The 56,677-nt window shown below is 56.1% G+C and carries 54 protein-coding genes (1 of these 54 running past the window's edge); 21 read left to right on the top strand and 33 right to left on the bottom strand.

Going from position 1 to position 56,677, the window contains the following annotated elements; translation table 11 throughout:
- Together ompC and yddG are read right to left on the bottom strand one after the other, a co-directional pair.
- Positions 1-239 carry the 5' portion of a porin OmpC gene (gene ompC, locus B2Q93_RS02550; protein ID WP_046885423.1) on the bottom strand. 838 nt of this gene lie to the left of the window's left edge, so the window shows 239 of its 1,077 coding nt (coding positions 1-239); the start codon lies at positions 237-239; its stop codon lies off the left edge, out of view.
- A gap of 612 nt (positions 240-851) precedes the next feature.
- A complete protein-coding gene (gene yddG, locus B2Q93_RS02545; RefSeq protein WP_286931731.1) occupies positions 852-1,730 on the bottom strand; it encodes an aromatic amino acid DMT transporter YddG in 879 nt (292 codons plus the stop codon).
- A 220-nt stretch (positions 1,731-1,950) separates the two neighbouring features.
- On the opposite strand from yddG, the gene fdnG reads away from it, so the two are divergent.
- Genes fdnG through fdnI form a run of 3 tightly spaced genes read left to right on the top strand, consistent with a single transcriptional unit; the run spans position 1,951 to position 6,543 of the window.
- A complete protein-coding gene (gene fdnG / locus B2Q93_RS02540; RefSeq protein ID WP_286931730.1) occupies positions 1,951-4,998 on the top strand; it encodes a formate dehydrogenase-N subunit alpha in 3,048 nt (1,015 codons plus the stop codon).
- Between the two features lie 11 nt (positions 4,999-5,009).
- Positions 5,010-5,894 carry a formate dehydrogenase subunit beta gene (gene fdxH, locus B2Q93_RS02535; protein WP_207293776.1) on the top strand — a complete coding sequence of 295 codons (885 nt, stop codon included), beginning with the start codon at positions 5,010-5,012 and terminating at the stop codon, positions 5,892-5,894.
- Positions 5,887-6,543 (top strand): formate dehydrogenase-N subunit gamma, encoded by a 657-nt coding sequence (fdnI, locus tag B2Q93_RS02530; RefSeq protein WP_286931729.1) that lies wholly within the window; start codon positions 5,887-5,889, stop codon positions 6,541-6,543. Before fdxH ends, fdnI begins: the two co-directional genes overlap by 8 nt.
- Positions 6,544-6,586: 43 nt before the next feature.
- Here fdnI and B2Q93_RS02525 read toward each other — a convergent pair whose 3' ends face one another.
- The 3 genes from B2Q93_RS02525 to ppk2 form a co-directional block, all read right to left on the bottom strand.
- Positions 6,587-6,910, bottom strand: coding sequence for a CcdB family protein (locus B2Q93_RS02525; RefSeq protein WP_286931728.1), 324 nt, complete (start codon positions 6,908-6,910; stop codon positions 6,587-6,589).
- Positions 6,910-7,098 carry a hypothetical protein gene (locus tag B2Q93_RS02520; RefSeq protein ID WP_286931727.1) on the bottom strand — a complete coding sequence of 63 codons (189 nt, stop codon included), beginning with the start codon at positions 7,096-7,098 and terminating at the stop codon, positions 6,910-6,912. The genes B2Q93_RS02525 and B2Q93_RS02520 overlap by 1 nt, the downstream gene beginning before the upstream one ends.
- A 104-nt stretch (positions 7,099-7,202) precedes the next feature.
- A complete protein-coding gene (gene ppk2, locus B2Q93_RS02515; protein ID WP_040075650.1) occupies positions 7,203-8,021 on the bottom strand; it encodes a polyphosphate kinase 2 in 819 nt (272 codons plus the stop codon).
- Positions 8,022-8,219: 198 nt separating this feature from the next.
- Between ppk2 and araJ the strand changes: the two genes are divergently transcribed.
- Positions 8,220-9,395: an MFS transporter AraJ gene (araJ, locus tag B2Q93_RS02510; protein WP_286931726.1), complete on the top strand. Its 1,176-nt coding sequence runs from the start codon at positions 8,220-8,222 to the stop codon at positions 9,393-9,395.
- 67 nt (positions 9,396-9,462) lie between these two features.
- Here araJ and B2Q93_RS02505 read toward each other — a convergent pair whose 3' ends face one another.
- Positions 9,463-10,665, bottom strand: coding sequence for an NAD(P)/FAD-dependent oxidoreductase (locus tag B2Q93_RS02505; RefSeq protein WP_286931725.1), 1,203 nt, complete (start codon positions 10,663-10,665; stop codon positions 9,463-9,465).
- A 223-nt stretch (positions 10,666-10,888) separates the two neighbouring features.
- Between B2Q93_RS02505 and B2Q93_RS02500 the strand changes: the two genes are divergently transcribed.
- Positions 10,889-11,398: an RrF2 family transcriptional regulator gene (locus tag B2Q93_RS02500; RefSeq protein WP_286931724.1), complete on the top strand. Its 510-nt coding sequence runs from the start codon at positions 10,889-10,891 to the stop codon at positions 11,396-11,398.
- A 32-nt stretch (positions 11,399-11,430) separates the two neighbouring features.
- On the opposite strand, the gene adhP is transcribed toward B2Q93_RS02500, so the two are convergent.
- Complete coding sequence (gene adhP / locus B2Q93_RS02495) at positions 11,431-12,441, bottom strand: alcohol dehydrogenase AdhP (RefSeq protein WP_040075655.1); 1,011 nt, start codon at positions 12,439-12,441, stop codon at positions 11,431-11,433.
- A 273-nt stretch (positions 12,442-12,714) separates the two neighbouring features.
- On the opposite strand from adhP, the gene B2Q93_RS02490 reads away from it, so the two are divergent.
- Positions 12,715-13,314 carry an inorganic diphosphatase gene (locus B2Q93_RS02490; protein ID WP_046885431.1) on the top strand — a complete coding sequence of 200 codons (600 nt, stop codon included), beginning with the start codon at positions 12,715-12,717 and terminating at the stop codon, positions 13,312-13,314.
- 41 nt (positions 13,315-13,355) lie between these two features.
- Here B2Q93_RS02490 and B2Q93_RS02485 read toward each other — a convergent pair whose 3' ends face one another.
- From B2Q93_RS02485 to B2Q93_RS02460, 6 genes are all read right to left on the bottom strand, one after another.
- Complete coding sequence (locus B2Q93_RS02485; RefSeq protein WP_286931723.1) at positions 13,356-15,059, bottom strand: ABC-F family ATP-binding cassette domain-containing protein; 1,704 nt, start codon at positions 15,057-15,059, stop codon at positions 13,356-13,358.
- Between the two features lie 493 nt (positions 15,060-15,552).
- Positions 15,553-17,250: an NAD-dependent malic enzyme gene (locus B2Q93_RS02480; protein ID WP_040075658.1), complete on the bottom strand. Its 1,698-nt coding sequence runs from the start codon at positions 17,248-17,250 to the stop codon at positions 15,553-15,555.
- Positions 17,251-17,427: 177 nt separating this feature from the next.
- Positions 17,428-17,565 (bottom strand): stationary-phase-induced ribosome-associated protein, encoded by a 138-nt coding sequence (gene sra, locus B2Q93_RS02475; protein ID WP_040075659.1) that lies wholly within the window; start codon positions 17,563-17,565, stop codon positions 17,428-17,430.
- A gap of 95 nt (positions 17,566-17,660) precedes the next feature.
- Positions 17,661-17,876 (bottom strand): biofilm-dependent modulation protein, encoded by a 216-nt coding sequence (gene bdm, locus B2Q93_RS02470; protein ID WP_040075660.1) that lies wholly within the window; start codon positions 17,874-17,876, stop codon positions 17,661-17,663.
- Positions 17,877-18,016: 140 nt separating this feature from the next.
- Complete coding sequence (locus tag B2Q93_RS02465; protein ID WP_286931722.1) at positions 18,017-18,538, bottom strand: VOC family protein; 522 nt, start codon at positions 18,536-18,538, stop codon at positions 18,017-18,019.
- 51 nt (positions 18,539-18,589) lie between these two features.
- A complete protein-coding gene (locus tag B2Q93_RS02460) occupies positions 18,590-19,441 on the bottom strand; it encodes a Vmh family MBL fold metallo-hydrolase (protein WP_286931721.1) in 852 nt (283 codons plus the stop codon).
- Positions 19,442-19,550: 109 nt separating this feature from the next.
- On the opposite strand from B2Q93_RS02460, the gene B2Q93_RS02455 reads away from it, so the two are divergent.
- Together B2Q93_RS02455 and B2Q93_RS02450 are read left to right on the top strand one after the other, a co-directional pair.
- Complete coding sequence (locus tag B2Q93_RS02455) at positions 19,551-20,429, top strand: LysR family transcriptional regulator (RefSeq protein ID WP_046885435.1); 879 nt, start codon at positions 19,551-19,553, stop codon at positions 20,427-20,429.
- A gap of 78 nt (positions 20,430-20,507) precedes the next feature.
- Complete coding sequence (locus B2Q93_RS02450) at positions 20,508-20,936, top strand: OsmC family protein (protein WP_040075664.1); 429 nt, start codon at positions 20,508-20,510, stop codon at positions 20,934-20,936.
- Between the two features lie 32 nt (positions 20,937-20,968).
- Here the strand turns inward: B2Q93_RS02450 and B2Q93_RS02445 are convergent, their stop codons facing one another.
- Positions 20,969-21,883 carry a LysR family transcriptional regulator gene (locus B2Q93_RS02445; RefSeq protein ID WP_286931720.1) on the bottom strand — a complete coding sequence of 305 codons (915 nt, stop codon included), beginning with the start codon at positions 21,881-21,883 and terminating at the stop codon, positions 20,969-20,971.
- 123 nt (positions 21,884-22,006) lie between these two features.
- On the opposite strand from B2Q93_RS02445, the gene B2Q93_RS02440 reads away from it, so the two are divergent.
- Positions 22,007-22,756: an SDR family oxidoreductase gene (locus B2Q93_RS02440; protein ID WP_286931719.1), complete on the top strand. Its 750-nt coding sequence runs from the start codon at positions 22,007-22,009 to the stop codon at positions 22,754-22,756.
- Here the strand turns inward: B2Q93_RS02440 and B2Q93_RS02435 are convergent.
- The 8 genes from B2Q93_RS02435 to B2Q93_RS02400 are packed head-to-tail and all read right to left on the bottom strand — an operon-like array spanning position 22,753 to position 30,577.
- Positions 22,753-23,715 (bottom strand): mannuronate-specific alginate lyase, encoded by a 963-nt coding sequence (locus B2Q93_RS02435; RefSeq protein WP_286931718.1) that lies wholly within the window; start codon positions 23,713-23,715, stop codon positions 22,753-22,755. The genes B2Q93_RS02440 and B2Q93_RS02435 overlap by 4 nt on opposite strands.
- Positions 23,715-24,641, bottom strand: coding sequence for an oligopeptide/dipeptide ABC transporter ATP-binding protein (locus B2Q93_RS02430; RefSeq protein WP_207293783.1), 927 nt, complete (start codon positions 24,639-24,641; stop codon positions 23,715-23,717). Before B2Q93_RS02430 ends, B2Q93_RS02435 begins: the two co-directional genes overlap by 1 nt.
- Positions 24,634-25,620, bottom strand: a complete 987-nt coding sequence (locus tag B2Q93_RS02425; protein ID WP_286931717.1) for an ABC transporter ATP-binding protein — start codon at positions 25,618-25,620, stop codon at positions 24,634-24,636. Before B2Q93_RS02425 ends, B2Q93_RS02430 begins: the two co-directional genes overlap by 8 nt.
- Positions 25,620-26,513 (bottom strand): D,D-dipeptide ABC transporter permease, encoded by an 894-nt coding sequence (gene ddpC, locus B2Q93_RS02420; RefSeq protein WP_286931716.1) that lies wholly within the window; start codon positions 26,511-26,513, stop codon positions 25,620-25,622. Before ddpC ends, B2Q93_RS02425 begins: the two co-directional genes overlap by 1 nt.
- The gene (locus B2Q93_RS02415) at positions 26,510-27,532 is read right to left on the bottom strand and encodes an ABC transporter permease (RefSeq protein WP_040075672.1); all 1,023 of its coding nucleotides are present in this window, start codon (positions 27,530-27,532) and stop codon (positions 26,510-26,512) included. The genes ddpC and B2Q93_RS02415 overlap by 4 nt, the downstream gene beginning before the upstream one ends.
- Before the next feature lie 42 nt (positions 27,533-27,574).
- Positions 27,575-29,113 carry an ABC transporter substrate-binding protein gene (locus B2Q93_RS02410; RefSeq protein WP_286931715.1) on the bottom strand — a complete coding sequence of 513 codons (1,539 nt, stop codon included), beginning with the start codon at positions 29,111-29,113 and terminating at the stop codon, positions 27,575-27,577.
- 31 nt (positions 29,114-29,144) lie between these two features.
- Entirely contained in the window at positions 29,145-29,699 is a 555-nt protein-coding gene (gene ddpX, locus B2Q93_RS02405) for a D-alanyl-D-alanine dipeptidase (protein ID WP_212476069.1), read from the bottom strand.
- An 11-nt stretch (positions 29,700-29,710) separates the two neighbouring features.
- Complete coding sequence (locus tag B2Q93_RS02400) at positions 29,711-30,577, bottom strand: MurR/RpiR family transcriptional regulator (RefSeq protein ID WP_286931714.1); 867 nt, start codon at positions 30,575-30,577, stop codon at positions 29,711-29,713.
- A 274-nt stretch (positions 30,578-30,851) separates the two neighbouring features.
- Between B2Q93_RS02400 and B2Q93_RS02395 the strand changes: the two genes are divergently transcribed.
- On the top strand, positions 30,852-32,321 hold the full coding sequence (locus tag B2Q93_RS02395) for an alpha/beta hydrolase (RefSeq protein WP_286931713.1): 1,470 nt from the start codon (positions 30,852-30,854) through the stop codon (positions 32,319-32,321).
- Here the strand turns inward: B2Q93_RS02395 and B2Q93_RS02390 are convergent.
- Positions 32,242-33,462, bottom strand: a complete 1,221-nt coding sequence (locus tag B2Q93_RS02390; RefSeq protein WP_286931712.1) for an MFS transporter — start codon at positions 33,460-33,462, stop codon at positions 32,242-32,244. The genes B2Q93_RS02395 and B2Q93_RS02390 overlap by 80 nt on opposite strands.
- A 96-nt stretch (positions 33,463-33,558) precedes the next feature.
- Between B2Q93_RS02390 and B2Q93_RS02385 the strand changes: the two genes are divergently transcribed.
- From B2Q93_RS02385 to B2Q93_RS02350, 8 genes are all read left to right on the top strand, one after another.
- Positions 33,559-34,020, top strand: a complete 462-nt coding sequence (locus B2Q93_RS02385) for a winged helix-turn-helix transcriptional regulator (RefSeq protein WP_286931711.1) — start codon at positions 33,559-33,561, stop codon at positions 34,018-34,020.
- A 118-nt stretch (positions 34,021-34,138) separates the two neighbouring features.
- Positions 34,139-35,353 carry a diguanylate phosphodiesterase gene (locus tag B2Q93_RS02380; RefSeq protein WP_286808961.1) on the top strand — a complete coding sequence of 405 codons (1,215 nt, stop codon included), beginning with the start codon at positions 34,139-34,141 and terminating at the stop codon, positions 35,351-35,353.
- Positions 35,354-35,529: 176 nt separating this feature from the next.
- Positions 35,530-37,320 carry a malto-oligosyltrehalose trehalohydrolase gene (gene treZ, locus B2Q93_RS02375; RefSeq protein WP_263617562.1) on the top strand — a complete coding sequence of 597 codons (1,791 nt, stop codon included), beginning with the start codon at positions 35,530-35,532 and terminating at the stop codon, positions 37,318-37,320.
- Positions 37,317-39,815, top strand: coding sequence for a malto-oligosyltrehalose synthase (gene treY, locus B2Q93_RS02370; protein WP_286931710.1), 2,499 nt, complete (start codon positions 37,317-37,319; stop codon positions 39,813-39,815). Before treZ ends, treY begins: the two co-directional genes overlap by 4 nt.
- Before the next feature lie 23 nt (positions 39,816-39,838).
- Positions 39,839-41,914, top strand: coding sequence for a glycogen debranching protein GlgX (glgX, locus tag B2Q93_RS02365; protein ID WP_286931709.1), 2,076 nt, complete (start codon positions 39,839-39,841; stop codon positions 41,912-41,914).
- 119 nt (positions 41,915-42,033) lie between these two features.
- The gene (locus B2Q93_RS02360; protein ID WP_212476095.1) at positions 42,034-42,702 is read left to right on the top strand and encodes a hypothetical protein; all 669 of its coding nucleotides are present in this window, start codon (positions 42,034-42,036) and stop codon (positions 42,700-42,702) included.
- Positions 42,699-43,652: a hypothetical protein gene (locus B2Q93_RS02355; protein ID WP_286931708.1), complete on the top strand. Its 954-nt coding sequence runs from the start codon at positions 42,699-42,701 to the stop codon at positions 43,650-43,652. Before B2Q93_RS02360 ends, B2Q93_RS02355 begins: the two co-directional genes overlap by 4 nt.
- A 3-nt stretch (positions 43,653-43,655) precedes the next feature.
- Complete coding sequence (locus tag B2Q93_RS02350; protein WP_286931707.1) at positions 43,656-44,420, top strand: AraC family transcriptional regulator; 765 nt, start codon at positions 43,656-43,658, stop codon at positions 44,418-44,420.
- Here the strand turns inward: B2Q93_RS02350 and leuA are convergent.
- The 4 genes from leuA to B2Q93_RS02330 all read right to left on the bottom strand — a co-directional run bounded on the left by leuA (position 44,417) and on the right by B2Q93_RS02330 (position 48,222).
- The gene (leuA, locus tag B2Q93_RS02345) at positions 44,417-46,075 is read right to left on the bottom strand and encodes a 2-isopropylmalate synthase (protein ID WP_286931706.1); all 1,659 of its coding nucleotides are present in this window, start codon (positions 46,073-46,075) and stop codon (positions 44,417-44,419) included. The genes B2Q93_RS02350 and leuA overlap by 4 nt on opposite strands.
- 98 nt (positions 46,076-46,173) lie before the next feature.
- Positions 46,174-47,481 carry a glycoside hydrolase family 10 protein gene (locus B2Q93_RS02340; protein WP_046885455.1) on the bottom strand — a complete coding sequence of 436 codons (1,308 nt, stop codon included), beginning with the start codon at positions 47,479-47,481 and terminating at the stop codon, positions 46,174-46,176.
- Between the two features lie 6 nt (positions 47,482-47,487).
- Positions 47,488-47,775, bottom strand: coding sequence for a VF530 family DNA-binding protein (locus B2Q93_RS02335; protein WP_046885456.1), 288 nt, complete (start codon positions 47,773-47,775; stop codon positions 47,488-47,490).
- Positions 47,776-47,820: 45 nt separating this feature from the next.
- Positions 47,821-48,222, bottom strand: coding sequence for a winged helix-turn-helix transcriptional regulator (locus tag B2Q93_RS02330; protein WP_286931705.1), 402 nt, complete (start codon positions 48,220-48,222; stop codon positions 47,821-47,823).
- Positions 48,223-48,332: 110 nt separating this feature from the next.
- Here B2Q93_RS02330 and B2Q93_RS02325 point away from each other — a divergent pair, with 110 nt between their 5' ends.
- Positions 48,333-49,391 carry an NAD(P)-dependent alcohol dehydrogenase gene (locus B2Q93_RS02325; RefSeq protein ID WP_286931704.1) on the top strand — a complete coding sequence of 353 codons (1,059 nt, stop codon included), beginning with the start codon at positions 48,333-48,335 and terminating at the stop codon, positions 49,389-49,391.
- A gap of 56 nt (positions 49,392-49,447) precedes the next feature.
- Here B2Q93_RS02325 and B2Q93_RS02320 read toward each other — a convergent pair whose 3' ends face one another.
- Positions 49,448-50,218: a hypothetical protein gene (locus B2Q93_RS02320; protein WP_212476102.1), complete on the bottom strand. Its 771-nt coding sequence runs from the start codon at positions 50,216-50,218 to the stop codon at positions 49,448-49,450.
- Positions 50,219-50,461: 243 nt separating this feature from the next.
- On the opposite strand from B2Q93_RS02320, the gene B2Q93_RS02315 reads away from it, so the two are divergent.
- Positions 50,462-51,649, top strand: a complete 1,188-nt coding sequence (locus tag B2Q93_RS02315; protein ID WP_040075691.1) for a PLP-dependent aminotransferase family protein — start codon at positions 50,462-50,464, stop codon at positions 51,647-51,649.
- A 66-nt stretch (positions 51,650-51,715) separates the two neighbouring features.
- On the opposite strand, the gene B2Q93_RS02310 is transcribed toward B2Q93_RS02315, so the two are convergent.
- The 4 genes from B2Q93_RS02310 to B2Q93_RS02295 form a co-directional block, all read right to left on the bottom strand.
- Positions 51,716-52,552, bottom strand: a complete 837-nt coding sequence (locus B2Q93_RS02310) for an alpha/beta fold hydrolase (RefSeq protein WP_046885460.1) — start codon at positions 52,550-52,552, stop codon at positions 51,716-51,718.
- A 654-nt stretch (positions 52,553-53,206) separates the two neighbouring features.
- On the bottom strand, positions 53,207-53,533 hold the full coding sequence (locus B2Q93_RS02305; protein ID WP_040075693.1) for a YebG family protein: 327 nt from the start codon (positions 53,531-53,533) through the stop codon (positions 53,207-53,209).
- Between the two features lie 103 nt (positions 53,534-53,636).
- Positions 53,637-53,996 carry a DUF4440 domain-containing protein gene (locus B2Q93_RS02300; protein WP_212476105.1) on the bottom strand — a complete coding sequence of 120 codons (360 nt, stop codon included), beginning with the start codon at positions 53,994-53,996 and terminating at the stop codon, positions 53,637-53,639.
- A 63-nt stretch (positions 53,997-54,059) separates the two neighbouring features.
- Positions 54,060-54,953 (bottom strand): siderophore-interacting protein, encoded by an 894-nt coding sequence (locus B2Q93_RS02295; RefSeq protein ID WP_286931703.1) that lies wholly within the window; start codon positions 54,951-54,953, stop codon positions 54,060-54,062.
- Between the two features lie 156 nt (positions 54,954-55,109).
- Between B2Q93_RS02295 and B2Q93_RS02290 the strand changes: the two genes are divergently transcribed.
- Entirely contained in the window at positions 55,110-55,481 is a 372-nt protein-coding gene (locus tag B2Q93_RS02290) for a cupin domain-containing protein (protein ID WP_212476112.1), read from the top strand.
- 32 nt (positions 55,482-55,513) lie between these two features.
- Here B2Q93_RS02290 and ampC read toward each other — a convergent pair whose 3' ends face one another.
- Positions 55,514-56,656, bottom strand: a complete 1,143-nt coding sequence (gene ampC / locus B2Q93_RS02285; protein ID WP_286931702.1) for a class C beta-lactamase — start codon at positions 56,654-56,656, stop codon at positions 55,514-55,516.
- Positions 56,657-56,677 lie beyond the last annotated feature (21 nt).

Genomic DNA, 56,677 nt, shown 5'->3' with positions numbered 1-56,677 from the left:
TCATATTCCCACTGACCAAAACCGGTCAGCTGATCGTTGATCTGAGTTTCACCTTTAAAGCCCAGACGAACATAAGTTTTGTCGCCGTCGTTATCGGTGTCGTCAGAGAAATAGTGCAGACCTGTCACTTTACCGTACAGATCCAGTTTGTTGCCGTCTTTGTTATAAACTTCGGCTGCGTTTACTGCGCCAGCCGCCAACAGGGTAGTCACTGCCACTGCAACTAATTTAAGTTTCATTGCTTGTAATCCTTATAATTTTCTTTTAAGCACACCCTCAACCCTTGATGAACGAGGCCGCTCGTCAATGGCACGCTATTTTTAAGATTCTTGCTGCATCGTTTCAATAATAAGTTTCAAATTATTAATCTTAATTTCAATTAGTGTGATCGCGATCGGTAAAATGAGCGCATATATTGCAAAATTCGCTTAGAAAATGTTCTGAAAATTATTTAGTGCCGTAATTTATTATTAATCTATTTATAGTTTTGGAGGGGTTTTGTTTCGAAGAGTAATTAGCGGGGCGGTTGAGCGAAATTTGATCGGCTCAAGGCATTTAATTAGTCAAAAACAGAGGGTTAATGAGCGGTCAGGCTATATTTTATACATTTTTCTTTGAAATATTCAGAAACATACTATTGCACTTCGTGCTATATCGCACGTGAGTATTAGGAGTCAATTAATTACATCTGTTGTCAATAAATGTAAGTGCAATGAAATATTTATTTACGACGGAAACAAATATAAACAAACACACAACGTAGCGGCTAGTGTTTACCTAAATATTCTGAGGAGAGATCACATTTTATTTAACAACTGAGGCGCCCCTCCCCGCGGGAGGGAGCCAAACCGTTAATTGCGCGTGGCATACCAGCAGAGCAGCGACCCAGCGCAGACCAGTAATGCACCCTGCCAGAAGGAGAAAGAGAGAGGCGCGCTCAGTAGCGCGGCGGCAAGGGCGGCAGATAACACCGGTGTGAAATAGGAGACTGTCGCCAGCAGGGAAACATTTCCGTGCAGGATACCAATATTCCAGGACGCATAGCCGACACCCAGAGCCATGCCGCACAGAAGCAATTTGAAAACGATCGGCAGGCTAAAGGTCATCTCCGGCTGGTCGCTCAGCAGATATTTCATCCACAGCGTCAGGGCGGTGAGTAACACAAAGAGCGTAATGCCATTCTGACCCTTAGCATATTTGCGGGTAACGGTGCAGTAGGCCGCCCAGATAAACGCGCCGGCAAAGGCCAGGCCATAGCTCAGAGGATTTGAGAGAATATTGCTGACTATTTCATCAACATGCAGACCCTGTTCACCTCCTAATACCCAACTTACGCCGAAGAGTGCGATGAGTAATCCGGGCACTACCCACAGGCTGCTTTTCTGCCCGTTGAAGACAATAGCAAAAACAATGGTCAGACTTGGCCAGAGATAATTCACCATCCCCACTTCAATCGCCTGATGGCGAGTACTGGCATAACCGAGCGACAGCGCCAGACATATTTCGTAGCTGACGAATAGCACGCTACCAGCAATCAGGTAGCCTGGCGTAAAACGGCGAAGCGATGGAAGTCCAACAATTAGCCAACATAATAAGCCGCTCAGGGTATAAATCATTGCCGCACCACCCACCGGCCCCAATCCTTCGCTGACGCTCCGAATAAGTCCCACCATGGTGCTCCATAGCACAATGGCGAGCAGGCCGATCAGCGTGGCTTTTTTCTTGTCCATATCTCTCCCGGAGGTATTGAAATAAAGGGAAAAGTTTATAGCACCCTTTGAGCCGCTTTCGCGAATGAAACGTAAGCGAGCTAATACCAACGGGTTAAGCAAAACGGCTAATCATGACAATTAAGAGGGCGAATTCAGGTGACTTTGATTTGACGCAATAAAAACAGGGGCTTTGCTGATAGTTTGCGGCGCGAAGAGTTATCAGAAAAAGAGGACAGCAATGGACGTCAGCCGCAGACAGTTCTTTAAAATCTGCGCGGGCGGTATGGCCGGGACTACAGCAGCAATGCTGGGATTTGCGCCCAAAATGGCGCTGGCTCAGGCACGCAACTACAAACTGTTGCGCGCTAAAGAGATCCGTAACACCTGCACATACTGCTCCGTTGGATGCGGGCTATTAATGTATAGCCTGGGTGATGGTGCGAAGAACGCCAAAGAGGCGATTTATCATATTGAAGGGGATCCGGATCATCCGGTAAGCCGCGGGGCACTGTGCCCGAAAGGGGCGGGGCTGTTGGATTACGTTCACAGCGACAACCGTCTACGCTATCCGGAGTACCGCGCGCCAGGTTCCAATAAATGGCAGCGCATCTCCTGGGATGAGGCCTTCTCCCGAATTGCAAAATTAATGAAAGCCGACCGCGATGCCAACTTTATTGAAAAGAACGCGCAGGGCGTCACGGTTAACCGCTGGCTTTCCACCGGGATGCTTTGTGCATCCGCGGCAAGTAATGAAACCGGCATGCTGACGCAAAAGTTTGTGCGCTCCCTCGGCATGCTGGCGGTAGATAACCAGGCGCGCGTCTGACACGGACCAACGGTAGCAAGTCTTGCTCCAACATTTGGTCGCGGTGCGATGACCAACCACTGGGTTGATATCAAAAACGCGAATGTCGTGGTGGTGATGGGCGGTAACGCCGCTGAAGCCCATCCGGTGGGGTTCCGCTGGGCGATGGAAGCAAAAAACAACAACGACGCAACGCTTATCGTCGTCGATCCGCGCTTTACGCGTACGGCATCGGTGGCCGATATCTATGCGCCTATTCGCTCCGGTACGGACATTACGTTCCTCTCTGGGGTACTGCTGTATCTGATCGAAAATAACAAAATTAACGCGGAATACGTTAAGCACTACACCAACGCTAACCTGCTGGTGCGGGATGATTTTGCCTTCGAAGACGGGCTGTTCAGCGGCTATGACGCGGAAAAACGCCAGTACGATAAATCCTCCTGGAACTACCAGTTCGATGAAAACGGTTATGCGATGCGCGATGAAACACTAACGCATCCTCGCTGCGTGTGGAATTTGCTCAAACAGCACGTTTCCCGTTATACGCCGGACGTAGTGGAAAACATCTGTGGTACGCCGAAAGCGGACTTCCTGAAAGTGTGTGAAGTGCTGGCCTCAACCAGTGCAGCAGACAGAACCACCACCTTCCTGTATGCGCTGGGCTGGACACAGCATACCGTGGGTGCGCAGAACATCCGCACCATGGCGATGATCCAGCTGCTGCTTGGCAACATGGGGATGGCGGGCGGTGGGGTGAACGCGCTGCGCGGCCACTCCAACATTCAGGGTCTGACCGATCTTGGGCTGCTCTCTACCAGCCTGCCGGGATACCTGACGCTGCCGTCAGAAAAACAGACCGATCTGCAAAGCTATCTGGCGGCAAATACGCCAAAAGCGACGTTACCGGATCAGGTGAACTACTGGAGCAACTATCCGAAGTTCTACGTCAGCCTGATGAAATCTTTCTACGGCGATGCGGCGCAGAAAGAGAACGACTGGGGCTTTGACTGGCTGCCGAAGTGGGATCAGTCCTGGGACGTCATCAAGTATTTCAACCTGATGGATCAGGGCAAGGTGACGGGCTATATCTGCCAGGGCTTTAACCCTGTTGCCTCGTTCCCGGACAAAAACAAAGTGGTTCGCAGCCTGAGCAAGCTGAAGTACATGGTGGTTATCGATCCGCTGGTGACTGAAACCTCGACCTTCTGGCAGAACCACGGGGAGTCTAACGACGTCGATCCGGCCTCGATTCAGACCGAAGTGTTCCGCCTGCCGTCCACCTGCTTCGCGGAAGAGGATGGCTCTATTGCCAACTCTGGCCGCTGGCTGCAGTGGCACTGGAAAGGCCAGGATGCGCCGGGTGAAGCACGTAACGATGGCGAAATTCTGGCGGGCATTTACCACCGTCTGCGCGACATGTATCGCACGGAAGGCGGCAAGGGCATCGAGCCGCTGTTGAAGATGAGCTGGAGCTATAAGCAGCCGGATCACCCTGAGTCAGAGGAAGTGGCCAAAGAGAACAACGGCGTTGCGCTGGCGGATCTCTATGATGCTAACGGTAACCTGCTGGCGAAGAAAGGCCAGCTGCTGAACAGCTTCGCGTTGCTGCGTGATGACGGCACCACGGCTTCCTCGTGCTGGATCTATACCGGCAGCTGGACCGAGCAGGGTAACCAGATGGCCAACCGCGACAACGCCGACCCATCAGGTCTGGGCAATACGCTGGGCTGGGCATGGGCGTGGCCGCTTAACCGTCGCGTGCTCTACAACCGTGCGTCTGCGGACATCAACGGCAAGCCGTGGGATCCAAAACGGATGCTGATCGCGTGGAACGGATCGAAGTGGGCGGGGAACGATATCCCGGACTTCAACACCGCCGCGCCGGGCAGCAACACCGGTCCGTTCATTATGCAGCCGGAAGGGCTGGGGCGTCTGTTTGCCCTCGACAAACTGGCGGAAGGGCCATTCCCGGAACACTACGAGCCGATGGAAACGCCGCTCGGCACCAACCCGCTGCACCCGAACGTGGTCTCCAGCCCGGTGGTGCGTATCTACGAAGACGACGTGCTGCGTTTAGGTAAGAAGGACAAGTTCCCGTATGTGGGAACCACCTACCGCCTCACCGAGCATTTCCACACCTGGACCAAACACGCGCGGCTCAACGCCATCGCGCAGCCGGAACAGTTTGTGGAGATCAGCGAAAATCTGGCGAAAGCGAAGGGGATTGCCAACGGCGACCGCGTGAAGGTAAGCAGCAAGCGCGGCTTTATACGCACCGTTGCGGTGGTGACCCGTCGTCTGCAGACCCTAAACGTACACGGTCAGCAGGTGGAAACCGTCGGTATTCCGCTGCACTGGGGCTTTGAAGGGGTGGCGCAGAAAGGCTATATCGCCAATACCCTGACGCCTAACGTCGGCGACGCCAACTCGCAAACGCCGGAGTACAAAGCGTTTCTGGTTAACATCGAGAAAGCGTAAGGAGCGATAAGATGGCGATGGAAACACAAGACATTATTAAACGCTCCGCGACTAATGGCATCACTCCCGCGCCCCGCGCGCGGGATTACAAGGCCGAAGTTGCCAAGCTTATCGATGTGTCATCCTGTGTGGGCTGCAAAGCCTGCCAGGTGGCGTGTTCAGAGTGGAATGATATCCGTGACGAAGTGGGCCATTGCGTCGGGGTCTACGATAACCCGGCGGATTTGAGCGCCAAATCCTGGACGGTGATGCGCTTTAGCGAAACCGACCAGAACGGCAAGCTGGAGTGGTTGATCCGCAAAGATGGCTGTATGCACTGCGAAGATCCGGGCTGCCTCAAGGCTTGCCCGTCTGCCGGCGCGATTATTCAGTACGCCAACGGCATCGTGGATTTTCAGCAGGACAACTGTATCGGCTGCGGCTACTGCATTGCGGGCTGTCCGTTTAACGTCCCACGTCTTAATAAAGAGGATAACCGGGTCTATAAATGCACCCTGTGTGTGGATCGCGTCAGCGTTGGGCAAGAGCCGGCCTGCGTGAAGACCTGTCCTACGGGCGCCATTCACTTCGGGACCAAAAAAGAGATGCTGGAAGTGGCGCAGCAGCGCGTCGACAAGTTAAAAGCGCGCGGTTACGCCAACGCGGGGATCTACAATCCACAGGGGGTCGGGGGGACACACGTGATGTATGTGTTGCACCACAACGACCAGCCGGAGCTATACCACAATCTGCCGAAAGACCCGGCGATCGATACTTCGATCAACCTGTGGAAAGGGGCGTTGAAACCCCTCTCTGCGGCGGGCTTTATCGCCACCTTTGCCGGGCTGATTTATCACTATATTGGCATTGGTCCGAACAAAGAGGTGGATGACGACGAGGAGGAGCATCATGAGTAAGTCAAAGATGATTGTGCGCACGAAATTTATCGACCGCGCCTGTCACTGGACGGTGGTGATCTGCTTCTTCCTGGTGGCGGTATCGGGAATTTCGTTCTTCTTCCCGACGCTACAGTGGCTGACCGAAACCTTCGGTACCCCGCAGATGGGGCGCATTCTGCATCCGTTCTTCGGCGTGCTGATCTTCGTGGCGCTGATGTTTATGTTCGTGCGCTTCGTACACCATAACATTCCGGACAAGCAGGATATTCCGTGGGTGAAGGGGATTGTTGAGGTCCTGAAAGGGAACGAACATAAAGTCGCAAAAGTGGGGAAATATAACGCCGGGCAAAAAATGATGTTCTGGACCATCATGAGCATGATTTTTGTGCTGCTGGTGACGGGCGTCATAATCTGGCGTCCTTATTTTGCCCACTTATTCCCGATTCAGCTGGTGCGTTATAGCCTGCTGATCCACGCGACGTCTGCCATTATTTTGATCCATGCCATTCTGATCCATATGTATATGGCTTTCTGGGTTAAAGGGTCGATTAAGGGGATGATTGAAGGGAAGGTAAGCCGCCGCTGGGCGAAGAAACACCATCCGCGCTGGTATCGGGATGTGGAACGTCTGGAAGCGAAGAAAGAGAGTGAAAAGGGGATAAACTAACCCGGCCGTGCGCCGTCGGCAGAGTCCGGCGGCGCTTTGCGGGTCATGTATTGGTGATTAAAGCATCAATGCTTGCGATAACACGACCTCGTGCACTCTGTAAATTACAGACATAGTTTTTCTTATTGAGCTTATTTTTATCTATATGAGTCATACCAGGTGTATTCAGGAACAACTTCTCGAATTCAATGTTAACCAGAGGAGTTGCAGAGTGAATATGGCTATTCAGATGAATACGATAACTTAATGGTATAATAAGCCTCGTTGATAAGTCGTCATACCAATCATGTTGAATGATCATAAAATAGGGTTGATACTCGCAAGTCCTGCCCGATGGGTTGCGGTAAATATCGAACTGATATCCCATCAAATCCCTCCGAAATAGGGATCATCTGACAATAGCCCCGCTTTTGCTGTAAACGCATTCATAGCTTTAATAAATTCTTTGTCGTGCTGGCCTGGCGGTAATTTATCATCTTTGTGCAAGGCGGGAAGCGGCATCACTGGGCTTAGATGCTGCTGAGTACAGCGATTTTCTTTCTCGTTTGCTTTCATTTTTCACCTCCTGTGTTGGTGCGGTTATTATCAACCGCAGCCGACAAAAGACAATAGCACTTCTCCTGGCAAGAGTGATTCTTGCGAGGCGTCTTCCAGTAATTTTAGAAGCGCTCCGCAATATACCTGAACGGATATTTCGTCGGTTTTATCTTGCCTATTTTTCGCTTCGGTAAATCCATCGGCTTAATATGCAGATCTTTATACGGAATCTGTGACAGCAGATGCGAAATAATATTCAGGCGAACGCGCTTTTTATCTTCTGAACGCGCCACAAACCAGGGCGCCCAGGCGGTGTCGGTGGCTTCAAACATGGCGTCACGGGCGGCGGTATATTCATCCCACATATTGAAGGATTTAATATCCATCGGGGAGAGCTTCCAGGTCTTGCGCCCGTCGTTAATACGATCGCGAAGCCGGCGCTCTTGCTCTTTCGGCGTAACCTCAAGCCAATACTTCAGCAAGATAATGCCTGCATCCACCATGGCCTTTTCCATTACCGGGGTGCCATCAAGAAATTTTTCTACTTGATCCTCGGTACAGAACCCCATCACTCGCTCTACACCGGCGCGGTTATACCAGCTGCGGTCAAAGATGACGATCTCGCCGGCAGAAGGCAGATGAGGCACATAGCGCTGCATGTAGAGTTGGCTTTTCTCTTTTTCGGTTGGGGCAGGGAGAGCCACCACCCGAAATACCCGCGGGCTGACGCGCTCGGTAATGGCTTTGATGGTACCGCCTTTACCGGCACCATCTCGCCCTTCAAAGACGATGCAGACTTTTAACCCTTTTGCGACCACCCACTGCTGCAATTTAACCAGTTCCACGTGCAGTCGGCGCAGCTCTTTTTCATACGCTTTGTTTTTAAGCGGTGCAGTGGGAGTGGCATCCGCGGCGGCCTTGCTCTTTTTCTTCTCTGCCATGTTGCGATCCTCAATAGAGTTGCAGGTTCATTGCGTGCTAACACCTTGAAGTGTAATCGTGGCGTGGCAGGCTGGCGGAAAATATTCACACCCTACCCGAAATAATGGATGAAACGGTCAGCGGACAGTTTTGAACTGGCTCACACAGTAAGATTGGCCGATAATGCGCGTTGCAATTTATTAACAAGTGGTCGTGGTATGAAAAAAATCATTTTTTCGTTGGCACTTGGCACCTTCGGCCTGGGTATGGCCGAATTTGGCATTATGGGTGTGTTAACTGAACTGGCGCAGGATACCGGGATCTCCATTCCCTCTGCGGGCAATATGATCTCGTTTTACGCTTTTGGCGTAGTGATTGGCGCGCCGATCATCGCGCTCTTCTCCAGTAAGTTTTCCCTGAAGAGCACGCTGCTCTTTCTGGTGGCGCTCTGCGTGGCAGGTAATGCCATTTTCACCTGCGCAAACTCCTATACCATGCTGGCGCTGGGCCGTCTGATCTCGGGTCTTCCGCATGGTGCTTTCTTTGGCGTCGGGGCCATTCTTCTTTCTAAAATCGCGCCGCCGGGTAAAGTCACGCTGGCCGTATCCGGAATGATTGCCGGCATGACGGTGGCCAATCTGATGGGCGTGCCGCTGGGCACCTGGATTGGCCAGACCTATCATTGGCGTTACACCTTCGCCCTGATTGCGCTTTTCGATGCGCTGGTGATTCTTTCCATAGTCTTATGGGTGCCTAAGCTCTACGATAAAAGCGAAGCCCGCCTCACCGAGCAGTTCCATTTTTTGAAGAAACCTGAGCCCTGGCTGATCTTTGCCGCGACCATGTTTGGCAACGCAGGGGTGTTTGCCTGGTTTAGCTTCGTTAAACCCTTCATGGTTAATGTCTCCGGTTTCTCTGACCTGTTTATGACCTTCATCATGATGCTGATGGGGCTGGGGATGGTGCTCGGCAACCTGCTCAGCGGCAAGTTATCAGGACGTTTCAGCCCGCTGCGCATTGCCGCCACGACAGACCTGGTGATTGTCTTGTCCCTCTTGCTGCTGTTCACTTTCGGTGAGAACCAAACCGCCTCGCTGGTGATGGGCTTTATCTGCTGCGCCGGACTCTTTGCACTCTCTGCGCCGTTGCAGATTTTGTTACTGCAAAACGCCAAAGGCGGGGAATTGCTGGGGGCGGCAGGCGGCCAGGTGGCCTTTAACCTTGGCAGCGCAATTGGGGCCTGGTTCGGTGGATTGATGATTACGCTTGGCTACAGCTGGGACTATGTCACGCTGCCCGCAGCCCTGCTGTCGTTTGCCGCAATGTCCTGTTTATTGATGTACGGATATCGGAAATCTAAAGGGGCTCATTCCAGCGCCAGCGCGGTAGCCTGATGCTTTTCAGGCCCGTCTGGTTTCATGCAGAATGTAAAACAACCGCCCATGAGGGCGGTTGGCGGTATTAAACAAATTTTGCCAGCGGATCGCCGGCGGCAAAGGCAATTGCGCGGTTTGCCGCCGGTGGGTAGATGAGTTCGTTAGTAATGGCGATTTTGATTTTTTTCGCCTCCTCACGCACGCTCTTCACCGCCTGTTCCCAGCCCTCTGTGTAGACCGCGCCCCAGCCCCCGAGATCCAGACAGGTAACATAATTAACCTGACGATAAGGGTGAGGCGCGGCGTTCAGCAGGCTGGCCGCCGCATTATGACCGGCGAATTTCCCAAGCTGGATCGCATGCTGGCAGGTCATCAGTGCGGTATTGCCGAGCTCGTCGGTTTTCGCATGTGCCGTATCGCCGGTGGCATAGACGTCGGGAAGGGCCGGGATTTGCAGTAAATCGTTTACGCGCAGACGCCCCTGCGCATCGCGTTCAGCGCTGATCTGCTGGGTGAGGGGATGCGCCTCCACACCGGCGGTCCAGACCACGGTAGACGATTCAATATGTTCGCCGCCTTTTAGCGTTACGCCCGTCGCGTCGATGGACTCAACTTCGCTGTTCACGCGCCATTCAACGCCCAGCCCGATGCTGGCTTCCGCGATGACCTGACTCAATGCCTCGCTGAAACGTCCGCCGATTTTATCACCGCGCTCAACTACGATAACTCTGGTCTGGGTATCATCACCAAGACGTGCACGCAGACGTGCCGGTAATTCGGTCGCCAGCTCAATGCCGGTAAAACCGCCACCGCAGACCACCACCGTATTTCGCGCAAGGCTCGCTGGTTGATTGACCAGTTCGTCGAGGTGTTTTTCAAAGATTTGCGCAGATTCCATCTGGTCGATATCAAAAGCATACTCTGCCAGGCCGTTAATGGCAGGACGACGGATTTGGCTGCCGGTTGCCAGGATCACACGGTCATAGTTCCTGAGCGACGTGCCGCCATCCTGTGCGCGGTACCATACCGTATTTTCAGTAGTATCAATGCGTTCTGCGTGGCCTGCGATAAATTCGACATCAAGCTCGGCATAGAGGTCGCTTAATGGGGCACGTAGCCCGGCGACATTTTCCTCGTAAAAACGCGGACGCACGCGCAGCTCGGCGGCGGGGGCCAGCACGGCGATATGAAGGTCATCGCTGCTATTCAGTTCAGCTACACGCGCAGCACTGACCGCCGCCCACATTCCGGCAAAGCCGCTGCCCACAATCAAAAGTTGCTTCTTCATCTTCGTTCCTTAAACGCGTCAGGCTCTATGTCTGACCTGACTCCAACTATACTTGTCGCAGTTAACTGCGACAATAGTTTTCTGAGTTAAGCGCAAGCACGAAGTTTGGATTGCACTAAATTTTCTTGTTAAATAATAGGTTAGGGCTGCGATCTGGTTCGGGCTAGTTTTCAGAAGGACGCTAACGCTATACTAACCAGGATTAAACATTACGGAGTTACGCATGGCCTTTTACAGTTCCGGTGTGGAATACGGTATTCACAGCCTGATGTGCATGGTGGATGCAAAGGGCAATGAGCGCGAAATGAGCGTGCGGGAAATGGCCGAACTGCAGGGCGTGCCTTATGACTACCTGGGCAAAATATTTACGCGCCTCTCCCGCGCCGGGCTGGTCATCAGCACCGAAGGTAAGGGCGGGGGGTTTAAGCTGGCGCGTGCGGCCGAGCTGATCACCGTGCTGGACGTGGCGCATGCCATCGATGGCCAGAAGAACATGTTCGAATGTCGCGAAGTGCGACAGCGGCTGGCGCTGTTTGATGAAGCCCCTCCCGCCTGGGCCTGCGAAGGGCCGTGCGGCGTCCGTGCGGTGATGGACAGTGCGCAGCAGCGGATGGAAGAGGAGTTATCCCGGCATACCATTCTGGATCTGGCACGCAAGATGTTCCGTAAAGCGCCGGATACCTTTCAGATTGAAGTGCAGGAGTGGATTGCCGACAGGCGCAGTTCTAACTGAAAGCACCCTCGTCCTAAGACGAGGGTTAAGACTTACTGGCGGAAATCAATCACCATACGGCCACGGATCTGGCCCTGTTCCATCTCTTTGAAAATGGCGTTGATATCACCCAGCGGACGCAGGGCCACTTTCGGTACCACTTTTCCTTCTGCAGCAAACTGGAACGCTTCGGTCAGATCCTGGCGCGTGCCCACCAGAGAGCCTACGACCTGGATGCCATCCAGCACCAGACGTGGAATGTCCAGGCTCATCGCTTCGGGTGGAAGGCCTACGGCAACCACGCGGCCACCGGCACGCACGGCATCCACCGCTGAGTTGAAGGCCGCTTTTGCCACTGCGGTCACCACGGCAGCATGGGCACCACCGGCCTTCTCCTGAACGATTTTAGCCGCATCTTCGGTGCGCGAGTTGATGGTGAGATCGGCCCCCATCTCCGCCGCCAGCTTCAGCTGTTCGTCATTGACATCAATGGCAATCACTTTGGCGTTAAAGACATTCTTAGCGTATTGCAGCGCCAGGTTCCCCAGGCCGCCCAGGCCATAAATAGCAATCCACTGGCCGGGTTTGATGTCTGAAATCTTCACTGCTTTGTAGGTAGTCACTCCGGCGCAGGTAATGCTGCTGGCTTCGGCCGACCCCAGACCGTCCGGCACCTTGACCGAGTAGTCGGCGGTAACGATGCACTCTTCCGCCATGCCTCCGTCCACTGAATAGCCGGCGTTCTTTACCGTGCGGCATAAGGTTTCGTTGCCCGAGTTACAGTATTCGCAATGACCACATCCCTCAAAGAACCAGGCGACGCTTGCACGGTCACCCACCTTGAGGGAGGTGACGCCCGGCCCAACTTCTTTCACGACCCCGATACCTTCATGCCCGAGAATCACCCCGGTTTTGTCACCAAAATCGCCATTTTTAACGTGAAGATCGGTATGGCACACGCCACAGCACTCCATCTTCAGCAGCGCTTCGCCATGCTTGAGTGCGCGAAGAGTTTTGTCGGTCACGTCCACATGATGGTCTTTTGTCACAACTGCAGCTTTCATATGTTTCTCCATGTTCATGATGAGATCTGCGAGGCAGGTCCGGCATATCGTACTAACGACATACCTCTTAAGGATTAATTCTTTCAATCAATCCGGCAAGGGCAGAGCAACATAATGTAATAATTTAGTCGGTATTTTGCCTGGTGGGAGGGGCTGAATGATTAATAACTATGATGAATGGTAGGCTATCGGTTTCGTCAACAAAACGTCATGTTTCTGACATTTTTGCTCCGTAAGGTGTTGTCTTCCTAATAACCAAAGAGTTAAAAGACAATGCACCTGGTCAAAAAAGTGCTCGCCGTGAGCCTGCTGTTATCTGCCTCCGTTCAGGCCCAAAATATTCTTGAATTCCCGCAGCCGGAGAATAACCCGGAAGAGTTTTACGCGGTCACTGAAATCCCGGCTGGCGGGATTATTAAATACGAAACCGATGCCAAAACGGGCTTTATCATTGCCGATCGTTTCCAGTCTATGCCGGTGGCCTATCCGGCGAACTATGGCTCCCTGACCCAGTCGCTGGCAGGGGATGGCGATCCGCTGGACGTGGTGTTTTATACCCGTGCGCCGATGGCGCCCGGCACCCTGATCAAACTGCGCGCCATTGGCGTGCTGAAGATGATCGATGGCGGTGAAAAAGATGACAAAATCGTGGCCGTACCGGCAAGCAAAATCGACCCGACCTACGATGACATTAAAGAGCTGAGCGATCTGCCGAAGATTGAGCAGCAACGTCTGGAAGCCTTTTTCCGCGTCTATAAGGAGTTGCCGGAAGGGCGCAAAAAAGTGGAGCTGAATGGCTTTAACGATGCCGCGACCGCGAAGCAGGAAATTAAACAGGCATGGGATGCCTGGAAAGCGAAACCTGCGCAATAACTGCTATGCAGCCCGGCGGCGCAAGGCCGCCGGGCTGTGGTTTACAACTGTGCCGTTAGCCTGTCGATGGCCTCACGCCACTGCGCCTGCAGCAGGGGTTTCTGATGTTTAGGCTTGCGCGCCAGATCTTCTGCAAGCAGTGTCTCCAGCGCAATCAGCCGTTCCAGCAAATCCTCGTTTTCCTCGTGTTGAACGTCAACGGAGTCGTCAGCTACCGCCGGAAGTTGGACGCTATGGCGCAGACGCTCAAACACCGCGTCGGCATCATGCCACTCGCTAAGCTTACCGTCCTCAATGAGCCAGAAGCGATTACAGCTCTGGCGTATTAACTGACGATCGTGGCTCACCAGCAGTACGCCGCCCTCGAACTGCTCCAGGGTCCCGGCCAGCGCCTCTTTGCCTTCCATGTCCAGGTGGTTGGTCGGCTCGTCCAGCATCAGCAAACTAAATCGCGCCAGCGTCAGCCCAACGAACAGCAGCCGCGAACGCTCGCCGCCGCTCAGGGTACTCACAGCCTGACCGTGCCGTATCCACGGGAAGCCAGCGCTAATCAGGGCCATTTTGCGACGCTGAGGATCGGCAGCGAAAGGCGCCAGTGCTTCCAGCAGGCTGGCGTCATCCGGCAGTTGAAGCAGGGTCTGGTCGTAATAACCGAGCGTAACCCGCGGGTGGATATTCAGTGCCTCAGCGGCTTGCCCGGCGATAAATTGCTGCCAGATAAGCCTCATCAGCGATGATTTCCCGCAGCCGTTACGCCCGACTATGGCTACCCGGTCGCCGCTTTTTAGCCGGGCGCTATCCAGCGTAAAGAGCGGGCTCAGGCCCGGCGCGGGCGGCACCGCAAGAGTTGTCATCTCCAGAAGACGGTCAGCACGCAGGGCGTCGCCACGCAGGGTTAACGTCCAGGGTGAGCCTGCCGTCAGATCGGTCTGACTCTCTTTAAGCCGTTCGACCTGACGTTCCATCTGCTTCGCTTTGCGGGAGAGATCTTCGTTGTCATAGACCTTGCCCCAGGTTGCCAGCCGTTTGGCGCTGGCGGCGATCCGGTCAATCTCTTTCTGCTCGGCTTTGTGGCGAAGTGCATCGCTTTCGTCCTGCTCAGAGAGTGCGCGGCGCGCCTGGGTGCAGGGAAGGGCGAAGTAGTGCAGGCGCTGGTCGCGCAGGATCCAGCTGCCGTTGGTCACCGCATCCAGCAGTTGTCTATCATGCGAAACCAGCACAAAGCTCCCCGTCCAGCGCTGTAAAAACGTCTCCAGCCAGAGCAGCGTAGGCAGATCGAGGTGATTACTGGGTTCATCCAGCAGCAAGAGATCGGGCTCGCGAATCAGCGCTCGCGCCAGCAGCAGACGGGTATGCTGCCCGCCGCTGAGCGTCGCTGACGTTAACGCCAGATCCTGACTGGCAAAACCCATGCCGGCAAGTAACGTTTCTGCCCGCCAGCGCAGGCTGTCACGCTCGGGTGCAGGGAGTTGTGCCAGCACCGCGTCCAGCAACGACAGCGGATAGAGCGCCTCCGGAAGGTGCTGTTCCACTCGCGCCATCAGGCAGTGTCCGGCCAGCGTCACCGTGCCCGTAAGAGGGGAGTCGGTGCCGTCGAGGATCTTCAGAAGGGTACTTTTCCCGCAGCCGTTATCGCCCAGCAGACCAATGCGGTCGCCTTTTTTTAGCGTAAAGGAGAGGTTGTCGAAAAGCGTGCCAAACGCTGTATCAACACGAAGGGATTGTGCAGTTAGTAATGTGCTCATTTGCTTACTCAAGAGTTACAGGCATGAAAATGCCGCGTCAAACAACGCTGACGATAACCCGGTAAGCCCGAGAGAAGGGTTTAGTGAATGGTATCTTCGCTCAAGCCGAAGTTATCGCAGCACGATATCGATAACGCTTGAGCAGGTGCGATCACCATAAGTACGTGAAAACAGAAAGATTTCACAGTACAGCATAATTAGCCTCCTTATATATTCATTAGATTTATGGGTAAGGGGAGTGTAGCGGGACGGAAGGGTTTTGGCTAGCGGTGAAAGGGCAAAGTAACGGGTAAGGCACAGAGCGTCAGCAAAAAAAACGGCAACCGAGGTTGTCATTGCCGATCGGTTAAGCAGGTGGAATTGTTCCGTTCACCGCAGAGGAAGCGGCATAACGCAGAGATGCCTTAGTGAACGGAACCTTTCCACTCTACTGTCTTAGCAACGCCGGATTGCTTAACTGACTGGCATGACAACCGACGTTACCGTTACGATCTTAAATCGATGTACGACGATAACTCCGGTACTCCGGCATCCAGAAATTATCATCAATCGCCTGCTGCAACGCATCGGCGGAGGTCTTCACCGCCACGCCTTGCTGTTGCGCCATCTTGCCCACGGCAAACGCAATTGCGCGGGAGACCACATGGATATCCTTCAGCTCAGGCAGGACCAGCCCCTCTCCGTTATTGACCAGAGGAGAGTGCTTGGCCAGGGTTTCACTGGCTGACATCAACATCTCGTCAGTAATGCGCGAAGCACCGGAGGCAATGACTCCAAGGCCGATACCCGGGAAAATGTAGGAGTTATTGCACTGGGCAATCGGGTAGGTTTTATCCTTCCACACCACCGGCGCAAACGGACTGCCGGTCGCGACCAGCGCGTTCCCTTCGGTCCAGGCGATAATGTCCTGCGGCGTCGCTTCCACACGAGATGTCGGGTTAGAGAGCGGCATCACGATCGGGCGAGCGCAATATTTGTGCATCTCGCGGATGATCTCTTCGGTAAAGAGACCCGTCTGGCCAGAGACGCCAATCAGGATATCCGGCTTAACATTACGCACCACGTCCAGCAGGGAGAGGACTTCGTTGTCGGTATCCCAGTTTTTGAGGTTGTCGCGCTTCTGCACCAGTTTGCTCTGGAACGGCAGCAGATTTGGCATCGCGTCGGTCAGCAGACCAAACCGATCCACCATAAAGACGCGTGAACGGGCCAGCTCTTCGCTTAATCCTTCCCGCTGGGTCTGGGCGATAATTTGCTCGGCGATACCACACCCGGCAGAACCCGCGCCCAGGAAGACGATCTTCTGGTAACTCAGCTGACTGCCTGCCGCACGGCTGGCGGCGATCAGGGTACCCACCGTGACGGCAGCGGTGCCCTGGATGTCATCGTTGAAAGAGCAGATCTCATCGCGATAGCGGTTAAGCAGCGGCATGGCGTTCTTCTGGGCAAAATCTTCGAACTGCAACAGCACGTCCGGCCAGCGATGTTTAACCGCCTGGATGAAGTCGTCCACAAACTGATAATACTCTTCATCGGTAATACGCGGGTGACGCCAGCCCATATAGAGTGGGTCGTTGAGCAGCTGCGGATTATTGGTGCCCACATCCAGAACTACCGGCAGGGTATACGCCGGGCTGATGCCGCCACAGGCGGTGTAGAGCGACAGCTTGCCGATAGGGATCCCCATTCCGCCAATGCCCTGATCCCCCAGGCCGAGGATGCGCTCCCCGTCTGTGACCACAATGACTTTAATGTTGTGATTCGGCACGTTCTGCAGAATATCGTCCATGTTGTGACGATTCTGGTAAGAGATGAACACCCCGCGGGAACGACGATAAATTTCAGAGAAACGTTCGCAGGCGGCGCCAACGGTCGGGGTGTAGATGACCGGCATCATCTCTTCGAGATGGTTTTGTACCAGGCGATAGAAGAGGGTTTCGTTGGTGTCCTGAATATTGCGTAGGTAGATGTGTTTATCAATTTCAGTCTTGAAGCCCTGGTACTGGATCCAGGCGCGTTCCGCCTGTTCTTCAATGGTTTCTACCACTTCGGGCAACAGGCCGAGCAGGTTGAAGTTGCTGCGCTCTTCCAGGCTAAAGGCGCTGCCCTTGTTCAGAAGCGGGAACTCCAGCAGGACAGGGCCGGCATAGGGGATGTAAAGGGAACGATGTTTTTTCAGTTTGTTGTCCATGTCACTCACTTAATTTTTGAATATCCGGTCCCTGGCATTGTCGTTTTTCAGCATCGATGGCCTGGCTTCAGGGCTGCGGTGGGGGGTAGTATAAATGAGGTGAATATTAATTTCCGCACTCTGGAAACAAAAACGCCACCGATAAAATCGATGGCGTTTCGCATCACAGTGTGTGCTTTATTTGTCTGCGTGGCGCTTCCTGCCGGTCGCATGGGTGGTAACTGACTCCTGATTGTTTTCAATCACCACTTTTCTCTGGTTAGAGAGTTTGTAGTTCAGCCCCAGAATGTGACGTGCCTGACGGTTCGATTTCATCTTAACTCCTCAATCCTGTTGATAGTTTTAAGGACCAGTCTGCTTACGCAAACGAAATATAACCCTGAAGGTTGCCCATTGAGCTTAGCAGGCTTTTATAAAGCTGCGTGCTGACCGCTAACCACGTAGTTAATGGTCTGCTGGTAGATATCACTGAGGATGTCATTGTCTGACGCTTCGACCCATTTGGTCAGCTCCATCAAAATGTCATCTTCGGTGACAGCACCCATTTCGGCACGTAAACCCTGTGCAATGGCATTTACCAGTTCCGGCTGTGCGGAAGAGTTGGTCGCAGAATAATAATTAAACATGTTGCCTCCGTGTCGTTCTCTGTTTAATGGTACGGCTCGCAAAAACATAATACGCATTCAGAATGACAAATATTTTTACCGCTGTGTTTAAGATTCGTCCTGGAAATAAAAATATCATCAAGCTGTATTTGGAGAATATATTATGGCTTCCAGCGACGCCGTTCCGTATATTTTTCATAAGGCATTGGCGAAGGCCACGAGATCAATTCAATCACGCTCCCCCATGGGGTTTTACCATAACAAAACGCATTACCTTCTCCTTTTTCAGCGGGAAAAGAGAGCGCTTTTGGTTCGGTAAATATTTCGCCGCCGGCTGCGGTAAAACGGCTGATTGCCTGCGAAAAATCATCGACATAGACAGCAAAGTGCTGCAGGCCAAAATCGCTGGGGCGGGCGGGGGACTGTTGGTGTGGGCCGTGCATTTCAAAGAGTTCGATACCGGGGCCGTGCGGCAAGGCCAGCATGCGGATGGCGCGTATTTCCGTGCCGGGGAATAATCTTAACGTATGCTGCTGCGCCTCAGGGTCGATATTCTCGCTGCCGGGTTCGACAGAGCGATATAAAACGCGCGCGTCCAGTGCCTGTTCTAAAAATAACGTAGCTTGTTCAATATCAGGCACCGTAATACCTATGTGGTCAATACCTCTTACTGTCGTTTGCATCATTCCTCCTGCTATACGAATTATTCACTATAGCAGGAGGAGGTTAGCTTATTACCACTTCATTTCGCCGGTATTCACTTTGGCGCTTAACTCAAGCGAGCTAACTTCAGCCAGGTCAGGATAGGCTTTTTTCATGGTGTTAATCACATCCGCCGATGTTTTATGCTGCGCCAGGGCAGTTTCAAACTGGGCAAGATAATGCTGAGTAAAACGAATCGCCTCCACTCCCGCAGGCGGCGTGCCGAGGTAATGGCCCGGAATGACCCGCTCTGGCTGATGGGCCGCCATCGCCGCCAGCGTCTGTTGCCACTGCTGGCGGGATTCTTTGGTTTGCGTATCCGCCGTCCAGACGTGGATGCCCCAGGAAACGCCGGTTCCCCCCAGGATGGTTTTCGCGGACGGGATCCAGACGTAAGCCGCGTAATCGTCAGCATGCTCTATCGACACTTTTTCGCCGTCGATCATAAAAGTTGTGGAGGCCAGCACCTGCGGCACGTACAGAGTAGTCGGCGCACCGTCTTTCATCTGCGGTCCCCAGAATTGCAGTTTTGCCTCTTTGGTGGCGTTAATGTGATCCACTACCTGCCGGGTTGCCAGAATTTTGGCCTCCGGGAAGGCCTTCACCAGCGGCTGCAGACCAAAGTAGAAATCCGGGTCGCCGGAGGTGATCACAATTTTGTTCAGCTTCCTGCCGCTGCGACGAATTTTCTCGACCAGCGCTTCGCCATCTTTCACGCTGAACTGCGCATCAAAAAGGACCGCCTCTTTCGGGCCATAAACCAGCGTGGATGAGACCGCGAAAATCGCGTTCTCCTGCGGGTTATAGCTCTCTACGGTTAAGGGGGCTGCAAAGGCGGCGGGGGTGATAAGGGTGCACAGTACGGCAAGGTGGGTAAGCTTCATCTTCGGGTCTCGGTTAGCAACAAAGCCGCTATTGTACCCTTCAGCGCATTTGCCAGAATTACTGAAACAAGACATGCTTAGTTTCATAAATCGAACAAATGGAGTTTTCATGGATCGCGTCATTGCCGCTCAGGTCTATAACCGCATATGTGAACTGGGGAGCCTGAGCGCGGCAGCCCGTGCGCTGGGCATTTCACGCCCGATGGTGAGCCGCTATCTGGAACAGATGGAGAAGTGGGCCGGAACCCGGCTGGTGAACCGCTCGACCCGTAAGCTCACGCTGACGGCGGCAGGGGAGAACGTGCTGCAGAAAACCCGTACGCTGGCGCAGCTGTCGCACGAGATCGAAGGCCATGCGCCCCGCGATCTGCCCTCCGGTACGTTACGCGTCGCCTGCGCCCATTTTACCGCCCTCCATATGCTTGCCCCCATTTTGCCTGATTTTCTGGCGCGCTACCCGCAGGTGCGCGTCGAGCTGGATGTGAATAATCACCCGGTCAGCCTGGTGGGTGAACGGATCGACGTCGCTATTCGCATCACGGATAACCCGGAGCCGGGCATGATTGCCCGTAAGCTGGGGCGCTGTAGGTCAGTGCTCTGCGCCTCGCCGCACTATCTGGCTACTCATGGCACACCGCAGCACCCGCAGGCATTAGCTCAGCATAACTGTCTGCATTACAGCTTTTTTGCCGGGCAGTCCTGGCAATTTATCACCCCTGAGGGGGAGGGGCTGAGCGTAGCCGTCGGGGGGAATCTCAGCGCCAGTATCTCATCGCTCTTACTGGCTGCTGCGGTAGCCCACTGCGGAATTGCCATGCTGCCCGAGCAGGAGGCGCAGGCTGCGCTGGCGCAGGGTGAACTGGTGCCGGTATTGCCCGAACTCACGCCTAAGCCCTTGTCTATTTTCGGCATCTATCAGTCACGCGAATACCAGCCCGCCGCGCTGCGCCTTTTCCTTGACGCAGTTGAACAACATCTGCGCAATTAACAAGAATTATCCGTGTTTCGGGTCAGGCAAAAAGGGTGGTCTATACTTAACCCTTTGTATGTCAAAAGGAGAACAAGCATGACGATTCATAAACACGGTTCGGCACACTGGTCTGGTGACATCAAACGCGGTAAAGGGACGGTTTCTACCGAAAGCGGCGTGCTCAACCAGCAGCCTTACGGCTTCAATACTCGCTTTGAAGGGGCGGCCGGTACCAACCCGGAAGAACTGATCGGCGCGGCGCATGCAGCCTGTTTCTCAATGGCGCTTTCGCTGATGTTGGGCGAAGCGGGTTACACAGCCGATTCCATTGATACCAAAGCGGTAGTGTCACTGGATAAAACGGACAGCGGTTTTGCCATCAGCAAAATTGCCCTGGAGAGTAAAGTGACTGTGCCTGGCATTGATCCACAGCAGTTCGACGGCATTATTCAGAAGGCCAAAGCCGGTTGCCCGGTGTCGCAGGTGCTGAACGCTGAGATCACCCTGGACTATAAACTGAATTAATGGTCTGGCCGGGCCGCGCGCCCGGCTATCCATCAACGCCCCGGACCATTCAATCCCTCGGGGAAGATTGCCGTCAGCCAGTCGATTAATACCCGCAACCGATGCGTCACATGCCGGTTTTGTGGATAGACCACATAAAACGGATAACGTGGCGGTCGCCATTTCACCAAAATCTCAACCAGTTTCCCTTCCCGTATCAATTCACCAGCCGAATAGCGAAAAGTCTGCACAATCCCCATACCTGCCACCGCTGCAGCCAGGTGAGCATTGCTCTCATTGATGCCGATAGCATGGGGCATCACCATTTCCCGTACCCCATCCTCGTCGGTAAAACGAAAGGGAAAAGGACGGCCAGTGACCGGGGAGAGATAGCTCACCAGCCGGTGGCCATTGCGTAGCTCTTCGGGATAGGCGGGGGTGCCGTGGTGCTTCAGATAGGCGGGCGTGGCGCAGGTCACCATCTCCGCATTACCGATATGCCGCGCAATCAGTGACGAGTCTTCCAGCGCACCGCCGCGGATCACGCAATCCACGCTGCCGCGGATCAAATCAACCGGCCGGTCGGCCACGCCAAGCTCCAGGCGGATGCCGGGATACTGGCGCATAAAATCTGGCAGCGCAGGGATGAGCACATCCCGCGCCGTTGAGCCACCCACGTCGATGCGCAGTTGCCCCTGAGGCTGCTGTTTTGCCGTATTAAAGGCGGTGTCGATATCTTCAATATCAATCAGCACTCGTGAGGCTTTCTCGTAATACTCGCGTCCTTCAGGCGTAGCGTTTACCCGACGGGTGGTGCGCTGTAATAATTGTACGCCCAGATGCGCCTCCAGCGATTTCACCAGTTTGCTGAGGGTCGCATTGGGCATATTCAGCGAGTCTGCCGCCCGGGTAAAACTCCCGCTTTCTACCACTCGCGCAAACGCGCGCATTGCCAATAATTGATCCACCGCCAGCCCTCGATTATGCACACACAGAAAGAGTCATTTCCATTTTTGCTAATTTTTCTCTAATCCGGCAAGCGTTAGATTAGCCCCACAGAAAGTTACAAACGCAACCACAAGGTAAATCACATGAACAACGCACTGAATGGAAAAATCGCACTCGTCACCGGCGGCACCAGCGGCATCGGTCTGGCAACGGCCAAAGAGTTAATTGCGCAGGGGGCGAAGGTGTACATCACCGGTCGTCGCGAAGCCGAGCTGGAGAAAGCGCTGACCGCGCTGGGCGATGCTGCCACCGGCATCCGCGCAGACGCATCGCAGCTTGCCGACCTCGATAAGGTTTATGGACAGATCGCAGAACAGGCCGGGCGGCTGGATATCCTCTTTGCCAACGCGGGCGGCGGCGACATGTTGCCGCTGGGAGAAATTACCGAAGAACATTTTGACCGTATTTTCGCCACTAACGTGCGCGGCGTGCTCTTTACCGTACAGAAGGCGCTGCCGCTACTGTCGAATGGGTCTTCGGTGATCCTGACCGGCTCTACGGTCTCGGTGATGGGAACGGCTAATTTCAGTGTTTACAGCGCCAGCAAGGCGGCGGTACGTAACTTTGCCCGCTCCTGGGCGCTGGATTTACAGGGGCGCGGTGTGCGGATTAACGTGGTAAGCCCAGGCCCGATTAAAACCCCAGGACTTGGCGATCTGGTACCGGAAGAGCAGCGCCAGGGGTTGTTCGACGCGCTGGCCGCTCAGGTCCCGCTGCAACGCATTGGCGAACCGGAAGAGGTGGGTAAAGTCGTGGCCTTCCTGGCCTCCGATGCCGCCAGCTTTATCAATGCCACCGAACTGTTTGTCGATGGCGGTATGGCGCAGATCTAGGGCGCATAAATAAGCGTGAGATTGCCGCCGAGACGGCGGCTTTCAAGCGGTTGACGGGCGTCACGCAGGGCGCGCGTCGTGGCATTACACCGGGTCAGATTGCACCAGGGCGCCAGCCACACCGGATCGGTTTCTCTCTGGCTCAGAACGTATCCCGCCAGCCGCCTCAGGGCACCATGATTCTCCTTCAGCAGATCCTGCCCGTTCGCCGCAGCAAAGCTGGCGATCATCACCAGCGGTTGCAGGGCGTAATTATGATAAGCCAGCGCGCGTGCACCGCGTTTTTGTTCGTTAGGTAGCTGCCCATCGGCGGCGATCTGCCCGGCGGCAAGGCGAAACACCTTTATTGACCAGTCGTACAGATCCTGACGGTCGAGCGCAACCGCCGTGGCCATCACCGCCCAGGCTGCCCAGTAGCTGTGATTATTGGTTTTTTGCAGCGCCAGACCGTCCCAGTCTGCCACCACCAGGTCCGCCAGTTCTCCGAGCCAGTGCGCAACCTGCGCGTCTTCAGGCTGCGGTTGTAGCGCCAGCCAGCCTGTAGCGAGTGTGGCCAGCGCCCATTTACGCATTGCCCGCCCGGTATGGTTGGTCTGGGTTGAGGTTAATGCCCCCGCGCGGGCCCACGCGCGATAACCCTTCAGGAGACAGTTGAGCGTGGCGGTATCGCCGCTCTGTTTATAGCGCCAGACCATGGTCGAGATACCGCGTTCAAAGTCGACAATAGGTTGGGTCTGGGCGCGAAACGCGCGTTCCGCTGTAGGGTTCAGGGTGGCGCGCGCGCTGTCTGAACCTGCATATTTACTGGGAAAATCCAGCGCCCCGGTCCAGGGGGCAGGCAGATCGACACACTTTCCGGCCAGGGTGTGCGGGAGGGGGCGGGTAAACCCCGGCGGCGGCACCAGCGGTGCCGCCCAGATCAGGGAGGGTAAAAAGGCCAAAACAAGTAATAAACGCATTACTCAAGCTTACGCCAACAGCGCACCGCCCGGCCACCCGAAACCGTGGCAAGCGCCTGCGGCTGTTCGCAGCCTGCGGTGGCCAACGGACAGCGGTCGCGGAAATAGCAGCCCGTCGGCAGCTGACGATTGCCCGGCAGATCGGTTTTTCGCAATGCCAGAGCATCATCCAGCGGCGCGCCGGTTTTCGGTACCGAGTCCAGCAGCAGCTGGGTGTAAGGGTGGGACGGGCTATTCAGTACCTGCTGTGTCTCGCCCAGCTCAACGATCTGCCCCAGATACATCACCGCCACCCGGTCACTCATGTGCCGGACCACCGAGACATTATGGGAAATCAGCACATAGGTTAGCGTCCGCTCACGCTGTAAATTGACCAGCAGATTCAGAATCTGTGCCTGCACAGAAATATCCAGCGCGCTGGTAGGCTCATCCAGCACGATGATATCGGGGTCCGATGACAATGCCCTGGCAATGGCGATTCGCTGGCGCTGCCCGCCAGAAAAGGCATGCGGTAGACGATCGAGATATTCGGGGCGAATCCCCACCTGTTGCGCCAGCGCTTCGGCCAGACTGCGGCGGGCGCGTTCGTTACTGCGCGTTTTTATCCACACGGGTTCCGTGATGATCCGCCAGACCGGCAGGCGCGGATCGAGGGAGGAGAGCGGATCCTGAAACACCATCTGCATCCCGCTGCGGTCATGGTGGCAGCATTCGCCGGTGCTGGGCTTCAGCATGCCCATCAGCAGTTGGGCAAGGGTGCTTTTACCGCACCCCGACTCCCCGACCACCCCCAGGGTTTCACCGCGTTTGATCTGCAAATCGAGCCCGTTCAGGGCATGAACCTGTTCTGTCACCCGTCCCCGCCAGTTTTTCCGCGCCGGAAAATTCACATGCACGCGATTAAGCTCAAGTAATACTTCAGACATGACGAGTCTCCAGTTGCGGATACCAGCAGGCCGCGAGCTGGCCGGTGGCACCGTGCGGTGAGAGCGGCGGTATCTGGCTACATTGTGCCCCGGCGGCGAAGCAGCGTTCGCGAAACGCGCACTCCGTGGGCAAACGGGTCAGGTTGGGTACGGTGCCGGGGATCGCCGGCAGCATTTCGCGCGGTTCGCCATTTTCCGGGGCGCACTGCAGCAGGCCGATAGAGTAGGGATGCACCGGATGGGCAATCAGGGCATCGGTCGCCCCCGTTTCGATCACGCTTCCGGCATACATGACATACAGTCGATCGCAGAGTTGCGAAACGACCGCCATATCGTGGCTAATGAACAGCACCGAGGTGCCGCTGGCGCGGGCTTTATGCTTCAGCAACCGCAGCACCTGCAGCTGGACGGTCACATCCAGCGCGGTGGTGGGTTCATCGGCGATAATCAGATCCGGCTCGCAGGAGAAGGCCAGGGCGATCATCACCCGCTGGCGCATCCCCCCTGAGAGTTCGAACGGGTAGCGATCCATCACCCGCGCCGCATCGGGGATCTGCATCTCCTCCAGTAGCGAAATGGCCTTTTGCTGCGCCTCGCGGCGGGAGAGCGACTGGTGTTGGCGGATCACCTCCATCATTTGTCGGCCGATGCGCCGGGTCGGGTTAAGGGCGGTCATCGGCTCCTGAAAAATCATCGCCACCCGGGCGCCACGCCACTGGCGCAGCTGTTTTTCGTGGGCAGTGAGCATGTCCTCCCCGAGCAGCGTCACCTGACCGCTGTGAATGCGATAACTCCCCTCAGGCAGCAGGCGCATTGCCAGCATGGCGGTAACCGATTTACCGGAGCCCGATTCGCCTACCACCCCCACGATTTCGCCGCGCTTGACCTCCAGCGAGACGCGGTTCAGAGCATGCACTTCACCGCGAAAAACAGGGAAGCTCAGGTGTAAATTGTCGATGGCTAAGACTGCGTCTCCCATTACTGTTTTCCTCCCGATTTCGGATCAAGCAGGTCGCGAATGCCGTCGCCGAACAGGTTAAAACCCACGGCGGTAATCAGAATGGCCGCACCCGGAAAGGCGCAATACCACCACTGATCGAGCACATAATTACGGCCAACGGCCACCATCGCCCCCCATTCAGCGGTGGGCTGCTGAGCCCCAAGCCCGATGAATCCTAGCGTGGCCGCCATCAGGATGGCGCTGCCGATATCCAGCGATGCCTGGACAATAAGCGGCGGCAGGGCATTGCGCAGAATATGCCAGCTGATCAAATGCCAGCGTGACGCGCCAAAGGTGCGCGCCGCCTGCACATAGGTGAACTGGCGTACCACCAGCGTCTGACCGCGCGCCAGGCGCACATAAAACGGAATACGGACGATAGCAATCGCAAGCATGGCGTTGAACAGGCTTGGCCCCAGGGCCGCGGCCAGCGCCATGGTGAGGACCAGCGAGGGGATCGACAGCATAATGTCCATGACGCGCATAATGATGGCGTCGCCACGTCCGCCGATGACACCGGAGAAACAGCCCAGCAGTGAGCCAATGCCACCGGCGATTACCACCACCGCCAGCCCCGCGGCGATAGATTGTTGGCTACCCACCAGCACCCGGCTAAACAGATCGCGTCCGACCTCATCGGTACCAAACCAGTGGCTCGCCGACGGCGCCTGTAAACGCGCGGTGAGATCGAGCGCATTCGGGTCGTGCGGGACAATCCAGGGTGACAGGATCATTAACAGCAGCATCAAGAGCATGATCAGCCCGCCCACCAGCGTCAGCGGACTCTGGCGCAGCAGCCATATTATTTTTGCCCAGTCGATGCGGGGCGGCGTGGCCTTTACGGTCACTGGCGTTTCCTGGCTTAACATCATTCAGCACCTCCGCGCCCGATACGGGGGTCGATCCACAGATAGAGCAGATCCACCACCAGATTGACTATCACGTAGGCCAGCGATACCACCACCGCAAAGCCCATTACTGCCGGAAAATCCAGCGCCTGAATCGAGGTCACCACCCAGGCCCCCATTCCCGGCCAGGCAAAGACGGTTTCGGTCAGCACCGCGCCATAGAGGAGGTCGCCCAGCGCCAGCCCCAGCACGGTGATGGACGGGATCATCGCGTTCGGCAAGGCATAGCGCATAATGATGTACCAGCCCGGCAGACCGCTGGCGCGGGCGGTACGAATATAATCCTCGCTCAACTGTTCCAGCATCGCCGAGCGGATCTGCCGCGCCACAATCCCCAGGTGGACAAAGGCCAGGGTCAGGGCGGGTAAAATCAGGTGCTGAAGCGCATTAAAGAAGACTTCGCCGTTGCCTTCGATCAGCGCATCTATCAGGTAGAAGCCGGTGAAATGAGCAGGGGGATCCAGCCAGTCGTCAAGCCTGCCGCCGCCGGGCAGAATTTGTAGCTGACCGTAAAAGAGAACAATCACCCCCAGCCCTAGCCAGAAAGCGGGGGTCGAAATACCGGTGATGGCCATCAGGCGCACCAGATGATCCAGCCAGCGGTTACGGTAAACAGCCGACAAAATCCCGAGCGGCACGCCAATGAGCAGCGCCAGCAACAGGGCGCAGAACGCCAGTTCGAGGGTCGCCGGGAAGAACGCCTTCAGCTCCTCCGCCACCGGGCGGCCAGTGCGTATCGACGTCCCCAGATCGCCGTGTGCCAGCGCATTCACGTAGTGGCCAAATTGCACATATAACGGCTGGTCGAGCCCTAGCTGCAGCCGAATATTTTGCACAATCTCCTCACTGGCGCGGTCGCCTGCCAGCAGACGCGCCGGATCGCCGGGGATCATGTGCGAAATAATAAAGGTGATGATACAGACGCCAGCCACGACCAGGATAAGCCCCCAGCAGCGCTGCCGCACAATGCTCCAGAATGTCATACGCCCCTCCTGCGGCGCCGGGTCCCCGGCGCCGGCTCACGCTTATTTGCTCATCGTGGCGATGTTGAACACCTGCTCAAGCATCGGGTTAAAGGTGAAACCTTTGACCTCTTTGTTCATCGCCAGCTGGTAGTTTTTCTGGAACAGATAGACGTAGGCCGCTTCGTCGATCACGATCTTCTGCGCCTGCTGGTAATCTTTGGTCCGTTCGGCCTGGTCGGTGGTCTTCAGCGCACTTTGCAGCAGCGAATCGACCGTTTTGTTCTCATAGAAAGCGCGGTTACCCGGCAGCCCTTTTTTGTCCGATTCGAACCAGTAGTTCATAAACATGTACGGGTCGGCGAAATCCGGGCTCCAGTTACCGATCGCCATGTCGTAATCGCCTTTGCCTACGCGATCCCGCATGGTGGCGTTCGCCAGTTTTTCCAGCTTGACGTTAATACCGAGCTTACCGAGGCTGGCCTGGGTAGAGAGGGCGATCGGCTCCCAGTTCGGATCGTTATCTGAGTAGAGGAAGGTGAGGCTGGCCGGTTTCTCTTTCACCTTCTCCAGCGCCGCTTTGGCCTTGGCTTCGTCCAGACTGTACTGCTGGGCCGTAGCGTCAAAGCCCCACATCCCCTCAGGAATGGGGCCGCGCATCTGCTTACCGTTGCCGCTCAGGATCCCTTTCACCATCCCCTGATAATCGGTAGACCAGGAGATGGCCCGGCGCAGATCGACCTGGTTCAGTGGCGCTTTGCTGTTGTTCAGGTAGAGGTAGGTCACCCGCAGGGAGGGGTACTCGGCCACGGCCACTTTGCCCTCCTGCTTCAGGGCGGTCAGCTGATCCACCGGCAGGGCATCGGCGATATCGATATCACCCCGCGAAAGCTGCAGACGACGAGATGCGCTCTCACCGATGATCTTCACCGATACGCGCTTAAACGCCGGTTTTTTCCCCGGCCAGTGCGGGTTGGGTACCAGGATTAACTGCTGGCCTTTCTGCCAGCTTTTCAACATAAATGGGCCGGAGCCGGCCGTGTGTTGCGCCAGATATCCGCGCGCATCATCCGCCGCGTTAGCTTTCAGGACCGCCGGGTTAATAATCGAGGCCCCATCGTTGGCCAGCGTATAGAGGAATGGCGCAAACGGCTGGTTCAGAATGAATTTCACCGTGTGCGCATCCACCGCTTCGACTTGCAAATCTTTAGGGAAGGCCTCTGCCGGTCCCTGACCAATTTTCAGCAGCCGCTCAAACGAGGCCTTGACTGCCTCAGCGGTGACCGGGGTGCCATCGGCGAAACGGGCGTTGTCTTGCAGGGTGAAGGTCCAGGTTTTCTGGTCCTCGGATGCTTTCCAGCCGCTGGCAAGATCGCCTTCAATCTCCGTTGAGCCCGGCTTGTACTGCACCAGACGTTGATAAGAGGGGTAGGTCACCGTCCAGTCGTTATTATCGATGGTCACGGCCGGATCGAGGGTTTGCGGGTCGGCGGCTTTACCAATGACCAGCATATCTTTCGGCACCGCGGCCTGAGCGGCAGGGAGCGCCAGGGCGAGGGCCGCGGCAATCAGCGCGGGGCGAAACAGGTTGAGTGCGTTCATAGCAAGGCTCCAGCGAGTAAAAGGGTGTGCGTCAAAAACAGGCGAAACGGTCTTCAAGCAGCGGATAGCTGGCAGCAAGCGGCAGCTCGAAGTGCCACCATTCGGAACTGATGCCAACAAATCCCCCGCCGGCCATGATGCCGTTCAGCAGCAGACGGTTGCGCTGCGCCTCTGGCGGAACGGAGGGGTGAAAGGCGTGAGAGCGGTCGTGCATTTCGTCAAAGCCCGCCCCCATATCCAGCACCGCCCCGCGGGCGTCCATCAGCGTGACGTCGATAGCCGTACCGCGGCTGTGGTTCGAGCCGGTAGAGACATCCACCACGTATTGCGGATCCGGGCATGCCTCCCACAGGCGAGCCTGGGCCGCTTGCGGGCGATAGGCGTCATACACCAGCAGCTGTAAACCTGCGAGGTCGGCAATACTTATCGCTTTCGCCAGCGCGGTTATAGCATCCGGATGCAGCAGACAGCGCGCCTCGCGGTAGACAGGGCGGCCGGTAATGTTGTCGGCCGTGGCATACTTCAGGTCGATATGCAGGGTAGGAAACGTCCTGGCGACGTCGACCAGTTGACACTCTTCGGGCATAGCTCCGCTCCTTAACGTTCGAATTGACCAAACTCTTGTTGTAATTGCCGGTTTGCCGCCAGGCGGGTGGGCAGGGCATCGCCCAACGCCTGGACCACGCCCGACAGCAGCAGGTTAAACAGGCAGCTCACCGGGGCCAGGGAGTCCCAGAAGTGGCCGGTATCGGTTTTCACCTGCAGAAGGTCGATGGGGTAATCCCGCGCCCAGGGACACCAGATATCGGTGATCAGTACGGTACGGATCTGTCGCTCACAGGCTACCCGGCAAAACTGACGGGCCACCGAGGAGTAAGCGCGGGTATCGGTCAGTACCACGTAGGGGTGGCTAAAGCCGGAGTTGAGCGACTCAACCCAGCTGCCGGAGAGCCCTTCGCTATAAATGACGCGCGGCCGCAGATACTCCAGATGGCTGAAGAAGGCGTTAGCGATGCCGCGGGTAGACTGGATCCCCAGCACAAAAACCGCGTCAGCGGTGGCCAGATGGTGTACCACCCGTTGAAAACCCTCGCTTTGCGCCAGCTGGTAGACATGCCCTATAGCATCCATTTCCAGCGCGAGAGAGCGCTGCGCCCGGTCAGGAAGCGTCTGCTGCTGGTGCCAGGAGTCGAGACGCTCTTTCATCCCCCAGGGCTGATAGGGGGCGGCAGGCCATTCGCGCAGACTTTTTTTGGCATCATCCAGATTGCGATAACCCAGTTTGCGTAAGTAACGTCCCACGGTGATACCGCTGGTGCCGGTGGCCTGCGCGATGCTCTCTGCCGTTTCAAACGGGATTTGCCCCGCATGGGCCAGCAGCCAGCTCGCAACCCGTTTTTCGGTAGGGGTCAGCTGGCTAAAACCGCGTTCTATACGCGCCAGAAATTCAGTGTGTGGAGTCATGCCGCCTCGCTGTTAACGGGTTGTCATCACCGGAAAAACTGTTACCTGATTAACAATGCAGGACGCGTGCCAATCCAGCCCTTGCCAGAAATGGCGGGTTTCCCTGCAATATTCGATTAACTTATGAGTAACATTAGTGCAACCTGGCGCACTTTTAGTGCAGCCAGGCTGCGTTGAAGGTATGAAATTAGTGAATTCGTCACAGGCATCACATTTTTGTGGGCCGGGAGAAACGCGCTAAGATAGCGTCAATCCCATTCTGGAAAGGAAGCCCATGCGCGCCCAGCTGTTCTCCACCGTGAAAATTGTCGCTAAGGTACTGGGCGTCGTCCTGATCGTGCTGCTGGCCTTCCGGATTTATAAATCGCAGACCGGCCCCGCGCTGCACCCGTGGCACACCTGGACTGCGCCAGAGATGTCGGCGCGCGATATCGATCAGGCGACGTTTGCCGATTATCTGCGTCAGGAAGGGCAGATCTTCCAGGCATTACAGCGCGACGTGGTGGATAAGACAAAAGGTGACGAGCAGACGCCGCTTAACCGCTATTACCGCAACAGCCTGGTCTGGCCCGGACAGTTTTCGTTGCAGGGGAATCGCTCCCGGGTGCTGCTGCCTGAGGGTACGCCACGCGGTACGGTGGTGTTACTGCATGGACTAACTGACTCCCCCTACAGCGTGCAGCGCATCGCCGCCGACTATCAACAGCGTGGATTTGTGGCCGTCGTGCCGCGTCTGCCGGGCCACGGTACCGCACCGGGCGCGCTCAGTGATGTGGAGTGGGAGCAGTGGATGGCGGTGACCCGTCTGGCCGTGCGTGAAGCCCGTCGTCTTGGCGGGGCAAAGGTGCCGCTGCATCTGGTGGGCTACTCCAACGGCGGGGCGCTGGCGTTGAAATACGCTCTCGACGCCCTTGATGACAACCACCTGGCGAAACCCCAGCAGCTGATTTTGATCTCGCCGATGATTGGCGTCAGCGCCTTCGCCCGTTTTGCCGGGCTGGCGGGGCTGCCCGCGCTGCTTCCGCCCTTCGCCAAAGCGGCATGGCTGAATATCCAGCCGGAATACAATCCCTTTAAATACAACTCGTTCCCAGTGAACGGGGCGCGCCAGAGTTGGCAACTGACCCAGGCGTTGCAACAGCAGATCCGCCGTTATGCCGACAAGCAGAGCCTGACGGCGCTTCCCCCGGTACTGGCCTTCCAGTCTGTTATGGACAGCACCGTCAGCACCCGTGCGGTGGTGGATATGCTGTTTAATCTGCTTCCGTCTAACGGCAGCGAGCTGGTCATTTTTGACATCAACCAGGCCGCCAGTCTGCGCCCGTTCCTGCGTCCTGGGGCGTATCTTTCGGTTGATGCGCTGCTACCTCCGCCGCCGCGGCGCTATACGACGACGGTGGTGACCAATGCCTCGGCGCAGACCCTGAAAACGGTCGCGCGCAGGCTGCCCGCCGGGTCAGTGGCGGCGCAGGTTACGCCGCTCACTACCCCCTGGCCGGCAGATATCTATTCCCTCTCACACGTGGCGCTGCCGTTCCCGCCGCAGGACGATCTCTACGGTACCCGGCCAGTCGATCCGCAGCGGTTTGGCATAAATCTGGGTAATGCGGCCCTGCGTGGCGAAACGGGGGGATTGATCGCCGGCATGGACGCCATGATGCGACTTACCTCGAACCCTTTCTACGACTATATGTTACAGCGGATCGTGCAAACAGCGCCCAGTACGCCAGCGCCAGCCCGCTGATGAACGCGCCCGCAGCACAGACGGCGTGCCAGCCACCCCAGGCCCACAAATGGGTGGCGAGCCACGCGCCGCTGGCGCTACCCAGCGAATAGAAAGCCATATACACCGCAACCAGACGGCTGGTTGCCTGCGGGCGTTGCGCGAAGATCAGGCTTTGGCTCGTGACGTGCACCGCCTGTACGGCAAAATCCAGCAGAATGATGCCCAGCGTCAGAATGATAAGAGACCCTTCGCCGCAGGCCATCAGCCCCCAGCTCAGTAACAGTAGCAACAGTGCCCCGCCTGTGACCCGCTGCCCCAGGCCGCGATCCGCGAAGAGACCAGCCTGACGCGCCGCCAGCGCCCCGGCAATGCCCGCTATCCCTAACAGACCAATCTGGCCCGGGCTGAGGTCATGCGGCGCACCGCTTAACGGGAACACCAGCGAGGTCCAGAGCAGGCTAAAAGCCATAAAAATCAACAGAGCGAGGAGGGCGCGCACCCGCAGCACAGGCAGTTCCCGCCAGAGCGCAAACAGCGAGAGCAGCAGCTCGCTATAGGGGCGAGGCGGCTTCTGCGTTTCCTCCTGCGGCGCGGTGCGGATAAAAAGCAGCGCCATGCCCAGCATCGCCAGGGCAGAAAAGAGAAGCACAATACGCCAGGAGCTCCACTCCCCAAGCAACCCGGCCACCACTCGCGCCAGTAAGATCCCCAGCACCACGCCGCTCGTGACTCTCCCAGTCGCTTCGCCCCGGCGCGCACTCTCCGTCAGGCTGGCGGTATAGGCCACTACAATCTGGACCACCACCGCCAGCACTCCCACCACGCCCATAAGGGTGCTGAGCATCAGCAATGACCCTGCCTGCGAGGCGATCGCCAGCAGCAGGCTACTCATTAGCATCAATGAGGCGATCAGCGTTTTACGATTCACTCTGTCGCCCAGCGGCACTAAAAACAGCAGCCCCAGCCCATAGCCCGTCTGGGTCGCGGTGATAATCCATCCCATGCTTGCGGTACGCGCGTGCAGGTCATGGGCAATCTGGTCGAGAAGAGGCTGGGTCATATAGACATTGGCTACCGCAAACGCGCAGAGCACGGCGAAGAGAAACAGCTGCCGGGAGGTGAGCAGCGGCGTGGCGCGTGACGATTCGGTCAGGCTCATTTGCATTACCCTCTAAACTGGTTTTAAATAAAAACTAGATTACTATCACCTGGTCTGGTTTTTATTTGCAACCATTTTTTACGTGGAGGGTACTTTATGACGCACGAAGAGACTTTTATCACCACCACCTGTCCGGTAGCCCGCAGCGTGAATGTGCTGGGCGATCGCTGGATATTGATGATTATCCGCGACGCGTTTGACGGAATTTCCCGCTTTAGTGATTTTCAAAAGAGTACCGGCGTGGCCAAAAATATCCTGGCCGCGCGGCTCAAAACCCTGACAGAGGCAGGCATCCTGAAGCAGACCCCAGCCAGCGAAGGCGGGGCATATAAGGCTTATCATCTGACTGCGCGTGGTGAGGCGCTCTTCCCGCTGGTTGTCTGCCTGCGTCAATGGGGTGAGATGAACCTGTTTAACGAAGGCGAGGCGATGTCTCATCTGCAAACGGCCGATGGGCAATCCCTTGCGAAACTGGAGGTCACGGATAAGGATGGCACCCGGGTGGAGGCCCGAGAAACCCGCCGTGTTATCGCTCCTGACGGCAAGCATTCAAATTAGTTATATTCATGTCAGAATATGTATAATTCACAGGCCGCAACGATATCTTTAGTAGCACAATATGAAGTATGCTAAACAATAGCTTATAACAACATTTCACCGACCGGGACCCATTGCTGTGCTGACTACACTTATCTACCGAAGCCAGTTAAATTCTTCCTGCGAATTGTTATCTCTCACCGCTTTGATTGAAAAAGCGAAGCACAGCAATGTGAAGTTGGGTGTCACCGGTATTTTGCTCTTTAACGGTACGGAATTTTTGCAAATTCTCGAGGGGGCAGAAGAGACCGTCGATACGCTTTTCAAGACCATCCGGGACGACAGGCGGCACCATAGCGTGGTGGAGCTGATGCGCGATTATGGCCCGCGTCGTCGTTTTGAAAACGTGGGAATGTTGCTTTTCGATCTGCGCGTTGATATGCCGAAATCCATCCTGACCTCCGTGCTGAGCTACAGCAAAATAGAACGCTATCTGGCTTCGGAAGATCGGGTTTTCAAATTCATTCAGCAATTTATTAGCAAAACTCAGCGGCCAGAGCCTGCCGCGACCTCGTCTCCTGAACGGTGGACACTCACCCAGGAGCAGGCCCCCTTTGGCCCGCCGCGGGGTGAGCTGATCGATAACCAGATGTGCCAGTTCGCCCTGCAGCCGATTGTCGAGCCTGGTGAAGGAAAAATCTCCTCGCTGGAAGCCCTGATCCGCAGTAATGACGGAGGCAGCCCGGAGCGCTTTTTCAGCGCTATCGACAGCGATAAAGTTTACGAAGTGGATCTGCAAACCAAGGCGTATGCCTTCGCGCTGGCCGAAAAAATTGGTATTGGCGATCATAAAATCGCCATCAATCTGCTGCCGATGTCGCTGGTAAATGTGCCCGGCGCGGTGGAATTTTTGATGGAGCAGATCCTGCGCCATGGTCTGGTGCCGGAGCAGGTGGTCATTGAGGTGACGGAGAACGAGATGATCTCCGGTTTCAATCAGTTTAATAGCGCGATCAAACAGCTGCGGGCCGCCGGTATCGGTCTGGCTATCGATGATTTTGGTTCGGGTTACGCGGGGCTGTCCCTGCTGACCCGTTTCCAGCCCGATAAAATCAAGATCGACCGCGAGATTGTCAGCAATATTCACCTCAGCGGCCCGAAACAGGCGATCGTGAAATCTATCGTCAGCTGCTGCGCCGACCTGGGCATCACCCTGGTGGCCGAAGGAATTGAGAAGATGGAAGAGTGGTGCTGGCTGGAAACGGCCGGGATTAAGCGCTTCCAGGGCTTCCTCTTCGCCCGCCCACAGCTTAACGGCGTGGGTACCATCAACTGGCCACACATCGCCTCCTGAACCCTTCCCCTGGCGGGGCCTCCCCGCCACCTGTTAATTCGCCACAGCACAGCGCTAACCTGGTCTATAGTTTATCTTCGTGCGCTAAGCATTCACGTCATGTTACGGCTTTTCTCCTCCGCGTAACCATCCAGTTAAGCAGCCCAGGGGCAGTTCGGGTAAAACGAGGTGATCGTATGCAGTCAGAACAGGTATCAAAACAGTGGGGTGCCGTTCGTCTGGAAACAGGCGCGGTGCGTTTCAGGCTGTGGGCCAGCGGCCAACAGCAGATGACATTGCGGGTGGAAGGGCACGATTATCCCATGCAGACAGCGGGGGATGGCTGGTTTGACATCACCCTGAACGACCTTCCTGCCGGGGCCAATTATCAGTATGTGCTTGCAGATGGCACCGCGTTGCCAGACCCGGCATCGCGTGCGCAGCAGGGGGATGTGCATGGCCCGTCACAGGTGGTCGATCCCCATAGTTACGTCTGGCAATACCCGGAGTGGCAAGGCCGTCCGTGGGAAGAGACGGTGGTCTACGAGCTTCATATCGGCACCTTTACGCCTCAGGGCACCTTTCGCAGTGCCATCAGTAAACTGCCATACCTGGCAGAGCTGGGGATCACTCAGATAGAGGTGATGCCGGTCTCCCAGACAGGGGGCAACCGCAACTGGGGCTACGATGGCGTCCTGCTTTACGCGCCGCACAGCGCGTACGGTACGCCGGACGATTTCAAAGCCTTTATCGACGCCGCTCACGGGCTGGGTTTATCCGTGGTGCTGGATATTGTGCTCAACCATTTTGGCCCTGAAGGCAACTACCTGCCGAGATTATCCCCGGACTTTTTCCACCCGGATCGCATGACGCCCTGGGGCAATGGTATCGCCTATGATCTGGACCCGGTCCGGGCGTTTATCATCGGCCTACCGCTCTACTGGCTAAGTGAATATCGCCTCGATGGGCTGCGCTTTGATGCCATTGACCATATCGAAGACAGTCGCCAGCCGCACGTGCTGGAAGAGATCGCGACACGTATTCGCGAAACCATTACCGACCGGCCGATCCATCTGACCACGGAAGATAGCCGCAACGGTATCGATCTGCATCCCCGGGATGAGCGCGGGCAACCGCCGCTGTTTACCGCGGAATGGAATGATGATCTGCATAACGCCCTGCATGTTTTTGCGACCGGTGAAACCCACGCTTACTACGAAGATTTCGCCGATGCGCCAGAGGTGTGGCTTGCCCGCGCGCTGACCGAGGGGTTTGCCTATCAGGGAGAGGTGTCGCCGCACAGCGGGAAACCGCGCGGAGTGAATAGCCGTAATCAGCCGCCGCTGGCCTTTGTCGATTTTATTCAGAACCACGATCAGGTAGGCAACCGTGCCCAGGGTGAGCGGTTAATTACGCTTGCGGGTGCGGAGCGCACCAGGGTGCTGCTGGCCATGTTGCTGCTCTCTCCACACATTCCGCTGCTGTTTATGGGGGAAGAGTACGGCGAAACCCATCCGTTCCTGTTCTTTACTGATTTCCACGGCGAACTGGCCCGGGCGGTGCGGGAAGGGCGGGCAAAAGAGTTTGCCGGCCATACGGGGCACGACGGAGAGGATGTTCCCGATCCTAACGCGCTGACCACCTTTACCGCTTCGCAGCTTGACTGGCAGAAACTGACCAGTGAGAGCGGTAAATCCTGGCTACGCTTTACCCGCCAGCTGCTGCTGTTGCGCCAGCAGGCGATTGTTCCTTTACTGACAGGCGCACAGGCGTGCCAGGGGAAAGTCCTGCACACCGCACCTGGCTATATCGCCGTCTGCTGGCACTTTGCGCAGGGCACGCTCTCCCTGGCGCTGAATGTCAGCGACCGCACGCTGCCCGCGCCTGAGCTGCCGGGTAACACGCTGTTTGTCTGGCCTGAAGGCGCCGGCGCGCTGACGCCAAATTCGATTATTGTCTGTTTTGCTGAGGGAGAAGCCTGCCGATGATTCCCGTATCGACCTGGCGTATTCAGTTTCGTAATGGCATGACTTTCGATCGTGCCGTCAGTCTGGTGCCTTATCTGCAGCAACTGGGTATCAGCCATCTCTATGCTTCACCAATTTTTACAGCCGCCAGCGGATCCACTCACGGCTATGACGTGACGGACGTGAACGAAATCGATCCGGCCATCGGTGGCCGGGCAGGGTTCGAGCGGCTGGTTAGCGCCCTGAAAGAGGCGGGTATTGGGCTGATTCTGGATATTGTGCCCAACCATATGTCCACCTCGCTGGAGAACCCCTGGTGGCGGGATGTGATTGAGTACGGCGAGCAGAGCCGTTACGCCCACCACTTCGATATCGACTGGTCGCGCCGCCTGACTCTGCCTTTCCTGGGGGATGATTTTGACAAGGTGGTGGCCCAGGGGGATATCACCATTCAGCGCGCCCCCCATACTGGCCGCCCCGCGCTGGCCTATTTTGAAAACTTCTACCCCCTGACGCCAGCCAGCTGGGCAGGGCGCGAGGAAGAGGTACTGAGCCTGTCCGATCCCGAGGCCATTACCCGGCTTCATGAGCAGCAGCCCTGGCGGCTCAGCAGCTGGCGCGATGCGGCGTCAGATCTCTCCTGGCGGCGATTCTTTGAAATTACCGGCCTGGTCGGCGTTCGGGTTGAAGATCCCGCCGTCTTTGATGACTGCCATGCGCTGATTCTGGCCCTGGTCCGCTCCGGCGCGGTGGACGGGCTGCGGGTGGATCATGTGGACGGTCTGGCCGATCCAAAAGGTTATCTGGAGCGTCTGCGCCAGGAGGCGGGGGCGGAGTGCTACATCACCGTCGAGAAGATCCTCGGCAAAGGGGAGCATCTGCCTGCCGACTGGCCCATCTCGGGCACGACAGGATATGAATTTATCGCCTCGCTGGCGGAAGTGCTGGTGGATGATGAAAAGATGGATACCCTGCGTCAGGCCTGGGACGAGGTAGTGGGTAAAACATCCGATCCTCATGCCGAACTGCGCGCTGCCCGCCGGCTGATGGTTGATCGTAATTTTGCCGGCGAGTTTGCCACGCTGTTAGGGCTGGCTAACGTTATCGCCCGCGACGAGCCGCTGCAGCCTGACGAAGAGACGTTGCGCCATGCGCTGCGCGAGCTGCTGTTAGCCTTCCCGGTCTACCGCACCTACGGCACCGAAGCGGGGTTGCCCCCGGCGGATCTGCGCCTGTTGCAGCAGGTCATCGCTCAGGTCGATGCCGATGCGCAGGCGCTGGATCTGCTTACCCGAATCATGACCGGTGCGGTGGTGAATCAGGCCCAGGCGAACAGCTTCCGCACCCGCTTCCAGCAACTTACCGGGCCGTTAATGGCCAAATCAGTGGAAGATACTCTCTTTTTCCGCCAGAACATGGGGCTGGCGCTGAATGAAGTCGGCGCCGAACCGGTGCCGCGGGGCTTTTCGCTGACCCGTTTTCATCAGGAGATGGCGACCCGTCGTGAACGTCAACCCGATGCGCTCTCCGGCACCTCTACTCACGATACCAAGCGCGGGGAAGATGCCCGTGCTCGCCTCTATACTCTGACCGAAGCACCCACTCAGTGGGCCGAAGGCGTGGCGCGCTGGCGGCAGATGAACCAGACGCATGTTCGTTTCTTGAATGACGGGACGGCGCCGAAAGCCGCCGATACCTGGATGCTCTATCAGGCGCTGGCCGGCGTCTGGCCGCCTGCGCTGAGGCCGGATGATCACGCCGGGCTGAAGGCGCTGGAGACGCGTTTCCTGGAGTTTGTGGAAAAAGCCCTGCGCGAAGCCAAGCTTCGTACCGACTGGGTGGATAGCAACGAAGCCTACGAAACGGTGGTGCTGGAGTATGCCCGCCATCTGCTCAGCGCCGAGAATCAGACCTTCTTAACGGATTTCTGCGATTCACTGCAGCCCTTTATTCGCACCGGGCTGGTCAACAGCCTGAGCCAGACGCTGATCAAACTTACCGCGCCAGGCGTACCGGACATCTACCAGGGCAGCGAAGCCCTCAATTTCAGCCTCGTCGACCCCGACAACCGCCGTGAGCCCGATTATCCCCGGTTGGCGCAGCAGCTACGCGACGCAGATCGGAACGTGTTTAACCAGGAAGCCAGCTGGCGCAGCGGCCAGGTTAATCAGTTCGTAACCGCCACGTTGTTACGTTTACGCCAGGACAAACCGGCGCTTTTCCGCCGGGGTGACTATGTGGCGCTGATTACCCACGGCGAACAGGCAGAGAAGGCCATCGCCTTTGCCCGCACCGACGGCAACGACGCGGTGATAGTTGTCGCCCCCCGACTGGTTTTTGCCGCCGCCAGCTATACCGGCGCCGCGTTATGGCCCGAGACTTCCGTCGCGTTGCCTGAGCCTCTGGCCGGACGCCGTTATCGGGATCTCTTCACAGAAGAGGTGTTCGCCCTCAACGACACCCTTGAATTAGCCTCTGCACAGTGGTGCTGGCGGGTACTGGTCGCCTGCGACTGAGCGTGTTACACATGGAGATAAGCATGCCAAACGGTAATCATTTCGACATTCAGGCAGGGTCCAGCCATCAGTTAGGGGCCAATTACGACGGAAAAGGGGTCAATTTTGCGATTTTTTCTGCACATGCCGAGCGCATTGAGCTCTGCCTGTACGATCCCAGTGGTAAAACGGAGATTGCCCGGCTGGAGCTACCCGAGTTCACCCACGAGGTGTGGCACGGCTATGTCCCGAACCTTGAGCCCGGGGCGCTGTATGGCTATCGCGTTTACGGCCCTTACGACCCTGAAAATGGGCACCGTTTTAATCCCAATAAACTCTTAATCGATCCCTATGCGCGGGAACTGGTGGGCGAGCTTCAGTGGGACCCGTCACACTTCGCCTATGAGATGGGGCATGACGATCTGGATCTGAGCTTCGATACCCGCGATAGCGCGCCGTTCACACCAAAATGTCGGGTGATCGACCCCAACGCCTTCGACTGGCAGGATAACAACCGTCCGGCGGTGCCCTGGCCCCATACGGTGCTGTACGAAACCCACGTGAAAGGCTTTACCCAGCTTAACCCGGCCATTCCTGAGGCGCTGCGCGGCACGTTTGAAGGGATGGGGCATCAGGCCTCGGTCGACTACATCAAAAGCCTGGGCATTACCTCCGTCGAGCTGATGCCGGTGCACTGGTTCCCCCACGATCAACATCTGCTTGATAAAGGGCTAAAGAACTTCTGGGGCTATAACACCCTGGGTTTCTTCGCCCTGACGCCACACTATTATGGCCCACGGGGAATGCAGGGTTTTCGTGAGATGGTTCGCGCCTATCATGACGCGGGCATCGAGGTGATTCTGGATGTGGTTTATAACCATACCGCAGAGGGCAATGAACTGGGTCCAACGCTGTCGTTCAAGGGCATTGATAACTTCGCCTATTACCGCACGCTGCCGGATCAGCACCGCTATTACATTAATGACACCGGGACCGGTAATACCGTCAACACCTCGCACCCCCGGGTACTGCAGATGGTGATGGACTCCCTGCGCTACTGGGCGGATGCCATGCACATCGACGGTTTCCGTTTTGACCTGGGCACCATTCTGGGCCGCGAGCCGCAGGGCTTCGATCCGCGTGGCGGCTTCTTTGACGCCATTATGCAGGATCCGCAGCTCTCTAAACTGAAGCTGATTGGTGAGCCCTGGGATATAGGCCCCGGTGGATATCAGGTTGGCGGCTTCCCGCCGGGCTGGGGGGAATGGAACGACAAATACCGCGATACGGTGCGTGAGTACTGGCGCGGGGATAATGTCTCTTCCGATTTTGCCGCACGGCTGCTGGGCTCCGGCGATCTGTACGATCAGCATGGTCGCCGCCCGTGGGCCAGCATCAACTTTGTTACGGCGCACGACGGGTTTACCCTCAACGACCTGGTGTCGTACAACGACAAACACAACGAGGATAACGGCGAAGACAATAACGACGGCCACAACGATAACCGCTCCTGCAATTACGGTGCCGAAGGGCCGAGCGAAGACGAAGCCATTAATGCCGTGCGCGAACAGCAAAAACGTAACTTCCTCACCTCGTTGTTTGTGTCGCATGGCACCCCGATGCTGCTGGCCGGGGATGAGTTTGGCCGCAGTCAGATGGGTAACAATAATGGTTACTGCCAGGACAGCGAGATCTCCTGGGTTCACTGGGAAAACCTGCCGCCGAGCGCCGATGCGTTGCGGGTATTTACCCGCAAGCTTATTCAGCTGCGCGCGGAGCAACCCTTATTACGCAGAGAAAACTGGCGCGACGGGCTGGAGATCCACTGGTTTAACCCTGACGGCGGGCCACAGCAAGATGAGCACTGGGATGCCAGCGCCACGCTCGGTGTCGTCATCAGCCGTCCGGATCTGCAGCGCGAAGAGGGCGTGTGGCACGATGTATTGATGCTGTTTAATCCGTTAACAGAAGAGGTGACATTCCAGCTCCCGCGCCTCGACGACAACGACTGGATGCTGCAACTCTCGACTGCCGGTGAAAACCCGTCATCACCGACGCAGGATGACCAGACGGTCTGGCAACTGGCCGCTCGCAGTATCACCCTCTTTAGCAAATCCTGAAGCCTCTTCAGAGCCAGTTAACGCTGGCTCTGCTTTTCATCTCATTGATTCCTTGACGTTATGCTTGCTTTGAGTAGCATTCTCACCATCAATCACACAGCAAAGCAGAAACTACAAAAATGAAAAGCATCGATTTTGCCCGTAACGATCAGGATCTTTATCCGCTATTGCAGCAAGCAAGTGACCAGGAGAAGGCGTTTCTGGCCGAGGTGATAGCGAGTAAGCGATCCGCCGATATCAGTAAAGAAGAACGTGACCCGTTGAAACTGACCATTGAGCTGCAAAGCATGGGAGGCGATACGGTAATGAACCTGTTCCGCCGACGCGGGGTGAACTACCGTGAAATCGTCTGCGATGTTGCGGAGAAAGTCGGTGCCAAAGTCGATATGAAAAGCGACCTGATTAAAATCGAAGAGAAAATCGCCGAGAAAGTGATTGCCGATTATAAAGCCAAACTTTCAGATAGCGAACGTGAAGCCTTTGAACAGGTATTGCGGGAAAGCCTGGACGACCAGAAAATGTTAACCGACGCCAAAAACGCCGCCGCCCGAAGCCTGCTGGGTATGACCCCGGCGCTCATGGCTGTCGGCACCTTTATTTTGCGTCGCGGTGTGGTTGCTGCGATACCGGTCGCCGGACAGTTTATTGGCGTGCTCACCGGCGTGGCGGGGGTGCTGTTTGCCTTCACCGGCACCGCCTACAGCGTGACCATCCCGGCGGTACTGATTATTGGCAGTATTCGTTCACGTCTGGCTGCAGAAAACTATGCCAGTGAGATCGACCTATGATTTTTTCAGTGATTCTTGAACGTGCTCTACCGCTGACGGCAGACATTATTGCCCGTATTGATTCAGGGGAGCTAAAAATTCATGGCGGCACTATTCGCGATGTTGCAGGTAAGATCGTTAAACATCTTATCTTCCCGCAAGAAGGGCAGCCGGGTCAAAAAAGCCCGCTAGAGCAGCTTGAAAAACAGCTGGGCCAGAATCATGCAGAGGTAATGGAACAGCTCGCCAGTCAAACGGCTTCGCTTTCAGCGATAAATATCATGTCTGCGCAGCAGACGACTGAGACTCTGGGTCAACAGCTGGAAGAGATCAGCGAAAAAATTGACGCGCTGGATCACAAGGCCGAGCAACTGCTGGATGAAGCCCGTTTTAGTAAGTTAATCAAAATCAGTGAGATTAAAAGCAGCGCACTGGCAGCTATTGAAGAGGCACTCTATGCCAACCAGAAGCAGAGCGATCATCAGTTCATTCGCCTGCATATTACCCCGCTGCGCCGGACGCTGAACGATCTCGATACCCTGCTTAGAAGCATGCTCGACGGGCTCGATAACAAAGCGTTTATCGAGAATGTTCACTTTGTGATGCTGGTGGCGGATCTCAAGAACAAAGCTACCTTTGTGCTCTGTCAGACCCATATTCGTCTTGAAGAGGACGATATCGCCCAGGGATATTTTGCGCGTAACGCGGACTCGAATGCGCTGCTTCGCCATCGTCTGCAAGAGCTGAAAAAAACCGGAGCCCTCAGCCCCCATGTGATCAGTCGCGAAGCGCTGGATATGCTGAAAACAGATGTCGTTAATTTTCGCCAGCTTGAAACACAGTCGGAGATGCTATCCAGTCAGAACACCCTGGCACTGGCGTTAAAAGTACCTCAATGCCAACTGCTGAATAATCCTTTTGACGCTATTCGTATGCTGGATCCGGTTCCGGTGGGGCAAAAGGTCGGCTAACCCATGACCACCCGCTTAACCTTTTCGTTTACCCACCGGCCGCTGGTGCCTTTTGCCCATGACTACGCCCACGGAGAGAGTGAGCCCTGGCATGAGCATGAGTGCGCCCAGCTGCTGCATATCCTGAGCGGGGTGGTGCGGGTAGACACACCGCTCGGCAGTTGGGTGGTGCCGCCTGGGCGGGGGGTCTGGCTACCGGCCGGCACGCGGCATTCGCTGCGGATCACCGGACAGGTGGCGGCGAGAACGCTGTTTATCGATCCGCTGGCGCGGGCTGATTTCCCCGCCAGCTGTCAGATTGTGCAGGTTACGGCGTTGCTGCGGGAGCTGATTGTGGCCTCGCTCGATCTGGCGGAAGCGTACGCACCCGGCAGCCGGGACGAGCGCATTTATGAACTTATTCTCGATGAAATACGCGGCATGTCGGTGCTGCCTTTTGGTCTGGCCGAACCGACCAGTGAGGTGTTGCGCCAGCTCTGCGCGCGTATGCGTGAGTCGCCTGCAGAAGACTGGAGCAGCAGCCGGGCAGCAAAACAGGTGAACATGAGTGAACGTACCTTGAACCGCCATTTCCAGCAGCAAACCCAGCTCACCTGGGGAGAGTGGGTGCGGCGGGCGAAACTGATGGAGGCGTTAATTCGGCTGGCGCAGGGGCAGGCGGTACTGACCGTCGCGCTGGAGCTGGGGTATGGCAGCCACAGCGCCTTTACGACCATGTTCCGCCGGGTGATGGGAATATCACCCAGCGACTATTTTCAGGATGGTTAATCGTCCAGCTGCGCTGCATTGAAGAACGCCTGCAGCGACGCGCGGGAGATGTCGCTATCAATTCCCACGCCCCAGCGGCTGCTGCCATCGGCAAACAGACAGCGGATATAGGCTACTGAGCGGCTGTCACTGCGTTCCCCCAGGGTGTGCTCGTGGTAATCCTTAATCACCACCGGCTGCCTGATGAGCACCGAGACAGCCTGGGCTGCGGCAGAGAGCAGGCCGTTGCCATATCCTTCAATTTTGCGCTGCTCGCCGGCCACCTGCAGCGTAGCATTCAGCTTTAACTGACCATTCTGCTGGCTTTCGCTTTTATACTCCTTCAGCGCCAGCGGGGGCTGCGGCACCAGCCGGTAACGGGTACGGAACAGTTGCCAGAGGGCGTTGAGCGTCATCTCCCGGCCATGGGCGTCGGTTTCGCGCTGTACGTGCTGGCTAAAATCCTGCTGCAATGCGCGCGGGAGCTTCAGACCGTGATTCTGCTCAATCAGCCAGGCGCTGCCGCTTTTCCCGGACTGACTGTTCACACGGATCACCGCTTCATAGCTGCAGCCAATATCCTGGGGATCGACCGGCAGGTAGGGCATTGCCCAGGGCTCACCGGGCTTACGCGCGTCGAACCCTTTTTTGATCGCATCCTGATGCGAACCGGAAAACGCCGTATAAGCCAGGCTACCGGCCCACGGATGGCGAGGATGCACCGGCAGCTGGTTGCACCGCTCTACGACCTCGACCACCTGTTTCATATCATCAAAGCGCAACCCCGGGGTGATCCCCTGGCTATAGAGATTCATCGCCAGGGTCACCAGGCAAACATTGCCGGTGCGTTCGCCGTTGCCAAACAGGCAGCCTTCCACGCGATCGGCTCCCGCCATGACCGCCAGCTCGGCGCAGGCGACGCCGGTTCCCCGGTCGTTATGCGGATGTACGCTAATACAGACATCCTGGCGCCGGGAAAAATGGCGGCAGAAAAATTCAATCTGATCGGCGTAGACATTCGGGGTGCTTACTTCAACCGTCGCCGGCAGATTGATGATCATCGGGCGGTCGGCCGAAGGTTGCCAGATATCCGCCACCGCTTCACAAATCTCCAGCGCAAACTCCGGCTCGGTGAAGCAGAAGGTCTCAGGCGAGTATTCATATTGCCAGTGCGTTTCCGGGTGCTGTTCACACAATTGGCGGATCTGGCGGGTTGAGCGAGTAGCAAGGGCGATGATGTCCGCTTTCTCCAGGCCGAAGACCAGCTCACGAAACAGCGGGGCAGTGGCGTTATAAAGATGCACCGTGGCCCGTTTCACCCCGCGCAGAGAGTCGAAGGTGCGCAGAATCAAATCTTCCCGCGCCTGGGTTAACACCTGAATGGTGACATCGTCCGGGATCAGATCCTCTTCAATCAGCTCACGGACGAAGTTGAAGTCTGTTTGCGACGCTGAAGGGAAAGCCACCTCAATCTCTTTGAAGCCGCAGGCCAGCAGTAATTGCCAGAACTGGCGTTTGCGCTCGCTGTCCATGGGCTCAGCGAGTGCCTGGTTACCGTCGCGCAGATCCGTAGAGAGCCAGCGCGGGGCATGGGTGATCTGCTGTGATGGCCAGCGGCGATCGGGCAGGTTAAGAGGCGGGAAGGGGCGATATTTCTGTTGCGGGTGACTCAGCATGATCATCTCCTGTGGTTTTCATTCCATTGTGTGCAGGAGAAAAGGGCGCTGCTTTAGCGCCCTGGACAGAGGATTGTGAGAACTGGACAACCGAAGGGCTAACTGCCCCAGCGGCTGCGTAAATAGCTAACGGCCTGCTGGGCCTGCGGTTGATTGAGGTTGTTTTCGCGAAAGAGGATCGTGCCGCTGATGCCCGGCATCGTGTCGTTCAGATCAAGCTGTTTACGCAGCTCCGGTACGCCGCCGTTGACCGTCCAGTCGGGCTCGTTACGCGACGGTTCGCCCACTTTATAGAGCGCCACACCGATATAGAGCCGGGTTTTGGTCGGTTTGACTACCTCGGCCCACCATTTTGCCAGCACGTCGTAACGCGCGGCATCGCGGGAAAATGGCCAGTAGATCTGCGGGGCGATGTAATCCAGCAGCCCTTGCTGCACCCAGCGACGCGTGTCGGCAAAAGATTCGTCATACGCGGCGGCTCCGCGCGTATCTGACCCGGCGGGATCGTGCGAACGGTTACGCCACACCCCGGCAGGGCTGACGCCGAACATCACGTTAGGGTTGATCTGCTTAATGGTACGCGACACCTGCGCAATCAGTTGCTGGGTGTTATCGCGGCGCCAGTCGGCTTTCGAGGCGAAGGCCTGGCCATATTGCTGCCAGGTTTGTGTATCGTTGAGGGTGGAGCTTTTGGTTTCAGTATAGAAGTAGTCATCGAATTGCACGCCGTCTACCGGATAGCGTTCCACCACTTCGGCCACGATGCTGGTGATCCAGTCCCGCGCTGCGGGTATACCGGGGTCGAGCACCAGGCGGTCGCCGGAGGTGCGAACCCAGTCAGGATGCAGCACATACACGCTGGCCGGATTTTGCGGCAAGGTCCGGCTCAACGCCGTAATGGTGCCCGGTTTCGTATTGGTGGTAACCCGATACGGGTTGAACCACGCATGCACTTTGATTCCGCGCTTGTGCGCTTCATCGATCATAAACTTCAGGGGGTCGTAGCCCGGATCCTGGCCAATGGTGCCCGTCAGCATATCTGACCAGGGCAGAATTTGGGATGGCCACAGGGCGGTGCCGTCCGGTTTGACCTGGAAGAAGACGGTGTTGATGCCGAGGCTTTTGAGGTTGTCCAGCTTGGTAATTAATGCCTGCTGCTGCAGTCGAATGCGCAGCGCGGGGCTGCTGACATTTACCGAGTTTACCGGCGGCCAGTCGAGACGAGAGACCGTGGCCAGCCAGACGCCACGCATCGGCTGATTATCCTGCTGACGTTGGTCTGGCACCGGCTGTTTGGCTACTGGCGGCAGCGGGGTGACCAACGATTTTGGCGGCTCAGAGGCACAGCTGGCTAACAGAAGGGCGCAGGCGAGCAGCATGCCCGACCGTGTAACGTCTCGCATCATGGCGTGTCAGCTCTTTGTATGGCGATTATTGGACCAGGGGCTGGCGGTGGGCGCCGGCGCGGATTCCGGTGCGGGTTCGTCGAGGCTATCGAGATACAGGGCTTCAACCTCTGCACGTGCCCACGGTGTGCGGCGTAAAAATTTCAGGCTGGATTTCACGCTCGGGTCGCTGTTGAAACAATTAATCTTGATAAGCTGACCCAGCTTTTCCCAACCGTAGTGCGCCACCAGAGCGTTAATTTGCATCTCGAGGGTAACGCCGTGCAGAGGATCTTTCGAAATTTGTGCTGACATGCTGTGTCCGTTTGTTGTCATTTATCGCTAAGAAAGGTTACATCATTATCCGTCGGTTTTCTGCGTGTTTATCGCAGCCTGATAGCATGCCTGCATCTGATCCAGCGCCGCCTGGTTATCCAGCCCCCACTGATACATCTGCTCTATAGGTTCGGCAAAGGTTCGGCCCAGCGGGGTAAGGCGATAATCCACTTTGGGCGGGATAACGTCATAGACGTGTCGGCTAATGAGTCCGCGCTGCTCCAGCTCTTTAAGCGTCTGAAAAAGCATCTTTTTTGAGATCCCCTGCAGACTGCGCTGCAGCTCGCCCGTACGGGCGCGATCGTCCGGCCAGTGGTAGAGGGCGTGCAGCACCATGGTGCTCCATTTGACCGAGAAGAGATCCATTAACCGGCGTGGCGGTGAATCGGCGTAAAAAAACAGTTTTCCGTCTACCCAGGCGGGCATGGCGTGCTCCTCATTTATGGTCACCAAATGGTGACTACTATCAATTGTGAACCCATTTACGTAAAGTCTGCCGCCTTCGATTGAGAAAAGCCAGTGCATTGCGAGGCGGCATGAAAGTTAAAGCGTTAGTTGCCCATGAGGCGACACAACCCCTGGTCTCCGGGAACATTACCCTGCGTCCCCTGCAAAAGCAGGACGTCAATATTGAAATTCTTTACTGCGGCGTCTGCCACTCCGACCTGCATATGGCGCGTAACGAGTGGGGCGTGAGCCGTTATCCGCTGGTTCCGGGTCATGAAATTGTTGGCCGCGTGGTGGCGACCGGCAGCAATGTGGATCGCTTGCGTCCGGGAGACATTGTCGGCGTAGGCGTAATGGTTGACTCCTGCCGCGAGTGCCATTTCTGTCAACAGCAGGAGGAGCAATACTGCGAGGCTGGCTTTACCGCAACCTATAACGGTATCGACAAGGTGACCGGTGAGAGCACCTGGGGCGGCTATGCCCAGAATGTGATTGTCGATCAGCATTTCGTGGTCAAAGTGCCGCAGAATCTGCTTCTGGCAGGGGTCGCGCCGCTGCTTTGCGCCGGCGTGACCGTCTGGTCTCCGCTGCGCCACTTCAACGTGAAGGCGAGCGATCGCGTAGGGGTGGTTGGTCTAGGCGGGCTGGGGCATATGGCGGTGAAACTGGCCAGCGCGCTGGGCGCGGAGGTCACGCTCTTCACCACCTCCCCGGAAAAGGAGGCGGATGCGAAAAGGCTGGGTGCGAAGCGGGTGGTGGTATCCCGCGATGCGGCGCAAATGGCCGAGATGCATAGCTCGCTCGATATCATTATTGATTGCGTAGCGGCCCCACACGATCTGAATCCCTTGCTCGCAACGCTGAAAACCAACGGACGACTGGTGCTGGTGGGCATTCCGGACAGTCCGCATCTCTCGCCGGATATCACGCCAATGGTTTTCCGACGCCTGAGCATCAGCGGCTCATCGATTGGCAGTATTAAAGAGACCCAGGAGATGCTCGATTTTTGCGGCACTCACAACATTACCGCCGATATCGAGTTGATTACCGGTAACGAAGTCGAACAGGCGTTTAGTCGCATGCTGAAAGGCGATGTACGCTACCGGTTTGTGATAGATATGCAGGGGACGCGCTGGTCAGCGAGTTAAGGACTCTACACAAAGCCAGCAGGCTCATGGTTTGCTGGCTTTTGTCACCTAAACCGTTAACGATTTTGCAGGGTAGCCATCTTCGCCAGCAGTCTGGCTTTGGCATTATCAATCGTATCGGCATTGGTTTTGGCTGATAGCGTAGCGCGCGCTTTTTTACCGAGGAAGTAACTGATGCGCTCGGCGTTCGCCCCGGACGGGTGAGGCAGGCCGTCAAGCAGTTGCTCCGGTTTGAGCAGCCCGCGTGCTTGCAAATGCAGAAACACTTCCGTCACTTTAGGGCCAAGAGGAACGTACAGACACTCAGGCCCCAGCAGCGCAATCTCCTCAGCCAGATGGGTATCAATTTGCTGACGCATACTGGCGCGCTGCAACATGCCAGGCGAACCGCTGTAATTTTTCCCTTTGATAAACACCGGGTAGCGCAGCGCTGACGTGTAATGAACCAGGTGGCTGTGCGTTCCGAATAGCTGGGCGCAGCGCTCAATTTTCAGAATATCGGGCAGACCAATATGATCCAGCATAGCGATAAGATTACTGCGCATTGGACCGGCGAAGCTGCCCGTCTCTTTTGCCGCTTTTCTCGCCTGCTCGACGGTGGCTCCCATCCGCAAGTGACGCTGTGCTTCTTCCAGCGCCCGGCTGGCCTGTTGTAAACCTGGCGTAATGCCGCATAAGACGATTTTTGCCTGGGTATTAATGTAGTCAAAGGGGGCATAAAAGGTGGTGATATCGCCTTCGGTCGTCAGCAACAGCTCCCCTGGCAGCGTTTTGGTGAAGTCATGCGTTAACGTGGTTAACAGACCGCTGAACTGCTCTAGTTTCATGATAGTGTTTCTTAATATACTGAGTGTGAGCGGAGCTTAGCGTGCGTACTTAGGAGATTAAAGAACAATTTACGCCATCAGATTGGCTATTTTTACGCGTCCGAAAACGCCATTCCATGCCTGAAAAGCAGACCAGGGAGGGATAATATGGCGGGACATATCGATTTGGGCCATTAAACGGTTATCAAATTGTTGCGCATGTGATAATAAGTCTGAGATACATTAATAAATGGGTAAGGGAAGATGTCGCAGAACAAAATAGCAAAAAAGGTCCAGAATCTTCAGTCATCGGCAATCCGTGAGTTATTGAAGCACAGCAAAATGGAAGGGGTCATCTCTCTCGGCGGCGGCATTCCTAATCCGGAACTGTTCGATCGCGAAGGATTAGAGATGGCCATGGAGAAGGTGCTCTCCAGCGCCTGGAAAGAGGCCTTCCAGTATGGTTTGAGCGAAGGGAGCCCGGAATTGCGCGGCGCCATTTGCCAGCTGCTGGGGGAGCGCGCCATTCACTGCGATATCGATGATGTGGTGGTGACCTCTGGCTCTCAGCAGTCACTGGATCTGTTGGCGCGTGCTCTGATCGATCCGGGTGATATCGTGGTGGTTGAACGCCCGACATACTTGGCGGCACTGCAGGTTATGCAGCTGGCCGAAGCAAACCTGATGTCTGTTGGAACCGACGGCGACGGGATGATTATCGACGAGCTGGAAGCGCTGGTGAAAACCACCCAAATCAAAGCCGTCTATATCGTTCCCACCTTTGGCAACCCGGGCGGGGTGACGCTGGCTGAGCATCGGCGTAAACAGCTGGTTGCGCTGTCTAAACGCTATGATTTTGTGATTATTGAAGACGATCCCTACTGCGAGATTAACTTTACCGATAACACTTTCAAGCCTCTGAAAGCCTGGGCTGAAGAGATGGATAACAGCGATAACGTCATCTATACCTCTACCTTCTCAAAAATCCTCGCGCCTGGCGCACGGGTGGGTTGGCTGGTGGTGCCGGCCTGGATTAAACGGCAGGTGGTGAACCTGAAACAGGCGACGGATCTGCATACCAGTACCTTGTCCCAATCCCTCACTTATCATTATCTGGAAAGTGGTCGTCTGCCAGGGCAAATTGCGCTGATCCGCAAAGCCTATAAGCATAAATGCGAGACGCTGTGCCAACTGGTTGAACGCGAGCTGGGCGATCATCTGACCTTCCATAAACCCATGGGCGGGATGTTTTTATGGGCGAAATTCAAATACGAGATGAATACCACGGAATGGCTGAAAACGACCCTCAACAACGGCGTGGTGTACGTGCCGGGCGAGTTCTTCTACTGTAATGAACCGGACCACAGTACCTTACGCATGTCTTATGTCAGCGTGACCGATGAAAACCTGCAGGAAGCGGTGCGTCGCCTGAAAGCCTCGCTGCCGGGTTAAGTTACCCATGAAATATGCCGCATACGCCTTAGCGCATGCGGCATTGCTCATTAAAGGGCAGGGCGATCAGCCCCGTATAAAGGCGAGAAGATCCTGATTGATGCTCTCCGCATGAGTGGTGTGCATACCGTGCGGATAGCCAGGATAAACTTTCAACGTGCTGTCAGAGACAAGTTTCTCCTGAAGCAGGCTGGCGTTTTTATAGGGGACCACCTGATCGTCATCACCCTGAAGAATGAGAGTAGGTACCGTTATCGCCTTCAGATCTTCGGTCTGATCGGTTTCTGAAAACGCTTTAATGCCTTCATAGTGCGCTTTTGCGCTGCCCATCATTCCCTGACGCCACCAGTTCTGAATGGTGCCCTGCGAGATGTCGGCGCCGTCGCGGTTGAATCCGTAGAACGGACCCGATGCGACATCCAGGTAAAACTGCGCCCGGTTGGCTGCCAGCCCTTGCCGGAAACCATCGAAGACCTCCAGCGGTGTCCCGCCCGGATTATCTGGCGTTTGCACCATAAGAGGCGGAACCGCACTGATCAGCACGGCCTTTGCGACACGCCCCTGCGGCTGCCCATATTGTGCGACATAGCGCGCCACCTGGCCGCCACCGGTGGAGTGGCCGACATGCACCACATTGTGCAGATCCAGATGTTCAACCACCGCCGAGACATCCGCTGCATAGTGATCCATATCATGCCCGTCGCTGACCTGGCTGGAACGCCCATGACCACGACGGTCGGACGCGATCACGCGAAAGCCTTCGGATAAAAAGAAGAGCATTTGATTATCCCAGTCATCGGCGCTGAGTGGCCAACCGTGATGGAAAAAGATGGGCTGTGCATCATTAGGACCCCAGTCTTTGAAGAAGATACTGACATTATCTTTTGTCGTCACAAATGACATGATTGACCTCTCGCGAAATGAATAAAAGTCGGGATGAATGTTGCGCTGGTGAACAGGCAATCGGATGGCGATAACATGCCGTGTTGAAGTGTAGTGTAGCGAAGCAGCGCCTGCATTCCGGGATGAGAAAGGGAAGGGGAATAATGTGGCAAATACGGTGCACTGTATATAAAAACAGTACTGCGTAAAAATTCGCTGATGGCTAAGTTTTCTTATTGGGGACGAACGAGCAAATGCGTGAAGAGGACGGGAATGAGGCCAGTTAATTGGGGTACAGAGGTCAGGGAATCTAAAGCTGAGTACGTAATTATCGTATTTAACATAATATACATTATGCGCACCAAAGGATTATAAGCTCAATTCTACGGTATTTGTGTGGCTGATTGCTGTGGCCGGCTTCGGCACACACATCTCATCTTTGACTCAGCTGCGTTGGTCTGTTGCACGGGACTCTATGATTGTTGCTACAACCGCCTCTTAGCGACGTTTTCCTTCTCATCACCGGCATTATCTTTTTGACGTATCCAGCCGACGTTCAAACCGTTTCCGCAACGCTCTACTCAGTCACTCAGTCTCAGCGCCACACAGACATAAAAAAGCCGCAAGCGGTTTCCCACTTACGGCGTCGTTATTAGCGATGAGATACTCTGGCGATCAGGCTGCTTTCACTGCCCTGATTTTCTTACTGCCGGCCACATCAGACTCTGCGGTCTCATCTGGCGTTGCGCTTGCGGCATCATTTGATTCAGGGAGCTTACTGGTACGCAGAATATGCTGCACGGCCTCTTTCTGCTCGGCGAGATACAGACCCAGATTTTCAGCCTGTGTTTCATCCATCTGCATATCGCTTTGCAGCAGCCAGTCGGTGAACGCATCTGCCATATCAAGCAGTTTGTCGTAAGCGTCCGCCTCTTTCTTACTGGCAAATGTCATTTTCTCTTCACCTTTTCTTACGACTACAAATTTTGTTTCAACAGCCATTTCATGCCTCCTACTGTATTTATATACAGTATAACAGTTCCGGAATGGTGTTGCAGCCGGAATGTTGTTTATTTGTACTCCCCAGGCCAACCCCGCTGGCGCGCTATGCGCCATCAGCTTCTGGTGTCCCCTGGTGAAACCTTAGCTGCCATTGCCCATCATCACCGCATATCCAGCATGATGTGCGAAGAGCGCGTCTGCTGCCATCGGGGCTGAAGGTTCGGTAATGCAATAGAGCGACATTCTCTTTTAAGGAGATCAGCTGGAAATCGCTACTTTGAATCAGCGTGGTGGCGTCTTCATGCGTCAGCGATTCAATGGTTTCTGAGCGGCTAACCCATATACCGGAACGTGTAATCTCCCTGAACTCATGATGAAGGATCTTTTCCAGCCATTCGCCATCCTTTCGCCGGACGTTATGAAGTGAACATTCAAGCTCTGTTAATTGTTCAAGAAGTGTCACTGCGGCCAACCTCGCAGACGGATTAATTCCTGGGCCTATTCAACCACATAAGAGGCCGCACCGCTACGCACGGCGACCACGCGCCCAGTAAGCCAAAAAGCTGATCGTCTCTTTCGACACGTTGCGTTCACCAATAAGGTAACGTCGCAGATGTTTAACCGTCGTAGATTCTGCTGCTACCCAACCGTGGAAGCGGTTATCACTTTCGGCGCGATCCCACAGTAACTCGCCCTCTTCTTCTTCTTGCACTTCCTGGCAGCGGGTCAGTGCATAGTCAGGCAACATCACATGCTGTTTTACCGCCTGGAGTAGCGCCTCGCCGTAGCTGGCACCGGTCAGTTCACGCACTAACCAGTGCACTTCTGCAAAAGGCCAGGCGCTGAGATCACTACAATCGCCCTGCTTCGGCACTTCAAGGAATAGCTGAATCTGAGGCGGCGTATCGCGATGGGCCAGCTGTTCCAGAATACCCTTCACTGCGGGCAACGCCGTTTCGTCCGCAATAATCAGCCCCCGTTCGGCTTCTGGATGGGGATTCCACTCGTACCCACCGCTATCTTCTGGATAATCACGGTTTGGCGCCACTATCTGCAGCGCATCGCCCGGCTGTGCGCCCATCGCCCAGGCAGATGCCGGGCCATCAGTCCCGTGCATGACAAACTCTACCTCCGCTTCCCCGGCCTCAACATCGACGCGACGCAGGGTATAAGTGCGCAGTACAGGACGACGATCTTCAGGCAGTGCCTTCGTCTGTTCCCACCAGGAACCGTCGGACGTTAACGCCGCCGGGGTGCCATTCAGCGACGGGAAAAGCAGCTTAATACGCTGATCTGGCGCATCGATTTTCATATGACGCACCTCGTCACCCCTAAACACGCAGCGCAGCATCGAGGGGGAAAGCCTCTCTTTTCGCGCCAGCACAACGTTGAATAAGCGATAACTTTGCACAGCCGACATAACACCGCCTTACAGCCATAACGAACAGTTAGAGAGACCGATAGTAGCAAACGGAAATGATAATGAGAATGCTTATTACCGCCCCGAAACGGGTGAGGAAATTCAGGATCGAAAGACTATCCTTTAGGGAGGCATGACTAAAAAAGGCGTTCCTCTATGACGGATAAAGCTCAGAAGCTCGATGCTGGCGCATGGTTATCCCTGCCAGATCTTAAAAACGGCAATTTCGACGGTACGGTGTTTGGTACTCAGGTTTCTGTCCTGCGCTATACCCAGGAAGCGTATGGCGCCGGGCCATCACTGCACGTCCACACCTACCCGGAAATCTTTGTCATCCTTAGCGGAACGGCGCTGTTTAAAATCGGCGAAGAGGTTATTGAAGCGCAAAGCGGCGACGTACTCTTCGGCCCGGCCAACGTGCCGCATAAGTTTAAGAATACCGGTTCCAGTCCCCTGGAGACTCTGGATATCCATCTAAGTGAAAAGTGGACTCAGGAAGACCTGCCGGATGACGATCCCGACTGGTAGGTCTGTTGGCCTGCCGAAGCAGGCCCTGCGGCTTACTGTAAGGCGTCAAGAATGCGGTACGCGGCCCGAATACGCACAGGATTCGGGTAGTTTTTATTGGCCAGCATCACGATACCGATCTCCTTTTCCGGGATAAAGGCGATATAGCTACCAAATCCGCCGGTAGCGCCAGTTTTGTGCACCCAAAAGGCGCTCACGGGCGGTGTCGGCGGCGTGATTTTCTCTACGCTCTGCGGCGACAGCGCGTAGGTATTGGCGCTGCCCTCCTCCAGCGTGCGTTCGCTGACCGGCCAGTCAAGCATCTCCCAGCCCAGCCCCTGATACATTGCGCCTGCTTGCCAGTAGCGTGACTGGGCTAGCGTCATGCCTTGTTTAAGCGACTGCACTTTTATTTCAGCGGGCTGCATATTGGCCTGTAGCCATGCCGCCATATCGACAATGGTGGTTTTCACGCCGTAAGCCTCGGCATCCAGCATGCCCGGCGACACATGAACAGGTTTTCCGTCGCGATAGCCCCAGGCGTAGTGCTGTTCTTCGCTCGGTGGAACCTGAAGCCAGGTATGATTTAACTGCAGAGGTTTAAGTACCCGGTCACCCAGCGCCTTCTCAAAACTTAAACGTGACGGTGTCACGGCAAGTGCACCGAAAAGGCCAATACTGCTGTTAGCATAGAGGCGTTTCGTACCCGGTGCCCACTGGGGCTGCCATTGCTGATAGAAATTTGCAAGCGATGTCCGATCGGTAACATCGTCCGGCACCTGCAGGGGTAAGCCCCCTGCGGTATAGGTGGCCAGATGCAGCAGCGTGATCCCTTCCCACTGTTTGCCCGACAGTGCGGACCAATACCGGCTGGCGGGATCGTCCAGGGCTACCTCTCCCCGCGCCACCGCCTCGCCGCCCAGCACGCCGGTAAAGGTTTTGCTTACCGAACCCAGTTCAAACAGGGTTTGCCGATCGACCTCTTTGTTACCCGCGACATCGGCCAGCCCCCAGGTGAAATAGTAAGGTTTTCCCTGATAAATCACCGCAACGGCCATACCCGGTATCGCCTCTTCTTTCATCAGCGCGGTGATGACCGGCGTGACCACGTCGGCAATATTTGTGGCGCTGGTAGTAGCTGCCAGAGAGGAGCCAGACAGTAAAACCAACAGAGAACAGAGGGCGATTTTCTTCATTGCGGTTATCTTCTTCAGGGG

Source organism: Leclercia sp. UBA5958, assembly GCF_002430365.1.
GTDB classification, from domain to species: domain Bacteria; phylum Pseudomonadota; class Gammaproteobacteria; order Enterobacterales; family Enterobacteriaceae; genus Enterobacter; species Enterobacter pneumoniae.
Note: the sequence above shows the minus strand (reverse complement) of the source record. Positions and strands in the feature narration are given on the sequence as shown.

Bases quoted from the DNA above. Each gene is read 5' to 3' on its own strand.
- treY (WP_286931710.1), top strand. From the start codon at position 37,317: ATGATTCCCGTATCGACCTGGCGTATTCAGTTTCGTAATGGCATGACT.
- B2Q93_RS02400 (WP_286931714.1), bottom strand. From the start codon at position 30,577: ATGACTCCACACACTGAATTTCTGGCGCGTATAGAACGCGGTTTTAGC.
- ampC (WP_286931702.1), bottom strand. From the start codon at position 56,656: ATGAAGAAAATCGCCCTCTGTTCTCTGTTGGTTTTACTGTCTGGCTCC.
- fdnI (WP_286931729.1), top strand. From the start codon at position 5,887: ATGAGTAAGTCAAAGATGATTGTGCGCACGAAATTTATCGACCGCGCC.
- B2Q93_RS02330 (WP_286931705.1), bottom strand. From the start codon at position 48,222: ATGCCCGCCTGGGTAGACGGAAAACTGTTTTTTTACGCCGATTCACCG.
- ppk2 (WP_040075650.1), bottom strand. From the start codon at position 8,021: ATGGCAGAGAAGAAAAAGAGCAAGGCCGCCGCGGATGCCACTCCCACT.
- sra (WP_040075659.1), bottom strand. From the start codon at position 17,565: ATGAAATCGAACCGTCAGGCACGTCACATTCTGGGGCTGAACTACAAA.
- B2Q93_RS02500 (WP_286931724.1), top strand. From the start codon at position 10,889: ATGGCCTTTTACAGTTCCGGTGTGGAATACGGTATTCACAGCCTGATG.
- B2Q93_RS02315 (WP_040075691.1), top strand. From the start codon at position 50,462: ATGTCGCAGAACAAAATAGCAAAAAAGGTCCAGAATCTTCAGTCATCG.
- B2Q93_RS02395 (WP_286931713.1), top strand. From the start codon at position 30,852: ATGCGCGCCCAGCTGTTCTCCACCGTGAAAATTGTCGCTAAGGTACTG.
- bdm (WP_040075660.1), bottom strand. From the start codon at position 17,876: ATGTTTAATTATTATTCTGCGACCAACTCTTCCGCACAGCCGGAACTG.
- B2Q93_RS02490 (WP_046885431.1), top strand. From the start codon at position 12,715: ATGCACCTGGTCAAAAAAGTGCTCGCCGTGAGCCTGCTGTTATCTGCC.
- glgX (WP_286931709.1), top strand. From the start codon at position 39,839: ATGCCAAACGGTAATCATTTCGACATTCAGGCAGGGTCCAGCCATCAG.
- treZ (WP_263617562.1), top strand. From the start codon at position 35,530: ATGCAGTCAGAACAGGTATCAAAACAGTGGGGTGCCGTTCGTCTGGAA.
- B2Q93_RS02360 (WP_212476095.1), top strand. From the start codon at position 42,034: ATGAAAAGCATCGATTTTGCCCGTAACGATCAGGATCTTTATCCGCTA.
- B2Q93_RS02295 (WP_286931703.1), bottom strand. From the start codon at position 54,953: ATGTCGGCTGTGCAAAGTTATCGCTTATTCAACGTTGTGCTGGCGCGA.
- B2Q93_RS02450 (WP_040075664.1), top strand. From the start codon at position 20,508: ATGACGATTCATAAACACGGTTCGGCACACTGGTCTGGTGACATCAAA.
- ddpC (WP_286931716.1), bottom strand. From the start codon at position 26,513: ATGATGTTAAGCCAGGAAACGCCAGTGACCGTAAAGGCCACGCCGCCC.
- B2Q93_RS02455 (WP_046885435.1), top strand. From the start codon at position 19,551: ATGGATCGCGTCATTGCCGCTCAGGTCTATAACCGCATATGTGAACTG.
- araJ (WP_286931726.1), top strand. From the start codon at position 8,220: ATGAAAAAAATCATTTTTTCGTTGGCACTTGGCACCTTCGGCCTGGGT.
- B2Q93_RS02430 (WP_207293783.1), bottom strand. From the start codon at position 24,641: ATGTCTGAAGTATTACTTGAGCTTAATCGCGTGCATGTGAATTTTCCG.
- B2Q93_RS02460 (WP_286931721.1), bottom strand. From the start codon at position 19,441: ATGAAGCTTACCCACCTTGCCGTACTGTGCACCCTTATCACCCCCGCC.
- B2Q93_RS02385 (WP_286931711.1), top strand. From the start codon at position 33,559: ATGACGCACGAAGAGACTTTTATCACCACCACCTGTCCGGTAGCCCGC.
- B2Q93_RS02440 (WP_286931719.1), top strand. From the start codon at position 22,007: ATGAACAACGCACTGAATGGAAAAATCGCACTCGTCACCGGCGGCACC.
- B2Q93_RS02390 (WP_286931712.1), bottom strand. From the start codon at position 33,462: ATGAGCCTGACCGAATCGTCACGCGCCACGCCGCTGCTCACCTCCCGG.
- B2Q93_RS02480 (WP_040075658.1), bottom strand. From the start codon at position 17,250: ATGGACAACAAACTGAAAAAACATCGTTCCCTTTACATCCCCTATGCC.
- leuA (WP_286931706.1), bottom strand. From the start codon at position 46,075: ATGCTGAGTCACCCGCAACAGAAATATCGCCCCTTCCCGCCTCTTAAC.
- B2Q93_RS02340 (WP_046885455.1), bottom strand. From the start codon at position 47,481: ATGATGCGAGACGTTACACGGTCGGGCATGCTGCTCGCCTGCGCCCTT.
- adhP (WP_040075655.1), bottom strand. From the start codon at position 12,441: ATGAAAGCTGCAGTTGTGACAAAAGACCATCATGTGGACGTGACCGAC.
- yddG (WP_286931731.1), bottom strand. From the start codon at position 1,730: ATGGACAAGAAAAAAGCCACGCTGATCGGCCTGCTCGCCATTGTGCTA.
- fdxH (WP_207293776.1), top strand. From the start codon at position 5,010: ATGGCGATGGAAACACAAGACATTATTAAACGCTCCGCGACTAATGGC.
- B2Q93_RS02525 (WP_286931728.1), bottom strand. From the start codon at position 6,910: ATGGGATATCAGTTCGATATTTACCGCAACCCATCGGGCAGGACTTGC.
- B2Q93_RS02505 (WP_286931725.1), bottom strand. From the start codon at position 10,665: ATGAAGAAGCAACTTTTGATTGTGGGCAGCGGCTTTGCCGGAATGTGG.
- B2Q93_RS02410 (WP_286931715.1), bottom strand. From the start codon at position 29,113: ATGAACGCACTCAACCTGTTTCGCCCCGCGCTGATTGCCGCGGCCCTC.
- B2Q93_RS02425 (WP_286931717.1), bottom strand. From the start codon at position 25,620: ATGGGAGACGCAGTCTTAGCCATCGACAATTTACACCTGAGCTTCCCT.
- B2Q93_RS02310 (WP_046885460.1), bottom strand. From the start codon at position 52,552: ATGTCATTTGTGACGACAAAAGATAATGTCAGTATCTTCTTCAAAGAC.
- B2Q93_RS02520 (WP_286931727.1), bottom strand. From the start codon at position 7,098: ATGAAAGCAAACGAGAAAGAAAATCGCTGTACTCAGCAGCATCTAAGC.
- B2Q93_RS02305 (WP_040075693.1), bottom strand. From the start codon at position 53,533: ATGGCTGTTGAAACAAAATTTGTAGTCGTAAGAAAAGGTGAAGAGAAA.
- B2Q93_RS02290 (WP_212476112.1), top strand. From the start codon at position 55,110: ATGACGGATAAAGCTCAGAAGCTCGATGCTGGCGCATGGTTATCCCTG.
- B2Q93_RS02465 (WP_286931722.1), bottom strand. From the start codon at position 18,538: ATGCAAACGACAGTAAGAGGTATTGACCACATAGGTATTACGGTGCCT.
- ddpX (WP_212476069.1), bottom strand. From the start codon at position 29,699: ATGCCCGAAGAGTGTCAACTGGTCGACGTCGCCAGGACGTTTCCTACC.
- B2Q93_RS02325 (WP_286931704.1), top strand. From the start codon at position 48,333: ATGAAAGTTAAAGCGTTAGTTGCCCATGAGGCGACACAACCCCTGGTC.
- B2Q93_RS02320 (WP_212476102.1), bottom strand. From the start codon at position 50,218: ATGAAACTAGAGCAGTTCAGCGGTCTGTTAACCACGTTAACGCATGAC.
- B2Q93_RS02355 (WP_286931708.1), top strand. From the start codon at position 42,699: ATGATTTTTTCAGTGATTCTTGAACGTGCTCTACCGCTGACGGCAGAC.
- B2Q93_RS02335 (WP_046885456.1), bottom strand. From the start codon at position 47,775: ATGTCAGCACAAATTTCGAAAGATCCTCTGCACGGCGTTACCCTCGAG.
- B2Q93_RS02350 (WP_286931707.1), top strand. From the start codon at position 43,656: ATGACCACCCGCTTAACCTTTTCGTTTACCCACCGGCCGCTGGTGCCT.
- B2Q93_RS02485 (WP_286931723.1), bottom strand. From the start codon at position 15,059: ATGAGCACATTACTAACTGCACAATCCCTTCGTGTTGATACAGCGTTT.
- B2Q93_RS02415 (WP_040075672.1), bottom strand. From the start codon at position 27,532: ATGACATTCTGGAGCATTGTGCGGCAGCGCTGCTGGGGGCTTATCCTG.
- B2Q93_RS02435 (WP_286931718.1), bottom strand. From the start codon at position 23,715: ATGCGTTTATTACTTGTTTTGGCCTTTTTACCCTCCCTGATCTGGGCG.